The sequence below is a fragment of the Streptomyces sp. URMC 129 genome, assembly GCF_051386415.1.
Classification (GTDB): domain Bacteria; phylum Actinomycetota; class Actinomycetes; order Streptomycetales; family Streptomycetaceae; genus Streptomyces.
Map to the genome: position 1 here is coordinate 1 of NZ_JBPQTQ010000009.1, position 56282 is coordinate 56282.

Below are 56282 nucleotides of genomic sequence, written 5' to 3' on the forward strand. Positions count from 1 at the left end.
CGATGCCCAGCAGGGCCAGCGTCGCCCGGGACAGCCGCCGGTCCCCGCCGGGCGCCGCGCGGGCGAAGTGCCGGGCGGTGGGCACGAGGGCGGCGGCGGCCGGGGCGAGGAAGCAGGCCAGGGCGCAGGCGCCCAGGACAGGTCCGGTGCCGAACGCGCCGACGGCGGGGGCGATGAGGGCGAGGCCGACCGGGGCCAGCCCGTAGGAGAGGAGGAAGTCCAGCGAGGAGACCCGGGCCAGCCGGTCGGGCGCCACCTCGCGCTGGGTGGCGGTGAACCAGGGCACGTTGAACAGTTCGATGCCCGCGCCGGCCAGGAGGTAGCCGGCGACCACGAGGGCGGCGGGCCCCGGGATCAGCAGGGTCAGCGGCGCGAATCCGTAGCAGGCCAGCCCGGCCAGCGCGGCCCAGCCCTCGGCCGGGGCGCGCAGGCGGGCGACGGCGACGGCCCCGGCGAGCGCCCCGACGGTGTACGCGGTGAGCGCCGCCGCGAGGACCGCCTCGCTGTCGTACCGGTCGCGGCTGACCAGCGGCAGCACGACACCGGTGGCCGAGTAGCCGGTGGCGATGACGGTGGTCAGCGCCGCCAGCCCGGCGAGGAACCACGGGTGCCGCCGCGCCTCGCGGACGCCCTCGGCGAACTCGGTGGGGAACGGCGCCCGTTCGGCGCGGCCGGGGCGGGAGGCGGCCGTTCCGGGCGGGGGCAGCAGGGCGGCGGCCAGCCACAGCAGGCCGGTGCCGAGCAGCAGGGTCCCGGGGGACAGGACGGTGGCGAGCAGGGCCGCTCCACCGGGCGCGACCAGCGTGGTGACCCGCACCGCCAGGGACATGGCCGCGTTGGCGCGCCGGCGGCGCGCCGCGGGCACGACCTCGGCGGTCAGAGCCTGGAACGCGGGCCGGCAGGCGCCCTGTCCGGCGCCGACCACGACGGCCGCGGCGGCCATCAGCGGCACCGAGCGGCCCAGCCCGGCGGCGACCACCGGCGTCGCCGCGGCGGCTGCCAGGGCCGACCACAGCACGACGCCCCGGCGCGAGTGCCGGTCGGCCAGCACCCCGCCGACCGGGACGGCCAGCAGGAACCCGGCGGTGCGGGCGGCCAGCACCAGGCCGAGCCCGCCCGCGCTGAGCGAGCGGTCCAGCACGGCGAGACCGAGGACGAACGGCATCGCCCACGTCGCGAGGCCGGAGGCGGTGGTGCCCGACCACAGGCGCAGGAACGGCACGTCCCCCGGCATCTTCTTCATCACAACTTCTTGCATATGACTGGCATCTGCATAACTATCGCACAGGCGTGATGATCTTAGTTTCCGGTTCCGCCCGCTCGCGCCTCCCCGCTCCACTCGCTCCCCAGCTCCCCAGCTCCCCAGCTCCCCCTGGAGGTTCCCCATGCGCCAACGCGCCCGCGCCGGCCTCGTGTTCGCCCTCGCCCTGATCACCGCCGGCTGCGCCGACCCCGGCGGGCAGGACGATCCGGGCTCCTCGGCGGAGGCGGTGACCGTCGCGAGCTGCGGGCGGGAGCTGTCGTTCGCCCGGCCGCCCGAGCGGGCCGTCACGCTGGACCAGGGCACCACCGAGATGCTGCTGGAGCTGGGACTTGAGGACCGCATGGCGGGAACGGCCCATCTGGTCACGGAGGTCGCGCCGCGGTACCGGGAGGCCTACGAACAGGTGCCGGTGCTCAGCCCCGACATTCTCACCGGGGAGCAACTGCGGGCCGCCACCCCGGATGTGACGCTCGCCTCCTTCGCGTCGCTCTACAGCAGGGACCGGGCCGGCACCCGCGAGGAGCTGGCCGAGCTGGGCCTGCCGTCGTACGTCAGCGCGGTGGACTGCCCGGCGGACAACGAGGCCGGGATGACCCCGTTCGACCGGCTCTTCCTGGACTACGAAAACCTCGGCCGGATCTTCGGCATCGAGGACCGCGCCGCCGAACTGATCGCGGAGCAGCGGCAGATCCTCGACGACGCGGCCCGCACCCGCGAGACCGTCACCGAGCCGCCGACCGTGGTGTGGCTGTACTCGGTGTTCAACGGCCTGCCCTACGTGGCCGGGAACGGCGGCATCCCCAGCGACATCAGCGAACGCCTCGGTGTGCTCAACGCGTTCGACGACGTGGACGAGCAGTGGCCGGAGGTCTCCTGGGAGGAGATCGCGGAACGGGACCCCGACGTCATCGTGATCGGTGACCTGTCCGAGCGCGGCGTCCCCGGCGACAGCGCCGAGGAGAAGCTGACGATGCTGCGCGAGCACCCGGTGGTCTCCCGGCTGACCGCGGTCGAGGAGAACCGGATCATCGAGGTGCCCGGCATCGAGATGGACCCCTCCGTGCGCAGCGTGAACACCCTCGGGCTGGTCGCGGACGGCCTGCGGGAGCTGGGCTATGCGGGCTATGCGGGCTAGCCGGGCGACCGCGGAGTCCGACCCCGCCGCCCTGGGCGTCCTGCACCCCTCGGCCCGCGCGCTGCCCGCCCCCGGCGGCACGGAGGCCCCGGCGGCGCCCGGCGGGGACCGGCGGCTGTCCCGGGCGACGCTGGCCCTGCTGGGCATCGCGACCCTGGTCCTGTCGGTCGCCGGCTCGGTGCGGATCGGCTCCTCCGACATCGGCTACGGGGAGCTGGGCCGGGCCCTCGGCGGCCGGCTCGGCCTGTCCGTCGAGCCGCTGCCGCCGCTGCTGGACTCCCTCATCTGGGACCTCCGCCTGCCGCGCGTGCTGCTGGCCGCCCTGGTCGGCGCCGCGCTCGCGGTCTGCGGCGCGGTCCTCCAGGCCGTCACCCGCAACGCGCTGGCCGACCCCTACCTGCTGGGCGTCTCCTCGGGCGCCTCGACCGGCGCGGTCGCCGTCGTGGTGCTGGGCCTGGGCGCCGGCTCCCTCGGCGTCACGGGCGGCGCGTTCGCCGGGGCCCTGCTGTCCTTCGCGCTGCTGCTGCTCCTGCTGCGGCGCGGCGGCCTGGACTCGCTGCGGATCGTGCTGACCGGCGTGATCGTCGGTGAGTTCTTCGCCGCGGTCACCGCGCTGATCCTGATGGCCTCGGGCGACGCCGACACCACGCGGGCGATCACCCACTGGCTGCTGGGCTCGATGGCGTCCGCCCGCTGGGACGTGGTGGTGATCGGCGCGGTCACCACCGCCGCCGGACTGGCCGTGGTCTGGGGGTGCGCGGGCGCGCTGGACGCGTTCGCGTTCGGCGCGGACACCGCGGCGTCGCTGGGCATCGGCGTCCGCGCCACCCGCGCCACGCTGCTGGTCGTCGCCGCGCTGATGACGTCGGTGGCGGTGGCGTCGGTCGGCGCGATCGGGTTCGTGGGGCTGATCGTGCCGCACGGCGTGCGGTTCCTGGTCGGGCCGTCGCACCGGGCGCTGCTGCCGTTCACCGCGCTGGCCGGCGCGGTCTTCCTGCTGTGGGCGGACGCGCTGGCCCGGGTGGCGTTCGCGCCCAGGGAGGTGCCGGTCGGCGTCTTCACGGCGCTGCTCGGGGTGCCGTTGTTCCTCATCGTCCTGCGGAAACGGGGAGAGCTGTGAGGATCACCGTGGAACGCGTGAGCTGGTCGGTGCGCGGCACCGCCATCGTCCGCGACGTGGACGCCGCGCTCCGGCCCGGCGAGACGGTCGGCCTGATCGGCCCCAACGGCTGCGGCAAGTCCTCGCTGCTGCGCTGCGTGGCCGGGCTGCGCGCCCCCACCGCGGGCACGGTCCGCTACGACGGGGAGGACATCCGCGACTGGGACGCCCGCCGGATCGCGCGGCACGTCGCGCTCGTGGAGCAGTCCGCGGACGCCTCCAGCGACCTGCGGGTCGTCGACGTCGTCGCCCTGGGCCGCACCCCGTTCCGCGGCCGGTGGCGGGGGCCGACCGCGGCCGACCGCCTCGTCGTGGACGCCGCCCTGCGGCGCGTCGGGCTCACCGGCCTGGCCGCCCGCTCCTGGGAGAGCCTCTCCGGCGGCGAACGCCAGCGCGCCCACCTGGCCCGCGCCCTGGCCCAGCAGCCCCGGGGCATCCTGCTGGACGAGCCGACCAACCACCTGGACATCAGGCACCAGGTGGCCCTGATGGAGTTGCTCGCCGCGACGGACCAGACCGTGCTCGTCTCGCTGCACGACCTGTCCCTGGCCGCCCGCTACTGCGACCGGCTGTTCCTGATGCACGACGGCCGCCTGGTCGCCGCCGGGACCCCGCCGGAGGTGCTGACGCCGCGGTGGCTGCGGGACGTCTTCGGCATCGACGGCGAGATCGTCCCGGACACCGCCGGCCACCCCGCCCTGGTCTGCCGCGGCGTCGCCCCCGGGCCGGACTGACGGTCAGTCGCACAGGGCGTGGTCGACGAGGGCGCGGGTGGCGTCGTCCTGCTCGGCCTGGCGCTCGTCGAAGCTCAGCGTGAACACGGCGGCCGACGCGGCGGCGCCGCCGTCCTCCGTCACGCCGCCCTCCGACACCGTGCCGAACGAGGTGCCGCCGTGGAACCACAGCCCCTCGCCGTCCCCGCACCGCGGCGCCCAGGCGATGCCCAGCCCGTAGCCGGTGCCGGGGCCGTGGAAGGCGTCGGCGGGAACGGTCTCCTTCATCGCGGCGAGCTCCTCGGGCGGCAGCAGCGTGCCGTCCATCAGCGCCCGCAGGAACGTGTTCATGTCGCGGGTGGTGCTGATGATGCCGCCGTCCGCGCCGCCGCCCGCCATCAGGGTGGTGTCGGTGAGGTCGTCCCGCCCGGGGAACACGGTGTACGCGGTGGCGGTCGGCCGCGGCACGTACACCGACGTGCCCGGCGTGAGGGTGTGGTCCAGGCCCAGCGGCTCGATGATCCGCTCGTGCACCTCCCGCTCCCAGGAGTGGCCGGTGGCCGCCTCGATGATCAGCCCGGCCAGCAGGTAGTTGGTGTTGGAGTACTCCCAGCGGGTCTCGCCGGCCGGGTCGTCCGCGTCGGGCAGCCAGTGCGGCGGCCCGGTCATGGCCAGGGCCACCAGCTCCCGGTCGGTCCGCGCGGTGAACCGGCCCTCGCGGTACGCCTCGGGCGTCAGCTCCGCGAGGTCGCCGAAGAGCAGGTCGGTGTAGTTGACCAGCCCGCTGGTCTGGCGCAGCAGGTTCTCCAGCGTGATCCGGCGGCCGTCGTTGCCGTTGCCGCTCACCAGGCCCGGCAGCCACCGCTCCACGGTGTCGTCGAGGCGGAGCGTGCCCTCGGCGACGAGCTGGAGGGCGACGACGGCGGTGAACGTCTTGGTGTCGCTGCCGACGCGGTAGTAGGCGTCGTACGGCACCGGCCGGTCGCCGTCGAGGGCGGCGGTCCCGGCCCGCGCCCGCAGGCGGTTCCCGTCGGCGTCCTCGGTCTGCGCGACCATGCCGGTCGCGCCGGTCGCCACGACGGCCCGGGCGTCGCGCCGCAGTTCCGCGCTGTCCCCGGCCGCCGTGCCGCCGGCCGGGCCGCCGGTCACCAGCGCGGTGAGCCCCACCCCCGCCGCCGCGAGCCCCGCCCGTACCAGTGCCGTTCCGCGCGTCCCCATCACCCGGTCGCTCCTTGCCGCCGTCCGCCGCTTCGTTGCGTCCGCGACGTTACGCAACGGGGGGACGCGGGGGCCATCCGGTGATCCCGAGGGGCGTCGGTGGGGCTGTCCCCCGCACCGGTCAGGACGGCACGGGACGGTCGGGGGCCCGCCCGGGGATGGTCTGCTCGGCCCAGATGCACTTGCCGTCCGGCGTGTAGCGCGTGCCCCACCGGTCGGCCACCGCGGCGACGAGCTGGAGGCCCCGGCCGCCCTCGTCGGCCGTGGACGCGTGGCGGATGCGCGGCGTGGTGAGGCTGCCGTCGGAGACCTCGCAGATCAGGGTGCGGCTGCGCAGCAGGCGCAGGTGGACCGGGCCCCTGGCGTGCCGGACGACGTTGCCGATCAGCTCGCTGACGATGAGTTCGGTGGTCATCTCCAGCTCTCCGAGGTCCCAGGCGGCCAGTTGGCCGCGGACGTGCTCGCGCGCCTGGCGGGCCGCGATCGGGTCCTCGGGCAGCGGCCAGGTGGCGACGTCCTCGGCGGCCAGCCGGTGGGTGCGGGCGAGGAGGAGCACGGCGTCGTCGCTGGTGCGGAGGTCCTCGGGGAGCAGCGTGCCGGTGGTGGCGTCGCACAGGGTGCCCAGGTCGCCGGTCCGGCCGCGCCGGGCGGCGCCGGCCAGGACGCGGGCGAGGTCGGCCATGCCGTCGTCGATGTCGCGGTCCCGGGACTCCACCAGGCCGTCGGTGTAGAGGGCGAGCAGGCTGCCGTCCGGGAGACGGGTCTCCACGGTGTCGAACGGCGGCGCCGCCACACCCAGCGGCAGGTCGGGCGCCGGCCCCGGATAGGTGACGGTGCCGTCCGGGCGGGCGATCGCGGGCGGCGGGTGGCCGGCGCTGGCGTAGCAGAAGTGGCCGGTCACCGGGTCGTAGATCCCGTACAGGCAGGTGGCGAGGTAGTCCTCGCCGAGGTCGCCCACGATGTCGTTGAGGCGGGCGAGGATCTCGTCGGGCGGCAGCTCCAGGTCGGACAGGGTGCGCACGGCGGTGCGCAGCCGGCCCATCGTCGCCGCCTCGGACATGCCGTGGCCCATCACGTCCCCGATGACCAGCGCCACCCGGTCGGCGGAGAGCGGGATCACGTCGTACCAGTCGCCGCCCACCTCGGTGCCCAGCCCGGCGGGCAGGTAGCGCGCGGCGGAGGTCACCGCGGGCAGCGACGGCAGCGCGCGGGGCAGCAGGGCGCGTTGCAGCTCACGGGCGCGGGTGGTCGCGGTGTCGAAGAGCCGCGCCCGCTCCAGGGCCTGCGCGATCAGCCCGCTGAGCGCGGTCAGCAGCGTGCGCTCCTCCTCGTCGAAGCGGTGCGGGCGCTCGAAGGCGACGACCGCGGCGCCGATCTCGCGGCCCGACACGGTCAGCGGCAGGAACGCCCAGGCGCCCTTGCCCCCGGCGGCCACCAGCCCGGCCACTTCCGGGTGGTCGGCGGCATAGGCCCGCGCCGACTCGACGAACCGCGGCGTGCCGGAGCGGAGCGTCCCGCGCACGGGCGTGGCGGCGCCGGCGGGCAGGCCGTGGACCCGGTCGGCGAACTCCGGCGGGTAGCCGACGGCGCCGACGACGTTCAGCCGGTCGTTCTCCAGCGCGAACACGACCAGCCCGGCGGCGCGGAAGGGCGGCAGGACGCTGGCGGCGACGGCGGCGACCACGTCGTGCGCCGTCACGGCACGGGCGAGGCGGCGGTTGAGCTGTCCGACGAGCGCGGCCCGCTCGGCGGCGGCGCGCTCCGCGGCCTCGCGCAGCCGCCGTTCGGAGATGTCCGCGACGTAGAGCGTGAGGCCCCCGTCCGCCACGGGCACCAGCCGCAGGTGGTACCAGCGGTCGGTGTCCGGCCACGGCACGTCGAACCCGGCCGGTTCCCCCTCCTCGACGGCCCGGCGGCACCGCTCCTCCAGGCCCGGCACCCGGCCCACGGCGGGGACGTCCCACAGCGGCCTGCCGACCAGCCCGCCCCGGGAGCCGAGCAGGGCCTCGGCGGTCACGTTGACGAACTCGATCCGCCAGTCCACGCCCACCGCCAGGAAACCGTCGCTCATGTACCGCAGCGCCCGCCCCACCGACTCCAGCGCGACGTGCTGGCCGCTGGTGTCCTCGAAGGTGCCGGTCATGCGGACCGGCCGGCCGTCGTCGTCCGTGATCACCCGGCCGCGGTCCCGGACCCATCCGTAGCTGCCGTCCGCGCGCCGCACCCGGAACTCCGCGTCGTACAGGCCGCCGGTGCGGAGCAGCTCCTCGTGCTCGTGGTAGACGTGCGGCCGGTCGTCCGGGTGGATGAGGCTGCCCCAGGTCTCGACCAGGTCGACCGGTTTCCGGTCGATGCGCAGCGCCTCGACGGCGCGTTCCTCGATGGCCAGGACGCCGGTGCGCAGGTCCCAGTCGTAGCTTCCCGCCGACGCGTCCGGGGCCCGCGCCGGTCCGGGCTCCGGCTGGCGCAGCAGGGCGGGCGACAACCCCTCGGGCCGGGCGGTGGCCGCCAGCCGCAGCCGCCCGGCAGCCCACCGGGCCACGTCCGCCAGGAAGGCCCGCTGCGCGGGGTCCGGCTCGCGGGACGGGGCGGTGATCACGGACAGCGCGCCGAGCGGGCCCCTGGGCCCGGGCAGCGGCACCGCCACGATGCCCGCCCCCTCGGGCATCCCCGACGGGAGCGGCACGGCCGATGGCGCGCCGGGGGCCTGTTCGGGTGTGCGGAGGGTGGGCAGCCACACGGTTCCCGTTTCCCGGACGGCCCGCGCCGGCGCCGAGGCGCCGGCGTCGGAGATGGTCTCCCACAGGCGCGTGAAGGTCCGGGGCAGTCCGCTGCTGACGTTCAGGCGCAGCACGCCGCGGCTGACGCCGAGCCGCAGATGGGCCATGGCGCCCAGCCCGCCCAGCTCGCCCGCGGCGTGGTGCAGGGCGGCGAGCAGCACGTCGGCGTCGCCCTGGTCGTCGTCCAGGGACGCGAGCACGCGCAGCCGGTCGGCCCGCACGGAGTCCGGCCGCCCTCGTCCCGGACCCTCGCCACGCCTGGCACCCACAGCCGTCTCCGCACTCCGATCGGCCCGGTCGGGCCGCGCACCACGCCGGTCCGGCGGCCATGGTGACCGGCGGCCTCCGGCGGGATCTGATCGGCACGATTCTATGAAGGTATGCGCTCTCCGCGCAGGGGGTGCGGGCGCCCGGGGTGGCGGATTCTCGCCTGCCCGTGTCCCGCCGCCCTCCCGGCCGGGCCGGGAGGGCGGTGCGGGAGGGCGGTGCGGGAGGGTCAGGATCCGGCGGCGGCGTCCCACAGGTCGCAGTGGTGGACGTCCCGCAGGGTCGTGGTGGTCGCGTTGCCGCCCGCCGGGGCGGTGCGCAGCGCGAGCACCTGGCCCGGCCGGGCGTTCTGCTCCGGCATGGGCTCCTGCCCCGGCGCGCGCGGCGCGGAGCCGTGGACGAACGAGCCCCAGTAGGCGGTCATCTGGTCGGACAGGGCGCGCTGCTCGGCGGTGAGCTCGGGGCTCCGGCCGTAGGGCTTGAACAGATAGTTCAGCTCGGCGGCGTGGGTGGCCCCGAAGTCGAAGTCGGCGTCCTGCGGGAGCGAGGCGAACAGCGGGGAGGTGCGGTCGGCGAACTCGTAGGCGTAGACCCTGCCGCGCTCGGCCAGCAGCGGGTCGAGGCGCAGCGCCGGGCAGGCGAAGAGCTGGTCGCCGAGGGCGGCGGCGTAGGCGTAGGCGGGCCGCTCGTAGGCGCTGAGCGGATAGCGGTCCAGGGCCTCGGCGCCGGTCTCCTCGCCGAAGGCGGCGGTGAGGGCGCGGGGGTAGCCCTCGGCGGTCAGCGGCCTGCCCCAGCGGTCGAAGCTGTCGTAGGCGAAGACCAGGCCCTCGTGGCTGTTGGCGCCGTTCATGACGGGCACGCGGGCGGCGCGGCCGGACGCGAAGGCGTCGGCGGGCTGGAGCGGCAGCTCGGCGCCGCCCACCGTGTAGCGCCAGCCGCGCGGCTGGGCGTCGAGGATCTCCTTGGCGGGCTTGGCGCGCAGGCAGTCGGCGGCGGTCGCCGGGTCGGCGCAGCCGAGCCGGGCGGCGAACGCCAGCCCCTGGTCCTCGGCCTCCGCGCGGGTGGTGCCCGCGCAGTCGTTGAACGCGCCGCTCATGATGACGGCCGCCCGGTACAGGCCGCGGGCGGCCGGGGAGGCGAGCTGGGCGCACACCGCGCCGCCGCCCGCCGACTCGCCCGCGATCGTCACCCGGCCCGGGTCGCCGCCGAAGCCGTCGATGTTGTCCCGCACCCAGCGCAGCGCCTGCTGCTGGTCGAGCAGGGCGAAGTTGCCGGTGGTGCCGGGGAGGGTGAGGAACCCCATCGCGCCGAGGCGGTAGTTGAGGGTGACGACGACGGTCCCGGTGCGGCGGGCGAACGCGTCGGGGACGATGTCGCGCGCCGCGCCGCCGACGTTGCCGCCGCCGTGGATCCAGACCATGACGGGGAGTCCGGAGGGGGCGCGGCGGCCGGTGGCCGGTGGCGTGTAGACGTTGACGTCGAGGCAGTCCTCGGTGGTGTGCTGCTCCTCGAAGCCGGGGGCCCAGTAGGTGTTCTGCGCGCAGTAGTCGCCGTACCGGGTGGCGTCCCGGACGCCGCGCCAGTCCGCGGCGGGCCGGGGTGCCCGCCAGCGCAGGTCGCCGGTGGGCGCCTGGGCGTAGGGGATGCCGAGGAACTGCCGCCCCTCGTCGGTGGCTTCGCCGCGCACGAGGCCGTTGTCGGTGCGGACGACGAGGGAGTCCCCCCGCCCGCCGGGCGCCCCGGCCTGGGCGGACGGCCCGGCCTGGGCCGGAAGGGGGGCGAGGGCGGTCACGGCGACGGCGAGGAGCAGCGCGGTCCGGCGCGCTCGGCGCAGGAAGGGGGCAGGCAGAGGCATAGGGTCTCCTGACGGCAGGGGCCTGTCCCACGTGCGGACACCGGCCCGGCGCCGCGAGCATAGGTGCACAGTGCCATAGGTGACTAGTGGCATGCAGGGGATCGATGAGCCCGACAGCCCGATGAGCCGGAGAAGGCGGAGGGGGAGCGAGAGGGAGATGAAGTTCGAGCATGTGCTGCTCGGATTCGTGGCGATGCGGCCCTGCACCGGCTACGACCTCAAGCGCTGGCTGAACAGCGAGATGGGCCGGATGATCCGGCTGCGCACCCAGCAGAGCCAGATCTACCGGACGCTGGGCCGCATGTCCGCCGACGGCTGGATCGACCACACGGTGGAGCACAACGAGGGCCGCCCGGACTCGAAGGTGTACCGCGTCACGGCGGCGGGCGAGCGGGAGCTGCGGGCCCGTCTGGCCGAGCCGTACGTCCCCTCCCCCGACTTCGGTGACCCGGAGTTCCTGATCCGCTACACCTTCGCGATCTTCCTGACCCCGGAGGAGCAGATCGCCCTCGTCCGCGCCGAACTGGACGCCCGCCGCGCCCAGGCCGAACGGTTCCGCGCCCGCGAGATCCGCGAGGAGCCGTGGCTGCCGGGCGTGGACCGCGCGCGGATGACACGGATCCTCGACCACGTCCACGACTACAAGGGCCGCACCCTGGACACCCACGTGCGCTGGCTGGAGGAGACCCTCGCCGAGCTCACCCGGTGACGGGGATGGCCTGCTCGGTCCAGATGCACTTGCCGGTGGCGGTGTGGCGGGTGCCCCAGCGCTGGGACATCGCGGCCACCAGGTGCAGGCCGCGCCCGCCCTCGTCGGCCATGGTGGTGCGGCGGATGTGCGGGGTGGTGAGGCTGGCGTCGGAGACCTCGCAGATCAGGGTGCGGCTGCGCAGCAGGCGCAGGTGGATGGGGCCCCTGGCGTGCCGGACGACGTTCCCGACGAGTTCGCTGACGAGGAGTTCGGTGGTCGTCGCCAGCTCCCCGTCCAGATGCCAGGCGGCGAGCTGGGTGCGGACGCGCTCGCGGGCCTCGCCGGCGGCGACGGGATCCTCGGGCAGGCTCCAGGTGGCGACGGCCTCGGACGGGAGCCGGTGGGTGCGGGCGATGAGGAGCGCGGCGTCGTCGCTGGTCGCGGTGCCGGAGGGCAGCAGGCCGGAGGTGGCGGCGTCGCACAGGACGTCCAGGTCCCCGGCCCGGCCCCGGCGCAGGGCGTCGGCGAGGATGCCGGCGAGGTGGCCCATGCCGTCCTCGATGTCGCGGCTGCGGGACTCCACCAGGCCGTCGGTGAACAGGGCCAGCAGGCCGCCGTCGGGAAGGCTGGTGTCCACGGTGTCGTACGGCGGGGCCGCGACGCCGAGCGGCGGGTTGGGCAGGGCGGCCGGATAGGTCACGGTGCCGTCCGGGTGGGCGATCGCCGGGGGCGGATGCCCGGCGCCGGCGTAGCTGAAGTGGCCGGTGACCGGGTCGTAGACGCCGTACAGGCAGGTGGCGAAGCGGTCCTCGCTCAGCTCTGCGACGATGTCGCCCAGGTGGGCGAGGATCTCCTCGGGCGGCAGCTCCAGCTCCGACAGGGTGCGGGCGGCGGTGCGCAGCCGGCCCATCGTCGCCGCCTCGGACATGCCGTGGCCCATCACGTCGCCGACGACGAGGGCGACGCGGTCGGAGGAGAGGGGGATGACGTCGTACCAGTCGCCGCCGACCTCGGTGCCCGGCCCGGCGGGCAGGTAGCGGGCCGCCGCGGTGACCGCCGGGAGCGACGGCAGGACGCGCGGCAGCAGGGCGCGCTGGAGGGCGCGGGCGCGGTTGACGGCGTCGTCGAAGAGGCCCGCCCGCTCCAGCGCCTGGGCGACCAGGCTGCTGAGCGCGGTCAGCAGGGTCCGCTCGTCCTCACTGAACCGGCGCGGCCGGTCGAACGAGATCGCGCAGCTCCCGATGGGGCGGCCGGAGGCGATCAGCGGGAGGATCACCCATGCCTGCTTCCCCCCGGCGGCGACCAGGTGCGCCAGCCTCGGGTGGCGGGCGGTGAACTCCTCCGCCGACTCCGTGAACAGCGGGGCACGGGTCCGCAGCACCTCGGCGGTGGAGGCGGGCACCACCGGCGTGGCGAGCAGCCGGTCGAGGAACGCGCGGGAGTGGCCGACCGCGCCGACGATGCGCGGGCGGCTGTCGTCCAGGGTCGCGACCAGCAGCCCGGAGGCCCCGAAGGCGGGCAGCACGCTGTCCGCGACGGCGGTGACCACGTCCTGCGCGGTGACCGCCTCGGCCAGCGCCCGGGTGAGCTGCCCCACCAGGGCGGCCCGCTCGGCGGCGGCCCGCTCCGCGGCCTCCCGCTCGGCCTCGCGGCGGCGCCGTTCGGTGATGTCCGCGACATACACGGTGAGCCCGTCGGGCACGGGCACCAGCCGCAGGTGATACCACTGGTCGCTGTGCGGCCCCGGCACCTCGAAACTCACCGGCTCGCCCTCGGCGACAGCCGCGCGGCACCGCTCCTCCACGCCCGGCGCCGCCCGCAGGCCGGGCACCTCCCACAGCGGCCGGCCGACCATCTCCCGCGACGGGCCGAGCAGCCGCTCGGCCGCCGCGTTGACGAAACCGATCCGCCAGTCACCCCGGATGGACAGGAACCCGTCGCTCATGTGCAGCAGCGCGCGGCCCACCGACTCCAGCGCGGGATGCATCTGGGTGGTGTTCCAGGTGGTGCCGTCCATGCGGACCGGCACGCCGTTCTCGTCGGTGACGACCTGGCCGCGGGTCCGCACCCAGCCGTAGCTCCCGTCCGCGCGGCGCACCCGGTACTCGCAGTCCTGCACGCCGTGCGTGCGGATCGCCCGGTCACCGGCCTCCGTCACCCAGGGAAGGTCGTCCGGGTGGATGAGGTTGGTCCACGTCTCGATCCGCCCGTCGAGATGCTTCCGGTCGACGCCGATCGCGTCGTACGCGCCCTCGCTCACGGCCAGGTGGCCGGTGCGCAGATCCCACTCCCAGGTCCCGGCGACGACCGCCCGCGCCTCCTGGCCGGGCTCCGGCTTCTGGAGCAGCGTGGGCGCCAGGCCCTCCGGGCTGGGCGGCGCGAGCCGCAGCCGCCCGGCGGCCCACCGGGCGACCTCCTCCAGGAACGCCCACTGCGCGGAGCCGGGCTCCCCGTCCGGGGGCGTCACCACGCACAGCGCGCCGACCGGGCCCTCGGGTCCGGGCAGGGGCACCGCGGCCATCCCGGCGGTCGTCAGCACGGCGGCGGTGGTCAGCACGACCGGTCGGCGACCACGGGTCCGCCCGGGAACGGCGAGGATGGGCACGTACACGGACCTGTCGTCCCGCACGGCCAGGGCGGGGGCCACCCGGTCGTCCTCGGAGATGTTGTACCAGAGCCGCACGAACGCCTGGGGCAGTCCGGCGCTCACCATCAGTTGCAGGTCCCAGGCCTCGCTCCGGGCGCGCAGGTAGGCCATGCCGCCGAGGCCGTCGAGGTCGACGGTGGTCTGCTGGACGGCGGTCAGCAGGACGTCGCTGTCGGCCGAGTCGTCGTCCAGGGCCGCGAGCAGGCGCAGCCGGTCGGCCCGCAGCGGCTCCGGCCGCTCGGCCGCGCCCGCGTCACGCCTGGCACTCACAGCCGTCTCCGTCCACCGCTCGACCGGGCGGGGCCGGGCCGCCCGGCACACCGCCTCTCTGTTCACCTTTTCACGCCCAAACCGGTCATACCACCCGATCGGCGCCGCCCGTTCCCCGCCGTGGCCCGGGGTGCCCGGCCGTCGGCGTTCCGGGCACAGATACCTCGTGCCGCACTCTTGCCGACCACGGAGAACGCCTATGTCATCGTCATGACCGGACGGTCCGACCACCACGCCCGTCCGGGACGTTCCACCACGACACGCCGCACCACCTGCTCTCCCGGTGACCGGCCGGACACCATCCGCGCCGGAGTCGCCGCACGAAATCCCCTACACGGGGTCGCATGACCAGGAGGGAGACGGACGATGACACCCGACAACGGCCGTGACGAGGCCCTGCGCGCGGAGCTGACCCGGACGCTCACCGCCGCCGGGCACCTGCGCACCGGGGCCTGGCGCAACGCCGTGGAGGCGGTCCCACGGCACACGTTCCTCGGCGACGGAGTCTTCCGCCGCTGCGGCGGCGGCTGGGAGCCGGTCACCGCCGGTCACCCTGACTGGCTGCCGCTGTGCTACCGCGACGCGCCGGCCGTCACCCGCGTCGCGGGCATCCGGGCCGACGAGGTCGGCAGCGCCATCCCCAGGAAGCCCACCCACTCCTGTCCGGCCCCCGGCCTGGCCGTCCGGATGCTGGAGGAGGCCGGGATCGAGGACGGCATGCGCGTCCTCCACATAGGGACCGGGACCGGGTACCTCACCGCCCTGCTCAGCCACCGGCTCGGCGACGACCGGGTCACCACCGTCGAGATCAACCCGGACATCGCGCAGCGCGCCCGCAAGTCGCTGGCGCGCGCCGGGTACTACCCCCGGGTGATCGCCGGTGACGGCGTCACCGGCTGGCCCCCGGGCCACCGGGCACCCGCCTCCTGGGACCGGATCATCTCCACCTGCGCCGTCATCACCGTCCCCTCGCTGTGGTTCGGCCTCATCCGTCCCGAGGGCCGGATCGTCACCCCGCTCAGCGGCCGGCTCGGCGCCACCGCCCTCGCCCGCTTCACCGTCGGGGAGGGCGGCCCGCTGTCCGACCCGCACGTCGCGATCGGCCGGCTGATCGCCCCCGCGGGCACCGACCTCCCCCTCGCCCGCCCGCAGGGACCGCCGCCCCTGGGCCCGCTGCCGGACATCGGCAGCGCCGAGGAACGTCCCGCCCTCGTCGTCCCCGCCGACCTCGGCGACCCCACCGCCCGGTTCGTCGCCCAGGCCGCCGCGCCCTGGATCCAGCACGTCGGCCTTCCCGACGGCCATCTGTACTGGGACCCGGAGGCGAAGGTCTGGGCCGCGCTGCGCCAGGACGGGGAGAAGTGGCTGGTCCGCCAGTCCGCCTACCCCATCTGGAACCGAGTCGAGGAGCAGATCACCCGCTGGCGCGCCGACAGCTCACCGGCCCTGCACGAGTTCAGCGTGGCCGCCACCGTCGACGGGCACCTGGTCACCATGTGGGACAGCGACCTGTGACCCCGGACGCCGGCCCGCGCGGGAGGGGGACACGTGTCCGGACCGGGCCCGTGGGGGCGGCAGGGCGGATCAGGAGCCGGGGCAGGAGCCGCGGGACTCCACGACCGTGCTGCTCGGCGCCGGCGGGGGCAGCCACCCCATGACCCCGGGGGACCGGAGGCCCGGTAGCCGCCCGGTGACGCCCCGATTCCCGGTCCCCGGAACCCCTGTGCGGGCCGGATCCCCCGCCCGCCGTCACCCCGGCCGCACACCACGCTCACCGCACGGCCATCGGCCGACCCGTTCGACGGTCGGCACTGCCGAACGGAAGTGCGGTCTCGTGGCGCTACTCCCGCCAGCGGACGGGAAGGTGGAGGGGGCCGCGGATGAGCATGCCGGGGCGGTAGAAGAGGGAGTCCGGGTCGGCGTCGAGGGCCAGGCCGGGGGCGCGTTCCAGCAGCGTGCGGAGCGCCACGCGCGCCTCCAGACGGGCCAGCGGGGCGCCGAGGCAGAAGTGGATGCCGTGGCCGAAGGCCAGGTGCCCGCGCGCCTCCCGGCGGCGGATGTCGAAGCCGTCCGGCTCCGCGAACCGGTCCGGGTCACGCCCCGCGTCACCGATGGCCGGCAGCACCAGGTGGCCGCCGCCCGGTATCACGGTGCCGCTCAGCTCGAAGGGCTCCACGGTGAAGCGGAACGTGGGCGTCGGCACCGGGCCGTCGTACCGCAGGATCTCCTCCACGGCGTTGTCCAGCAGCGACCAGTCGGCGCGCAGCGCGGCGAGCTGGTCGGGGTGCCGGAGCAGGGCGAGCACGCCGTTGCTGATCAGGTTCACCGTGGTCTCGTGGCCGGCGACGAGCAACAGCCAGGCCATGCCCAGCAGTTCGTCGGTGGAGAGCCGGTCGTCGTCGTCCTCGCCGGCGTGGTGCAGCAGCCCGCTGAGCAGGTCGTCGCCCGGCCGGGCGCGCTTGGCCTCCAGCAGGTCCGCGAGGTACGCGGCCATCTGGTTCGCGGCCCCGCGCCGCTCCTCGGCCGGGCCCACGCCCAGGGCCGTGTTCGACCACCGGCGGAACCGGTCATGGTCCAGGGACGGCACGCCCAGCAGCTCGCAGATCACCGTGATGGGCAGCGGGAAGGAGAAGGCGTCCACCAGGTCGGCGCGGCCGTCCGGCGCCGCCAGCATGACGTCCAGCAGCCCGTCCGCGATCTCCTGGACGAGCGGCGCGAGCGCGGCGATCCGGCGGGCGGTGAACTCGCGGGACACCAGCCGGCGCAGCCGGGTGTGGTCCGGCGGGTCGGCCATCAGCATGTGGTAGGCGGGCGCCACCGGCTCGACGCCCGGCGAGGCGGAGGTGACCGGGTCGGGGAACTCCTTGCTCAGCCGGGCGTCGGCGAGCACGGTCCGCACCTCGTCGTAGCCGACGACCAGCCAGGCGTCGAATCCCTGCGGCATCCGGATCCGGTGCACCGGGCCCTTCCGCCGCAACGCGGCGTAGGTCGGGTACGGATCGCGGAAGAAGTCGTCCCCCAGCGCGGGAATGTCCACTATGCCGTCGTCGGCTCCGACCTCGAGCACGTCCACCACCCCATCCGGCTCACGGTGCGTCTCAGGCTACGGTCGTCACCGGCACAGCGGTCAACAGCCAGTTCCGGCCACGTCCCGGACACCGCCCCCGGCCGCCCGGACGCGCCGGGCCGCCCGGTGCGCGCGGCCGGTCGCGGTGTACCACTGGACGGCGAGGACGGCCGCCAGGGCGAGTTCGACCAGGTCACCGCCGTAGTACAGCAGCCGGGCGCCGGTGTGCAGGTCGGCGGCGGCGAAGGCGGTGCCGGGCGGCGGGGTGGCGTAGAGGCTCTTGGCGAGGACCGCGTGGGCCGTGCCGGCGGCCAGCAGGGTGGTGCCGCGTACGGCCGGACTCCATCGGTGGCGGACGGGGTCGAGCTGGCAGACGGCGAACGTGAACAGCGCCCCGGCGGCCAGGGCGTGCGCGTGGACGGCGGCGTGCGGCAGCGGCCGGTGGTGGAGGGCCGCGAACAGCCCGGTGCGGTGGAGCAGCCACAGGCCGCCCAGGTCCAGCGCCGCCGCCAGCGGCGGAAAGGCCGCCCACGCGGCGGGCCGCGAGTGCGCCACGGCGAGGAGGCGGCGGCGGACGCCGCCGGGGCGCAGCGCGCGCAGGGCCAGGGTGAGCGGGCGGGCCAGGACGAGCAGCAGCGGGGCGGCCATGCCGGTGACCAGGTGCTGGGCCATGTGCGCGGTGAACGGCCCGCCGCCCGGCGGGGTACCGCCGAGCACGGCCCAGGCCCAGGCGGTGCCGCCGGCGGCGCAGGCCGCGTCGCGCGCCCGGGGCCAGGCGTCGCCGCGGCGGCGCAGCCGGGTGGCCGCCGCCAGGTAGGCGGCGACCGCCGGGAGCGCGAGAAGCGCTAGGACGGCGGCGGCCGTCCCCGGGCCGACGTGCTCCGGCGTCACGGGCGACGGCGTCACGGGCGGCGGCGGGCGCGCACGGCCAGGCCGGTCCCGATCAGGAGCAGCAGCAGGCCGCCGAGGTTCCACGCCCAGTCGTACGGGGTGACGTCCACGCCGTAACGGACCTGGTGCAGGCCCAGCAGCTTGTGGTCGACGACGCCGTCGAAGAGCTGGAACCCGCCCAGTCCCAGGAAGAACCCGGCCCAGGCGTGGGCCGGGGTCAGGGCACCGCGGCGGCGCAGGTCCGCGTACAGGACGAACCCGGCGACCAGGCCCAGCAGTTCGGCCGTGTGCAGCAGCCCGTCGGAGACGAGCCCGGCGGCCGGGGTGGAGCGGTCGTAGAAGTGGTGCCAGCGCAGGATCTGGTGGAAGACGATCTCGTCGGCCGCCGCCATCACCACCGCGCCGAGCAGCGCGCCCACCGCCGTGGACCGCCCGGCCGGTTCACGCATGGCCGCCGCCGTCGGCGTTCACGGCGCGGGCGCCGGGACGCGCAGCGGCCACCGCTTGAGGATCGGCATGCGGGTGTGTTCCCGGTACGCGCCGTTCGCGTCGAGTTCCAGGATCTGGTCGCGCTGGGTGACCAGGTAGCCCGTGGTCCGTCCGGCGCTCCTCAGCTCGCAGACGGTCTCGACATCCGCCGAGCCGAAAAGGGAGAGCCCCTTCCACTCGCTGTCCGGGGCGTTGATCTTCGTCCCGGTGACGGGGAGGAGGTCCATGGTGTCCCGGTGGACCGGGAAGGTGACGTACTCGTCGTCCTGGAACATGTAGTAGCGGTCCTCGTCCCCGGCGGTCCGCCGGGTGAAGGCGTCCAGACCCAGGCGGGGATCGAAGACATGGGTCCACGGCGCGGCGTCCGCGTAGACCAGCCCCCATCGCTCCGCGAAGCTCTCCTTCCCGACGGGCGTGGTGCCCGCCGGGAACGACACGAACTGATCCCCCCAGCTGACACAGAAGGCTCCGTCGTCGTCCGCCCACACCGCGTCGACGTTCCTGGGACCGAAGGTCTCCAGCGCCCCCCAGAGATCGTGATCCTTGATCTTCCCCGGCCTGACGACGATCCATCCCTCGGGGGTCTTCACGCCGGGGTCGAAGACGAAGACTTCGTCGTCCTGGAACACGTGGTACGCGCCGCCCACGGCGACGATGGCGTCGTAGGCACGGCCGATGCTGCGCACAGAGGGGAATCCGTTCGTCGGGATACGGGAAGGACGCGGCACCTGCCTACCGGCCGGGGCGTGCGGACGAACGCCGAAACGCGCGGGCCCTTCCCCGGTTCACGCGCGGGGCGTAAAGGCCCGGCCTCGGCCATTCGGGAGAACCGCCCGGCCGGGCGGCGCGGTGGTCCGCGCCGGGAATGGTGCACTGCCCTCGGAATCCCTTGGAGGCACCATGTCGGAACACGAGCGCGACTTCCGTCTGCACGAAGTCGAAGAACCGATTCCCACCGCAGGGCATGCCGCGCACCCCGCCGAGAACTGTCACACCTGGATCGAGCGCGACCCCCGGAAGGGAACGTACTCCGGGAACCAGGTCGGGTACGACCTCGATCTGGCGAAGGCCATCCTCGATCAGGCCTTCGTCTGCCACGTCGCCTACCGCGCGCCCGCGAGCGCCTATCCGGGCGGCGGGTGCCTTCCCGGTCATCCCGTCGTGCTGCCGAAGGTTTTCGGGCGGGACGGCGACATGCTCTACTTCCACGGCTCGCCGAAGTCCCGCATGCACCGGCACTTCCGGACGGCGGAGCCCGATCCCGATCCGTGGGTGTGCGTGAACGTGACGCTCGTGGACGGCATCTGCGTGGGCCGCGCGGCGTCCAGGAGCGGCATCGACTACCGGTCGGTGATGGTGCACGGCGAGGTGTTCCCGGTGAGCAGGAAGCGCAAGAAAACCGCGCTCGAAGCCATCACCGAGCACGTCGTGCGCGGCCGGAGCCGGGATTCGCGCCCCGCCGATCCCGTGGAACTGGACTTCGTCGCGGTCATGGGCCTGAAGCTGGAGAACGTGAGCACGAAAGTCGCGTGCGGGGACCCGCACGACGCTCCCGAGGACGTCGCCGCGAACCGGTACTGGGCCGGGACCCTGCCCGTCGGACAGGTCTTCGGCCGCCCCTTCCCGGCCCGCAACCTCCCGGCCGACAAGCGGGTTCCCGACTATCTCGCCCACCAGAACGAGTTCAGGCAGTACCGCCCCGTCCACCCCCCGTGCTGACACGTCCGGGCGGCGTCCCGGGGCCGCTCACCCCGCGGCGCCGCCCCGCACCGTGATCGGCAGCGCGGCCGGACCGCGCAGGTTGATCCGGCCGTTCCACTCCACCTCGCCGTCCAGGGCCAGGCCGGGGAAGCGGCGCACGAGGCGTTCGATCGCGACCCGCCCCTCCAGCCGGGCCAGCGCGGCGCCGAGGCAGTGGTGGGGGCCCGCGCCGAAGGACACGTGCTGCCGGGCGTTCGGGCGGTCGATCCGGAGCCGGTCGGCGTCCGGGCCCCAGAAGCTCTCGTCGCGGTTGGCCGACGCCAGGCAGGCGAACACCATGCTGTGCGCGGGGATCTCCCGGCCGCGCACGGTGTGCGGCGCCAGGGGGATCCGCCGGGTCTGCTGGACCGGGCTGTCGTAGCGGAGGAACTCCTCGACGGCGTTGGCGGCGAGGTCGGGGCGGGCCCGGAGCAGCGCGAGCTGGTCGGGGTGGCGCAGCAGCGCGAGGGTGCCGTTGGCGATCAGGTTCACCGTGGTCTCGTGGCCCGCCAGGAAGAGCAGCACCACCTGGGCGACCAGCTCGTCGTCGCTGAGCCGGTCGCCGTCCTCCTCGGCGGCGATCAGCGCGCTGAGCAGGTCGTCCGCCGCGTTCTGCCGCTTCCGGGCGATCAGTTCGCGGATGAGCGCGGTCAGTTCCTGGTCGGCGCGGGCTATCTCGGCCAGCACCTCCTCGTCGGCGACGACTTCGAGGGAGCGGACCAGCATGCCGCTCAGCCGGCGGATGCGCGCCTGGTCGGTCGGGGGCATGCCGAGCATGCGGGAGATGACCTCGAAGGGGAGGGGGAACGCCAGAGTCTCCACCAGGTCCGCCCGGCCGGCCTCCGCGATCCGGTCGAGGGCGGCGTCGACGAGCCGGGTGATCTCCGGCTCCAGCGCGGCGACGGCGCGCGGCGTGAACGCCTTGGTCACCAGGGACCGCAGCCGTGTGTGGTCCGGCGGGTCGACGTCGAGCATCGACTTCATCAGCACGCTCCGGCTGTCCTGGTCGGGCCCGTCGAGCCGGTCAAGCCGGTCGTACTGGTCGCGGAGCACGCCGCCCGCCAGGTTCCGGGCGTCCACGGAGAGCCCGGCCGCCCGCAGCAGGGCGGCGACGTCCTCGTACCGGGACAGGAACCAGAAGCCGAAGGGGTGCTCGTGCACCGGGTCCGTCTCCCGCATCCGGCGGTAGGCCGGGTACGGGTCGTCGGTGAAGCCGGGCTCCAGCGGGTTGAGCAGCAGATCCGTGTCGGTCATGGGATGCCTCCAGGGGCGGCGACGACTCTGTCATACTCCACGTCGGAAACATACGCTGTGTATGTCATATGCTTCGGCCATGTCATCTGTCAAGAGCCGACGGGAGCGTTACTCGCAGGCCACCAAGGCCGCCCTGCTCGACGCCGCCACCCGCCGGTTCGCCGCACACGGCTTCGCCGGGACGGCGCTGGAGGACGTCGCCGCCGACATCGAGGCCACCCGGGGCGCGGTGTACCACCACTTCCCGAGCAAGACCGCGCTGTTCCAGGCGGTGTTCGAGGAGCTGGAGACGGAGATGGCCCGCCGCGCGACCGAGGCCGCCGCCCGGGAGGCGGACCCCTGGTCGGCCGCCCAAGCCGCGCTGGAGGCGTTCCTGGAGTGCGCCTGCGACCCGGTGTACGGGCGGCTGGTCTGGCAGGAGGCACCCCTGGCGCTCGGCTGGACGCAGTGGCGGGAGTGCGAGGAGAAGTACGCCTACGGGCTGATCGAGGGCATGATGCGGACGCTGATGGACAACGGCGACCTGCCGCCGCTCCCCCTCGAACCGCTGACCCGCGTGACGTTCCACGTCCTCGGCGCCGCCGGCATGGCCCTCGCCGAGGCCCCGGAGCCGGACAAGCCCCGGGTGCGGGCCGAATACGCCCGGGTGATCACGCACATGCTCAACGGCATGCGCGCCTGAGCCGTCAGCAGATCAGGGCCGGGCCGAGGGGCCCGGACGCGAGGTGGCGTCCGCGCGGCTCCGGGTCCGTCAGGCGTCCCTCGTCGACCACCACCCGTCCGCCGACGACCACCGTGCGCGGGCGGCCGGTGAGCCGCATGCCCTCGTAGGGCGTGTAGTCCGTCGCCATGTGCAGGCCGGTGGCGCGCACCTCGTGGGTGGCGGCCGGGTCCCAGAGCGCGAAGTCCGCGTCCGCGCCGGGGGCGATGACGCCCTTGCGGGGGTACAGGCCATTGAGCCGGGCGGGGTTGGCGCACGTCATCGCCACGAAGCGGCCCAGGGGGAGGCCGCGCTCGACGACCAGCTCGCCGAAGAGCACCGGCATGCGGGTCTCCACGCCGGGCAGGCCGTTGGGCATCGCCCGCACGTCGTGGCGCGCGGACTCCTTCTGGGCGGTGTCGTAGCAGCAGTGGTCGCTGCCGATGGTGGCCACCTGGCCGTGGAAGACCCGGGACCTCAGCCCGGCGACGGTGGTGGACGACCGCAGCGGCGGGCAGCAGACGAACCGTTCGGGGTGCGGTCCGGCGTAGGCCGAGTCGTCCAGGACGAGGTGGTGCGCGACCGTCTCGGTGAACGCCCGCACGCCCCGGCTCCGGGCCCGGGCGACCAGGTCGACGGCCTCCGGGGTGGACTGGTGGACGAAGTACACCGGGGCCGCGACGGATTCGGCGATCGCCAGGATCTCCGCCACGGAGGCGGTCTCGGCCAGCTCGGGCCGGGTGGTGGCGTGGTGACCGGCGCCGATGGCGCCTGCCGACGCGCGGCGTTCCTGCACGTCGGTGATGATGTGGTCGGCCTCGCAGTGGACGACCACCATGCCGCCGAGGTCGCGCAGGTGCGTCATGACGTTGAGGATGGTCTTCTCCTCGGCCATGGTCTCGCCCCGGTAGGTGGTGAACATCTTCACGGTGACCACGCCGTCGGCCACCACCGCGCGGAGCTGCTCCGGCACGGTGTCGTCCCAGTCCACGACGCAGGCGTGCAGCGCGCTGTCGCACAACCCCTCGGCCGCCTTGGCGCGTTGGAGGGCGACGACGTCGGCCGGGTGCTCGCCGGGGCGCGGGATCGCGAAGTCGACGATGGTCGTGGTGCCGCCGAACACGGCCGCGGTGGTGGCCTGGTGGTAGTCGTCGAGCGAGGTGAACTCACCCGAGGTGAAGCCGACATGGCAGTGCGGGTCCACGCCGCCGGGCAGCACCAGGCGGCCCGTGGCGTCGAGTTCGGCGGCCCCGGCACGGCGTATCGCGTCCGGCGGGCAGGCGCCGGGTTCCACCAGCGCGCGGACCCGTCCGTCGCCGACCAGGACGTCGGCCGCGCCCTGCCAGTCGGCGTTGATCACGGTGCCGCCGCGCACGACGAGGTCGAGGGGCTCGGGATGGGGCATGGGACTCTCCAACGGGATCGAACGTCGCGGACCGCGGGCTGCGGTGCTGCGGGGTGCGGGGTGCGGGCCTACAGGCCCACGGCCCGGGTCGCGAGGTAGGCGCGCCAGCCGCCGTGGTCGCTGATGTCGACGACGCCGGGGGCGTGCAGCGCCGCCGGACGCATCCGCATGGCGAAGGAACCGGAGCCGTCTTCCAGCCGGATGACGCCGAGTTCGAGCTCGGGAGGCTCCCGCGGCAGCAGCACGTCGTGCAGCACCTCGTACGTCACCTCGTAGATCTCACCCGCGATCGCGGTGCCCGCCGCCCCCTCCACCGGGTGCAGTCCGGGGAATTCGTCGCGCACGGAGTAGAAGCGGTACCGGGGGGCGGTGCGCGCCGGACCGGCGAACCGGGCGTCACTCAGCGCGTCGTTGAGGCTGCCGCCGGACATGGCCTGACCGTTGACGAACATCCGCAGGGGGGTCATCGGGCACATCTGCCTTTCTGTTGAGTCGATTCCTGCCGGGTGGCCGCGGCCCGCCGCATGAGCCGCCCGGGCCCGAGGTCGCCGACGGGCTCCGGAGGCCGCTCCCCCGCGATCAGCGCGCGCAGCGTCTCCCCCCACAGCGGCGCGAACGTGAACGCGTACGTCCCCCCGGCGACGAAGAAGCCCGGGTGCCCGGGGACTTCACCGATCACCGGCATCTCGTCCGGGGTCGCGGCCAGCGGACCCGCCCACACCCGCAGCAGCCGCAGGTCCGCGAGGAACGGCAGCACGCGGCACGCCTGCACCAGGTTGCCCGTCAGGCTCGGCATGCTGGCCGCGCCGCGGCCCGCGGCGCCGGCCCCGCGGGCGGGCCAGCCGCCCCCGATGAGCAGATTGCCGGCGCTCACCTGCTTGACCGACAGCCCCTCGCCGATGTGCTGGACGAGATGGCCCAGGACCGGCGGCACCCGCACGGTCGCGTGCATCTGGATGACGACCGGGGCCATCGCCAGCGTGATCCCGGCGAGCGCGGCCACCTCCGTCAGCCACGGGCCCGCCGCGTCGACGACCACGGGCGCGGTCCAGCTCCGGTCCGCCGAACCGACGGTGTAGCCGCCGGGCCCGCGGTCGATACGGGTCACCGGGGTGAACGCGTGCACCTCGGCTCCGTGCCGGACGGCCGCCCGGAGGTAAGCGGGCGTGATCAGCAGCGGGTTGGCGTATCCGTCGAGCGGGCACCAGGTGGCGGCACCGACCCGGCCGGACAGCAGCGGCAGCCGTCGCCGCGCCTCGTCGCCGGTGAGCAGTTCGGTGGGGATGCCCACCGTGCGCTCCAGCTTCCGCTTGTCGTGGAGCTCTTGTTCCTGCTCGGCGGTCTCGGCGACCATGAACCCGCCGCCGCGCCGCAGTTCGACGTCGGCCCCGAGCCGCTCCTCGACGGTGGACCAGCGCTCCGATGCCGCGCGTTGCAGGGGCAGGAAGCGTTCGCTGTCCACCGGGACGCCCTGGCCCGGGCGCCTGGTGTGGATGCCCTGGATGTGCAGATTGCCCGCGGTGGTGCCGGACCCCTCGCGGTTGGGCGCGCCGCGCTCCAGCACGGTCACGCGGAACCCGGCCGCGGCGAGGTGGAAGGCGGCGGCGGCCCCGAGGATGCCCGCCCCGATCACCACGACGTCGGCTCGGTGCGCGCGGTGTCGCTCAGCCATCGGCCGCCTCCCCCGGCTCGGCTCCGGCGTGGGTGCCCGCCTCGTCCAGCGCCAGCACCGTGCGCACCGGCAGCGGCTTGAGGGGGGCCCGGGCCGAGAAGGCGGCCGGTGCGCCGGGCGTCCGCCGGGCCAGCGCCGCGACGACGTGGCCGCACTCGCGTCCCTGGCACGGCCCCATGCCGGCGCGGGTGGCGCCCTTGGTGGCGTGCAGGTCGTTCCAGCCGGTCGCGGCGGCGCGCCGGATCTCGCCCGCGGTGACGCCCTCGCACCGGCACACCGTGGTGTCGTCGGCCAGCGAGGTCGTGAGCGAGGGCGGCACCGGGTAGAGCCGCCGCGTCAGGGCCGCGAACCGGTCCAGGGCGCGGGCCCGGCGCCGGGCCGCCGCGAGGCGCGCGCCGCCGGGTGCCTCCCGGCCGAAGCGGCGCAGGACGGCGCGGGCGGCCAGTTCGCCGCGGACCTCGGCCGCGTGCACCCCGGCGATCCCGGCGCACTCGCCGGCGGCGTAGACGCCGTCCACGGAGGTGGCGCCGTCCTGGTCCACCACCGGCAGTTCCTCACCCGTGGCCGGGTCGACTCCGGTGCGGCAGCCGAGCAGGCGCAGCAGTTCGGTGCTGGGCCGGAAGCCGAAGCCGACGCACAGCGCGTCCACCTCGACGCGCTGGACGCCCTCGCCCGCCCGCGCCGGATCGGCCGGGCCGATGTCGACGGCCCGCACCCGGTCGTCGCCGTACGCGGCCAGCACGCGCCGGCCCTGACGCACCCGCACACCGCGTACCGCCAGGGACAGCAGATAGCCCGCCGCCTCCGTCAGCCGCGCGGGGTGGCCGGCCGCGCCGAGCGCGGCGAGCCGTGGCCGGTACGGGTGGTTGAGCTCCAGCAGCGCCTCGATGCGGACCCCGACGTCCAGCAGCGCGTGGGCGACCGGCAGCAGGAACGGGCCGGTCCCGGCCACGACGACCCGGCGCCCCACGGCGGTCCGGTCCATGGTGGCCAGGTGCAGGGCGAAGCCGGGGGTGACCACGCCCGGGAGGAGCCAGCCGGGGAACGGCACGGCACGCTCGAAGGCGCCGGTGGCGACGATCGTGGCGCGGGCGGTGACCCGGCCGGCCGCTCCGGTGCGGACGTCGCCGGTGAGGAGGGAGGTACCGGCGTCGGTGGCTCCCCACACCAGCGTGTGGGGCAGGCACCGCACCCCGGCGGCGCGGGCGCGTTCGATCAGCGCGGTGCCCCGGGGGCGGAAGTCGCCGAAGGCGTCGGCCATCGGCTCGGCACGGCGCTTGTAGAACTGGCCGCCGGGCCGGTCCGCTTCGTCGATCAGGGCGACCCGCAGCCCGCCCTCGCCCAGCAGGGCGGCGGCGGTCAGGCCCGCGGGCCCGCCGCCCACGACCGCGACATCCACGGTGAGCGTCGTCACCGCGTCGGGCGGGGAAGGCCGTTCAGGCACGGGTCACCTCCTGATCCTGATCGGGGTCCTGATCCTGCATCGGGGTCCTGGTCCGGACCGGGGTCCTGGTCCCGGTCCGGCGGCTGGCGGTCCGTCCGGGTGCGGACGTCCATGCCGTCGGTCACGTGGACCAGGCAGGAGCGGGTGTCGGGGCGGCCGTCGATGACGATTTCGCACTCCATGCACACCCCCATGCCGCAGAAGGGGCCGCGGAGTCGGCCCGTCACCGGGTTCCGGCGCAGGGCCCAGACGCCCGCGGCGACGAGGACCGCGGTCACCGTCTGGCCCTCCCAGGCCGCCCTCGGTGTCCCGTCGACCACGACCCGCACCGTGCGCGGCCGTTGCCGTCCGTTGGCGTTCTTCATGGCCGCGCTCACAGGATCTTGCTCAGGAACCGGCGGGTGCGTTCGTGCTCGGGCGCGGCGAAGAAGGCGTCGGGCGCCTTGTCCTCCAGCACCTGGCCGTCGCTGAGGAACACCACACGATCGGCGGCGGCCCGGGCGAAGCCCATCTCGTGGCTGACGACGATCATCGTCATGCCCTCCTCGCGGAGCCGGACCATCACGTCCAGCACCTCCGTGACCATCTCCGGGTCCAGGGCCGAGGTGGGCTCGTCGAAGAGCATCACCCGGGGCCGCATGGCCAGGGCCCGTGCGATCGCGACCCGTTGCTGCTGGCCGCCGGAGAGCTGCCCGGGATAGCTGCCCGCCTTGTCGGCCAGGCCCACCAGGTCCAGCAGGTCACGGCCGTCCCGCTGCGCCTCGGCCTTCGGGGTGCCGTGGACGTGCACCGGCCCGCAAGCCACGTTCTCCAGCGCGGTCATGTTCGGGAAGAGGTTGAACTGCTGGAACACCATGCCGGTCACGCGGCGTTGCACCGCGACCCGGCTCTCGCGCAGTCGGCTCCGGCGGCGGCCCGGGCGTTCGTCGCGGCCGATGAGTTCGCCGCAGACGCGGACGCTGCCCTCGTCGATGTCCTCCAGGCAGTTCAGCGTGCGCAGGAAGGTGCTCTTGCCGCCGCCCGACGGGCCGAGGATCAGGACGACCTCCCGCTCGCGGACGGTGAGGTCGACGCCGTTGAGCACCCGCACCGAGCCGAAGGACTTCTGCACGCCCCGGGCCTCGACCAGCACCAGGCGGCTGTCCGGAGCCGCGTTCATCGGTTCTCCGCTTCCATCAGGGGACCGGGCGCGGTCAACGGGTCGGGTCCCTTCCTCTGTCGCGTGGTCTTCGTCCGTCCGGTCCGCGGGGCGTAGCCGCGGCCGACCCTGGCCTCCAGCCGCCGCTGGAAGAAGTCCCACAGCGTGGTCATGGCCAGGTAGTACAGCGCCGCCGCGGTCAGGCCCTCCAGCACGCGGAAGTTGACCTGGACGGCGTACTGGGTCTGGCGCAGCAGCTCCTCCACGGAGATGACGGAGACGAGCGTGGTCGTCTTCAGCAGCCCGTTGAAGCTGTTGCCCAGGGACGGGACCATGATCCGCAGGGCCTGCGGGAAGAGGACGACGCGGAACACCCGTGCCGGGGACATGCCCAGGGCGCGCGCGGCCTCGGTCTGGCCGCGCGGCACCGAGAGGAACCCGGAGCGGACGATCTCCGACAGATACGCCGCCTCGTTGAGCACCAGCCCGGTCAGCGCCGCCGTGACGACGTCGAGCCGGATGCCGACCTGCGGCAAACCCGTGTAGATGATGACGAGTTGCACCAGCAGCGGGGTCCCCCGCATCAGCCAGACGTAGAAACCCGTCACCATCCGCACCGGGCGGAGGGCCGACGCCCTGCCCCACGCCACCACCACGGCCAGCACCAGCCCGAGGCCCATGCTCACCGCCGTCAGCCACACCGTCGTCCAGGCGCCGTGGAGCAGCGCAGGACTGCGGAGGAAGGAGAAGAATGCCTCCCAGGACCACATGATTCGACCTTCCCTCGGTCCGGTGGACTACTGGACGGTGACCGGTCCGGTGGTCACCTCGATGGGGCCGGTGTAGGGCGTGACGCCGTACTCGTCGAACAGCTCCGCCAGATAGCCGTCCTCCTCCATCTCCCGTACGGCGCCGGCGACGGCCTCGGCGACGGCCGTGTTGCCGAAGCCCAGCGCGAGCGGCGCGGTGTTCATCCCGGAAACCGCCGTCTCGAAACGGCCGTTGCCCTGGTAGTAGGTCGTGACCGACTCCACGATGGCAACGCCGTCGACCTGCCCGGCGGACAGCGCCTGGTAGGCGTCCGCGTTGTTGTGGAAGGTCCGGAGGCTGATCCCCGGCCTGCCCGCCTCCGCGAACCGGGCGTTGAGGGCTTCGAGGGTGTCGTACTCGTAGCCGGGTGCCTCGACGGCGATCGTCCGGCCCGACAGGTCGTCCTCGGAGGTGATGCCGTGCGGGTTGCCGTCGGGCACCGAGACGGAGACGCCCTGGACCTCGTAGGGCACGAGGGTGATCGTCTCGGCGCGCTCGGGGGTGTAGAACATGCCGGTGTTGATCATGTCCCAGCGCCCGCTCTGGACGCCGGGTATCTGGGCGTCGAAGGGGACGTTGACGAACTCCGGCTCCAGACACAGCCGGTGGGCGATCTCCTCCCCCAGGTCCACGCGCATGCCGACGATGTCGTCGCCGTCCATGTACTGCATGGGCGGCAGCGTCGCGTTGGTGGACATCGTGAGGGTGCCGTCCGCCACGAGGTCGCCGCCGCCGATCCGGGGCGCGCAGTCGTCGGCGGCGGCCGGGGAGGAGTCGGCGGAGCCTGAGGAGTCGCCGCCGCCGCATGCCGCGAGGGGCAGGAGGAGGGCGGCCGTGGTGAGGGGGAGCAGTCTTCGCACGATCGTTGCCTTTCGGGACGGCCTGGGGAGGCCGGGGTGAGCGGAGGTGCGGTGGTGGGACGGTGCGGTGGTGGGGCGTTACGGGGACGTCGCCGCGACGGCGGACGGCAGGCCGGACTCGTCCAGGGCGGCGGAGAGAAGCGCGAGCCGGGCCGGGTCGTCCAGCGGGAGCAGGGGCGGGCGGACGTGCCCGCCCGGCTGTCCGAGCAGCCGCATCGCTGCTTTCAGCTGCGCGGTGGGTGAGGCGAACTTGGAGCTGTAGTCGGAGTTGACGAGCAGGCCGGTCAGCCGCTCGTAGCGGGCGGACCACGCGCGGGCGCGATCGAGGTCGCCGGCCCAGTAGGCCTCGTAGAACGGGACCGCGAACGGGGCGCCGAGCGCGCCGCCGTCGATGTTCCCGTCGCCGCCGAACTCGGCCATGATCGCCATGCCCCGGCGGTGGATGAAGCGGCCGAACACCCGGAGCGAGCCCGCGAGGGCGGCGCAGGTCTCCGCCACCTTCAGCTCGTCGCCCGAACTGTCCTTGATGGCCACGACGTTGTCCAGGGCGGCGAGGCGGACGGCGGTTTCCACCCCGATGTCCACGGCCGTGCCGCGCGGCCAGTTGTAGACCATGAGCGGCATGGCGACCGTCTCCGCGATCTCCCGGTAGAAGGCGTAGATCTCGTCCTCGCTGGGATGCAGGTACGGCGGCGGGGTGGTGAGGATGCCGTCGGCCCCGATGGCGCGGGCGTGTTCGCCGAACGCGGCGCATTCGGCGGCGGTGAACGCGCCGCAGCCGATCACGACCGGCACCCGGCCGCCCAGCTCCGCCACGGCGATCTCCGCGACGCGGCGGCGCTCGGCCGGTGTCTGCGAGAACCACTCGCCGGTGGTGCCGTTGACCAGCACGCCATGGACGCCCTGCGCGGCGTAGAGCCGGAGCAGCGCCCGCCAGGCGGCCTCGTCGACGGCGCCGTCGGCGGTGAACGGCGTGGGCGCGGCGGGCCAGTAGCCGCGCCAGGAGACGTCACTCCGGTTCATCCGCGTCCTCCCTCAGGGCGCCCCCGGCGGCGCCGGGGCGGGGTCGCCGTGGTCTTGTTGTGGGATCGATTGCACACCACCGTGGGCCTCGACGGGAGACCGCGTCAACCCCCGCTCACCGGGAATCGTGAAGGGAAATGGCGATTTAACGACCGGGAAACCCTGCGCTCCTCTGCCATAATGCAGGGGTCGCTGCCCACGGCGACGGGTTGTCGAGTGAAATCGATTGCACTCCTCGGGGGTTCACCTTGGCTGTCACCCTGGCCGATGTCGCGGCAGCGGCGGGCGTCTCGAAGAGCACCGCCTCGCGCGTGCTGAGCGGATCGGCACGGATCAGCCCGCAGGCCCGCCGCGCGGTGCTGGCCGCGGCCGAGCGCCTCGGCTACCGCGCCAACCGGATCGCCAGTGGCCTCCGCACCCGGCGCAGCAACCTCGTCGGCCTCATCGTGACCAACCTGGTGAACGCCTCCTTCCACGTCATCACCTCGGTGGTGCACCAGCGTCTGGAGGAGCTGGGCTACCAGGTCCTGCTCTGCATCACCGACGCGGACCCCGCCCGCGAACGGCGGTACCTCGAAGCGCTGCTGGATCACCGGGTGGACGGGCTGATCATCGTGGGCACCGGGGAGAACACCGCGGTGACCAGGGAGGTGGAGGCGGCGGGCATACCGGTGGTCAACCTGATCCGCTCCCCGGAGGGCGCGCCGGGGGACGCCGTGATGGCCGGCGACCACGAGGGGGCGCTGCTCGCCACCCGGCATCTGCTGGAGCTGGGCCACCGGCGCATCGGCTTCATCGGCGGTCCCGCCTCGGTGGACTCGGGCCGCGACCGGTACGCCGGTTTCGCCCAGGCGATGGCCGAGCACGGCCTCGCGCCGGACCCCGCCCTGGTCGTGCGCGGCCCGTACGAGCCGCCCTTCGGCGACCAGGCGGTCGCGCGGCTGATGACGGCCTCCTCGGCACGGCCCACCGCGCTCTACAGCGCCAACCACGAGGCGACCTTCGGCGTGCTCGGCGCCCTGGTCCGGCTCGGCGTGCGGGTGCCCGACGAACTGTCGCTGGTGTGCCACGAGGAGGCCCCGTTCTTCGCCTACTGGCACCCCCCGATCACGGTCGTCGACAACGCCCCGCGCGACATGGGCGAGTTGGCCGCCGAGCAGTTGCTCCGCCGCATCGAGAAGGGCGAGCCGGGCCACCCCGGCACGGCCCGCTCGCTCCGCGTGGGCGCGAACCTGGTGGTCCGCCACTCCACGACCACCTGGTCACCACCACCCCCGTGACTCCGAGACCCCGCCGAAGTCCGTCGCTGCTGGCCGGTGCCCCACGCCGGCCAACGAGACGTATGCGCACTGCCACCTTGGCGGGTGCAACCGGGATCAGCCGCCACGGCGATGAATCAGAAAGGGCTCTCCCGAAGCCGCTGGCGGTCCACAGTGAGCCGTCAATTGCTCGATTCGCACGCGAGACCGATTTGGGTTTGGCCCAGCGGACAGAAGGGAAGTGAACCAGCCGCCTGGAACGTCGAACTATGCCATCGGGGGGCAGCGACTTGTCACTCCCATCAGCCTCCAGTGAGGGTCCCGCCGAACAGCTGCTGCAGCACACAGAAGCGATTCTTCGACTGCAAGAAGCTGTACGCACGCGTCGACTACAGCTTCGCAGTCTGCATTGGACGGCTACCGCAACGATCGCGGCAATTCTTGCCATCTACGTTGCTACTGTGGGAACTTGGCGATCTGTAGACTTTGGCCCCGTCAACAGAATCGCTATTCCTCTGACCAGTTTATCGATCATCGCTCTTCTGGTTCAGCTCTACATCGAGGACGGCCGCGATGATGACGCAAGGAAGTCGGTCCGCCAGCTTGAACTGGACCTAGAGATTGCCCACGAGCGGCGCCTATTGAGGGCCTCTCAGCTGGGGATCCCAGTATATCAGCGGCAGTACAGCTACAAGGACTCCATCCCCAAGGAACTCGAAAGGCTTCGCGAAGAATCTCAGCACTACCGTCGGCTCCATAACGCATTTCAGTCCGTCATCATCATCGGGTCACTGGGCACTACGACCGCCGCAAGCCTCGCCGATATCAGCGGCATGCTCAAGTGGGTCACGGTAGGCCTCAGTTTTTCGGTAGGCGTCTCGGCCGGATTTACCGGGTATTTCAAGTATCGAGAGCGCAGTTTCTACCTGCAACAAACAGCAGATGCCATTGAGCAGCATGCCACAGCGTTCGAGCTTGGTATCCGGCCGTACACGCAAGATGAGACAGAGAATCTGGCCCGCTTGACGGAAGAGATCGAGTCACTTCGCGTGGAGCAGCGCAAGCGAGAGCAGCAACTGGACCAGCCTCACGAGGGACGCGATGGAACCGTGTGAAGCACGTGAGGCAATTCACCCCGCCAAAGAATCAACACCCCGGGTATGACGTGAGTTAGAGCTCACTCCGTGGGTCGGTCCACTGATGCACGGGCACCGCGTCGTCAGTGGACGGCCACGGGTGCAGACTCGGCCCAGGCGCGTTCGAAGCTCTCACAGTAAGTGGCGCTCATGGAGAAACCCTCCGACTGCCGAAGATGGAGAACCGGCGAGTTCGCAGCCGAGTGGCCAAGGACGTGAGAGTTGATCATGAATTCCGCATCCGACCGAAAGATCGAATTATAGAGTGTCGCGCCATGCATTCTCACGTCGAGACCCGGAGTCTTCGAGATTCTCTTGGTGAGTACCAGCGCGTTACGGATGCGGGCAGGCATGGCGTCTCCAATACCTCCCTCCCTCCCTCGCTCGGCTACCTGCTCACTTTCAGGATCACCGAAAAGCAGACGCACTTCCACTCCAGACATAGCTTTTTCAGCGAAGATCCGGAGAATCGATGCATCCTCCATGAGGAATAGACCGCTGTAGACCAGAACGTCAATTTTCTTCTCCGCTCGACTGAAGAACGCCCGCCAAGCATGGGAAGGAACGAGCCATCGATGCGGGTAGACAGCTTGGATTTCGGTCGGGGCGAGTGGTCGACGTAGCGCGTGCCCCACTGCGGCCGGCCACAAGTCACGCTCGGACGCGCTCACGAGTTTGCTCAGCGCTGCCCTATGGCGCGGATGAGGGATTCGGCCGCTGATCCAGCGGGCGACTGTCTTGGGGTCGACCTGGAGTTGGGCGGCGACGTCGGTCACGCTGAGGCCGGCGCGGGCCAACGCCTGTTTCACGGCGTAGTTCATGGGTGCCTCCTCCCGCAGGGGACGCCTCCACGATAGCGAAGACGTCCCAAGACGTCCCACAAACGCGGTACTTGCGGCAGCGCGCCGTCATAACACTCCTGCACATGCAGAGCCTGTTGGCGGCGATCTCGACCCGTGAGGAACAGCCGTGAGTGTCCACATCAGCCAGCCGCCGGCACAGCGTGCCGATACGCGCCCGACCGAGTTGCTCGGTTCTCTTTCCCTGAGGTACGACCCGAAATCGGCAAGCCTCGCACGCCGGTTCGTGAAGATCGCGTTGACTGCGGGAGGTCACGAGGCCCTCGCGGACGCCGTCGAACTCGTCGTCTCCGAGCTGGTGACCAACTCCGTGGTCCACGCACGTCCCACCCAAGACGACGGCCTGATTCAGGTGCGACTCCTCAGTGCCCGCACCGTGGTGCGCCTCGACGTCCACGACTCCGATCGCCGAATGCCACTCCCCCGCCTGGTCAAGCCCGGGGACGAGGCGGGACGCGGGATGTACATCATCGAGAGCATCGTGACCAATCGCGGCTTCTACCGCAGCGGCCCCGGCAAGTGCGTCTGGTGTGAGTTCCGCACCATGCCGGGAAGTGACCAGCCCGGATGAGCGCGACCGCATTGAACGACTTCTGGTGCGAGTGCCTCCTCTCAACACCTACCGCGGAGTTCGGCACCGTGACCGTGGGGACCTGTGACTCGTACAGCCTGGAGCAAGTCCGCGAGTGGCTACAGGTGTCCGTCCGGGCAGTCGTCACAAGGCTGAACCCGGAGTACGCCCGGATCACCGAACATTCGATGTTGCCGAACGAGCGCCAAGTGGCCGACGCCGTTGAGAGCGATGTGCCCTTTGTGTACTCGATCGAGTGCGGAGCGACGAGGGTCGAATGGCGAGTCAGGCGCGTGCAGTTCCTGCCGCTGCTCAGTCGTCCGGACGGTCCCTTGCCGCCATGCCTCTACCGAGCCTCGGCACGGGGAGCACCGCCCGAACGTCCCTAGCCGCACGAGCACCGCAGCAACCGTGATGGGGGACCTGGGCGACGCCCATGCCACCGTCCCGCACCTCCGAGAGGATCGAGTGAGTCCACGATCGACGGCGTGGGGGGCCTACGCGCAGATCGCGCGTGCCCTTCGGGAACGGATCGCTTCCGGGGCGCTGCCACCGGGCGAGCTGCTTCCCTCCGAGGCAACGCTCTCAGCTGAATTCCGCGTCGCCCGCAACACGCTCAGGCGTGCCCTCTCCGTCCTGGAGACGGAAGGGCTCATCGAGTCCCTCCCAGGCCGGGGCCGCGTCGTCCGCGCCACGCATGAGCATGGAACGGCCTCGTCCAGGCCCAGACCGCCGCAGTACCGGCAGATCTCAGGGGAACTGCGCGAAGCCATCGAACGTGGCGACCTGGTGCCCGGCGCGGCGCTGCCGAGTGAGGCCGCCTTGTCCGAGCGCTACAGCGTCTCTCGGGGAACGGCGCGGCAGGCACTCGCTGACCTCTCGGGAGCTGGACTTGTCGAAGCTGTGCAGGGCAAGGGCTGGTTCGTCCGGAAGCGATAGCCGTTAGCCTCGTCGCATGGATGTCGCATGGGCCACTGATCTGGCACGCCGACTGTTGGCGGACCCGTTGCCTCGCCGTTGGGCTCACTCCCTGGGGGTGAGCGCTCAGGCCGAACGGCTCGCGCCGATCATGGGGGGCGATGCCGAACTCCTCCAATGCGCTGCCGTATTGCATGACATCGGCTATTCTCCAGCGATCGCGGAGACGGGTTTCCATCCGCTCGACGGTGCTCGTTACCTGCGGGACGTCGAGCAGGCCGACCCCCGGATCTGCAATCTCGTGGCCCATCACTCCTGCGCGCTGATCGAGGCCGAGGAACGGTCACTCGCCGACGAACTCTCGGGCGAGTTCCGGCTTGAGGAGCCACACCTCGTCGAGGCTCTCGTCTACTGCGATATGACCACGACACCGGACGGAAAGGTGACGACTGCCGAGGAACGGCTTCAGGAGATCTTCTCCCGCTACGGGCCGGAGCACCTCGTCACTCGTTCGATAGAGCGGGCCGCGCCCCAGATATTGGCCGCGTCGCGTTCGATCAGTGAGAAGCTGGCCGCCCTCGGCGGATGAGCCTCACCCGAGGTGCGGGAGGTTCTGCCCCTGCACGTAGTCGAGGATGCGGGCACGCATCGACCGGTCCATCTGGAGTCCGGATGCGTCCTGCGGAGCGATCCACTCAACTTCCCGTGATTCGTCGCTCGGCGTGGGCTGCCCCCCGGTGGCCCGCGCCGTGAAGACGACCGAGAACTCCTGTCGGCACTCCCCGTCGCTCGTGTAGAGGATGACGTGACGCGGGTCGGTGTAGATGCCGACCAAGCCCGTCACTTCGCACGTGATGCCTGTCTCCTCGGCCACTTCACGCACCGCGCAATCGGTCAGCGACTCGCCCAGGTCCATGGCGCCGCCGGGCAGTGCCCAATTGCCGTTGTCCGTGCGGCGGATCATCAGTATCTCGCCGTGCTCGTTGAGAACGACCACATTGGCCGACGGCACAAGGCTGTTGGCCGGCGGCGCGGCGGGGTCGTCGTAGTAGTCGATTCGCGTTGCCATGAGTTCGTTCCTTACGGTAGGGCTCGCGCTCCGGCCCAGACCCGGTCAAAGCTTTCCAGGTACGTGTTGACGATCTCTCCGCCCGGGATGCGCTTCAGGTGCAGCACCGGAGCATGAGAAGCCGCGAACCCGTAGACGTGCGTATTGACAAGAAATTGGTCGTCCGCGAAGTAGATCGAGTTGTAGAGAACCGTGTCGTGGAGCCGGATCTCGATGCCTTCCACGTTCCCCACGGCGCGCTTGTAGAGAACCATGACGTTGCGGATCTTCGCCGCCATGGCCTCATCAATCCCCTCGTCCGCTCCCCGGTTCGCCACGTGGACACTGTCCGGATCACCCAGCAGCACACGCACACGCACGCCCTGCCGCGCCTTCTCAACGAACGTTCGCAGCACGCCCGCGTCTTCGGCCAGGAAGAGACCGCTGTAGACCAGGACACCGATCTCCTCCCGGGCCGTCGCGTAGAGCTTGCCCCACGCATCGCTCGGAACGGCCCAGCGGTGAGGGTAGATGGTCAGGATCTCGCTCTCGGACGCGTTCACGACCTGCTGGCGCGGCAGGGCGTCCGGCCACAGGTACCCCTCGTCGACGTTGAGGAAGTTCGCCACGGCGTACCGGTGACGCCGGTACGGGAGGCGACCGTTGATCCAGCGCTCCACCGACTTGGGGTCCACGTCCACAGCGCTCGCCAGGTCGGCCGGGGTCACGCGGCGCTCCAACAACGTCGCTCGCAGTCTCTCGTTCGGCATGTACCCCCACCCGGGACTTCCCGGGACGTCTTCGCCTCGGCAGACGTCTTGCACACGTCCAGTCATGTGGTGATCACGTCCCATCCTCTCACCGGATGCTCGTTGGTGTGCGGAGTTGCCCGCACACATCCACCCACCAACGCGGAGAGGGAGCCCGGCATGGGGTCTGACAGAAAGAACGTCTCGCAGGCGCGGTTCGACACGTCCGCCGCGACCACTGGCGCAACTTCACGAGGACCAGCTTCAACTTCCGCAAGGCGGTGAGCGCGGCATGACGATCGAGACGACGCAACTGGTTCCCGCGAAGAGGCCGAAGCGCCGCCCCCTGCGGTCGAAGCAACCCGCCGTGATCGAGCTGAGCGCCATCTCGGTACGACCCGAGGTGCACTTCACCCGTCCCTGGTCGGCCAGTTCGGACGAGGTCTCGACCGGCTTCCGGCTGGTCGTGCTCCCCGCCCGCTTACTGGCCCTGTCACTGCTGTGGGCGACCTCGTCGCCCCAGCGCCTGTCTATCGCCGCCGCCTGTGCTGCGTGCTCGCCCTGGTGGTGATCGCGTGAGCGCCTCGACCACGGGAGGGAGGTGACCGATGTTCTTCTTCCTGTCCGCCGTCCTGCTTCTCGGTCCGGCCATCTACGGCCTGTGGCGCTTCGGGGGCCTGCCCGTGTCGTACGCCGTGCCGTGCACGCTCTACGGTCTCGGCCGGAGCGCGGTTCCTCGCCGGCATTGATCCGTGCCCCGCCCACTCACCGAAAGGAGGGATGCAGTTGAACTCAGTGAACGGCAGACACGGACGGAGGTTCCGTAAACAGTTCGGGAGCGCCGACGGCGCCGCAGGCGGGCGCAGCGTTGGCCGCGCTCGGTCGCAAGCTGTTCCGCTACCGGTCCGAGTTGGCCCCCGCCACGGTCGGGCTTTCACCGGCAATGGCGGGGGCCGTCCTGCATGCATCCCACTCGGGCGTGTGGGCGCTGATCGGGCCGGCCACGATGGGCACATGCGCGGGCATCCGCAGGGGCTGATTTCTGCGAAACCTCTGGACCGCAGTCGCCTGCTCACCGCGTCGCTGTCCAGCGTGCAGGCCGCGATACCCCCAGCGCCGCGGCCATAGGGGTCACCACGGTGAAGAACGCGGGAGTCGGCGCCCGGCCCGTTTCCGTCTTGCGCAGCGTCTCCGTCGCCACTCCCGCCGTCGACAGCATCGTCGTGGAGCTGGCTGCGGGAGCGGACGGGCCCCGGCCTTCGGGCGGCGCTGATGCCGCCGCCGGGCCGGGACTGCCGGGTTGAGTCCATCGCCGCTGGCAGCCCCGGGCTAGTGCCCTGACTGCATGCGTTCACCTGCTGTGGAACCGGAGCCTCGGGGGAGCCTGAGTATCCTCGGCTTGTGGAAGATCGCGAGCAGTACGTGAGATACCGGCAGGACCGGACCGTGCTGGCGGCGGTCGGGACTCATCTCGATCCCCAGATCAGTCGGATCAGCGTGCGGTTGCCCCGGTCCATGGCTGAGTTGGCGGTCGCTGCCTGGGAACGCGAGGAACTGGCCGGGGTCGGCGAGGAGAGCCGTGAAGAGTACGAACTGCGTGACCATGCTGCGGAGCTGGGCTTGATCGGCCTGGCGATCTCCTCACGTGGCGTGTGGGACGCGGATGAGGTCGTTGTCGACCTGGATGCTGTCCAGATCGCGGCGGCCTTGCGGGCCGCGCGGTAGGTCAGGCCGCGGGGCCAGAGGGCGTCACTCCGTCGGATGTCCTTCTCACTGCGGACGCGCGCACGCTCGCGGCGTTGCGCTGCGAGGAGGTCCCGGCGACGGGCGCTGGCACTGCGCCGCACAGGTGGCGTGGAGGCCCCGGGTCTGCACCGTGTGGTTGGGGTGGTGGAAGTTCCCGATGGTGAACTGCCGCAGCCACCCGAAGTGGGCTCGATCGGGTGGGACCGGGATGCGTAGGTCAGGGTGAAACACTGCGTGACCCGGTGCCTCTTCGCCCGTCGCTGGATCTTCTCGGCCCCTGTGCGCGGACAGATGGTCCAGGTTCACGGAGTGGTGCTCCGTCGGAGCGGGCGGCCCGCATCGACTTCAGCGCGGCCGGGCTGTTCACGGAGCCTCCCTGCGGCGGTTGATGCCCCACAGACGGTCGTCGCCTGCCGAGCCTGGTGGGGCCTGTGGTGGCCGTCCGGCTGACGAAGTCCTCGTCATCACCGCTGAGCAGGCGGGGACGGCATCCCGCCCACTGAGGGTCCAGACAGGCCAGGCGGATCTCGTTGAACCGGTGGATCACATCCCGGACGGGGTCGTCGTCGGCCTGCACCAGGTGGGCGATCAACGGCCCGGTTCCCGCAGACCGAGGCCAGCAGCATCATCGGGCGCCGGTAGCGCACCCAGATCGTGGTGCCCCGGCGCACGATCCGCTGCAGCTTCTGCCCCTCCTGGTCGTCAGTCTGCGCACATGGACCGGCTCGGCCACCACGCCTCCAGCGGTCGGGTCGGACGTCACCGCCCATCCAACCGTCATGACCACCAACCCGGCGAACCTATGCGTTCACAGCACTAGTAGCGGGACTCCAGCGGCTGGGACACCGTGGCGTGCGGCAGGCGGTCCGGGTTCGTGACGCGTACCGCGCGCTGAGGGCGCACCGAACGCAGGTGTTCCAGTTCGCTCAGCGGGGTGAGATCCAGCTCGGCGGGGCCATCGGACAGGATCAGGTCCCGCAGCCCGGGCAGCACGGCGGCGACATCCCGCAGGTCCGGGTCCTCCCGGGTATCGGTCAGGTGCAGATGGCTGATCCCCGGGAGAGCGATGCGGTGCTCGCGGAACGCCCGCAGGAGCCGCTGCGGAATCACCAGGTGGGTCAGCGCGGGCAGTTCGGCGACCGCCGCCAGACTGTCCGGGGGCGGGACGTGGTCCGGGTCGAGGATCCGCAGCGTCGCCAGCTCCCGCCAGACGCCGATCCCGGTGAGGTCGGTGACCGCGGAGGGCAGGCCCAGATCGGTGAGCGGCGCCCGGGACGGCAGGGCTTCGAGCCCCGGGCAGGCCATGCCGTCCCCCAGATAGAGGTAGCGGAGGTGGGAGAGGGCGTTCAGGCAACGGAAGTCGCGCAGCGCGGGCAGCTGCCGCAACAGCAGGCTGCGCAGCGGAAGTTCCGACAGCGGGGAAAGGTCCGTGACCGCCGGGCCACGGATCAGGGAGAGGCGTTCCAGGGAGCGGAAGGACCCGAGGAATCGCAGGGCCGTGAGCCGTTCGCCGCTGAGTGTCAGTTCTTTCAGCGGCCTGCTTCCCAGCGCCTCGATGATCTCCTCCTGCGTGAACTCCCCGAACAACGCCAGATAGGGGTGGTCGGGCAGTGTGCGGAGAGCGGCCAGTTCGGCCGAGGTGTGCACCCTGAGATGCGGCCTGCCGTCCAGCGACAGCCCGGAGAGGATCTCCGCGCCGAACCGTTCGGGCTCGAAGGCACCCCACTTGCTCAGGAGCGCGTCTCTCACCGCGTAGGAAGGGTGGTCGCGGAACGCGGCGAGTTTGGGCAGGGCCGCTTCGGTGTCCAGTTGGCGGGCCGCGTGCACCACCGCCTCGGCCTCGTCGTCGGTCAACCCCTCGGGGCCCGGCAGCAGTTCCAGCACCACCTGCCCGACGGCGGCCAGTGACAGCGCTTCGCCGTACGTCCTGGGCGGGATCAGCGCGGCGGCCCGTTCCTCCACCTCCCGCCGCACCTCCGGGTCCAGGTGGGGCGCGTGTTCGAGGCAGGCCATGGCCAGTAGATGCAGGCGGACCCGGTGCTTGCGCACCGTGTCGCCGCGCTTGACCAACTGCCGCAGCAGCCGTCTCCGTTCGTCGGGCCGGCCGTGCGCCACAGCCATCCGGACGACGTCCTCCCACTGGTCCAGGTGTGCGTTCCGCACCAGCAGCGGGAAGTCCCGGTTCTCCACGACCGCGCGGGCGGCGAGGTAGTCCTGGAAAGTGCGGTGCACGAAGTCCACGACGCCGTCGGCCGGTTCGCGCAGCAGGCCGGAACGCTCCAGCAGGTGCCGGTACACGTCCTCGGGGGAGCGTGCCGCCGCGTCCCGGTGCATGGCGGGCAGGGCCTGGCCGATCAGTTCGATGGCGTCGTCGCGCTCCATCTGGGAGTGGCCGTTGCGGATCAGCCAGTAGGCCAGCCGTTCCAGGAGCACGGTCTGGGACCTGGCGTCCATCCCGAAGCCGTGGTCGATGCTCCGCTGCCGGTCGCGTCGCTCCAGCAGCATCCGCAGGGCCGCCTCGTACAACTCCTCGCGGCCACGCGGCAGATAGCCGTGGCTCGATCGGTGCAGGGCGCAGATCAGGCCGCACATCAGGGGGTTGGTGGCCAGCCGGGCGAGGTCCTGGCGGCTGCGCACGGTGGCCAGCAGGGCGTCGGCCCGGTCCTGGCCCGCCTTCGCCGCACGGTGCCAGCGCTCGATGAAGGCGGCCACGTCCTCCGGGCTCATGGGCGAGAGCGACAGCTCGCGGAAGTCCTCGGCGGCCAGCCAGTCCTCACGCACGGCCGAGGGCCGGGCGGTGACCAGGCAGACGTTGCCCGGGAACTCCCGGAGAAGCTCCCGCAACCACCGGCGGGTGCCGTCCCGTTGTGGCTCGGGCACCTCGTCGATGCCGTCGACCAGGAGCAGTCCGCGCCCCGCGGACAGCACCCGCTCGGCCCAGCCCGCGGGCGGGGTGTGCGGGCAGCCCACCACGCTCAGGAAGTCGCGGGGCGTGGGCAGTGCGCCGCCGGCGCGGGTCAGGGTGCGCAGCGGCAGGACGAACGGCACGCGCCCGAAGAGGTGGACGAGGCTGCCGCTGGGCCGGTGTTCGGCGGTGGTGACGGCGAGCCACTGCACGAGGGTGGTCTTCCCGGCTCCGGCGACACCGCGCAGCAGCACGCGTTCGAGCCCGGCCAGCGCCTGCTCCGCGCGCTGCGGCGGGCGGGCCGGGTGCCGGTGGTCGCCGTCCGGGGTTGCGTTCGCCGAGCGGGTGTCGCTGTCCGTGGTCTCCAGGCTCAGATAGGCGTCGTCCAGCGGCCATTCGTCGTCCAGATCGATGCCGAAGATGGTGAGCCGGCCGTGCCGGTGGACGAGATGACGCCGGTATCGCTCCTCGAACTCGGCGTCCTCGGTGTGCTTGGCCGGCAGCCGCTCGACCAGCAGGTCCAGCGCCGTCACGAGCCGTTCGCTCTGTCGGCACTGCTCGACCAGGGTGCGGGCCACGAAGGTGGAGCGCCGGGTGAAGAAGTCGACGATGTGCAGGCAGGCCAGCCGCAGCAGCCGGTCGTGGAACAGCTCCGCGTCCCGCGACAACGCGCCCCGCCGGGACGGGCGCAGCGCCTCGGCCAGCCCTTCGGGCCCCAGCCGGACGGCCTGCACGTCGTCCATGTCGAGGTCCCCGAGAGCGGCGAGGGTGTCGGTCAGCGCCAGGGCGACGGCCTCGTGTTCCCCGGGGGCGGGCGTGTCGTGCGGACCGGCCGCGCGGACCGCGCGGTCCACCAGCCCGCGCGCCAGCTTCTCCAGGTCGCGCCGGGTCAGGGCACGCTTCTCACCACGGAAGGAGACCAGCGAGGCGATCCGCACCGGCTCACCGACCAGGCCCGCGCCCGGCTGCTCGGCCCGGAACAGCTTCCTGACCAGCGGCGCGACGGCGGCCGATCCGAGCCGTAGCCCAACGGTCGCGGCAGCATCCATGCAAGCACCCTCCCCGCCTGCGAGGGTAGCGGACCAGGCCCGCCCGGTGAGGCACCTCCACCCGCCCCGCCGACGGACCAACGACCGCCCCCGCGACGGCCGTTGACGCCTTCGCCGGTCACGGCCCGGGGCTCACCCGGGGGCCGGACCCTCGATCAGGGGGCGCAGTGCGTTCTCCAGGGCGTCGCTCTCCACGAGCTGCCAGTACGTGGACGGCGGGGCGTAGGAGGTTTCCGGGCAGGTCTCGTCCGGGGTCGTGGTGCCGTCCAGGGTGAACTCGGTGACCAGCTCACCGGTCCGGGCCTCGAAGACGCGGAAGTCGTAGCGCGCGGACCGGACGTCGGGGTTGTCGTCACCGAGTGTGCCGCCGAGGTACACGCAGTCGCCGATCACCTCGCCCTCGAAGCCGGGGTCCTGGTACTGGCACACGATCAGCTCCGCGAACCCGGCGCCCTGGGACGGTCCCCACTCGCTGGGCAGTTGCGGCACGTCGACCTCCGGGATGACGCCCGGCTTGAGCAGGACGGCCGGATGGAGGCCGGGCCCGTCGTAGGCCGGGCCGTCCGGGGAGTAGGCGACGACGGCCCCGGGGTCGAACGGGTTCCCGCCGCACGCCTCCTCCGCGTCCCGGGTCTCCGGCCACGGGGTCGGGCTGGGCAGCACCGGCGGCCGCCGGCTCGCGGACGGCTCCGGCGGCCCGGCGTCCTCGCCGCCCGAGCAACCCACCAGCCCGGTCAGCCCGATGACGCAACCGACGGCGGCCACCAGCCCGGCCCGCCTTCCCCGCACACTGTTCACCGCGCGCCCCCTCCTGCCCCGGCGTCAGGCGTCGAGGACGGCGGCGACGGCCTCGATCTCCACCAGCTGGTCGTCGTAGCCGAGGACGGTGACCCCGAACAGCGTGCTGGGCACGTCGTGATCACCGAACGCGTCCCGGACCACCTCCCACGCGGTCACCAGGTCCTCCTGCCGGGCCGAGGCGACCAGGACCCGCGTGCTGATGACATCCCCGAGCGCGGCGCCCGCCTCGGCGAGCGCGATCCGCATGTTGTCCACCGCCTTCGCCGCCTGCCCGGCGTAGTCCCCGATCGCGGCGGTGGTGCCGTCCTCGTTCAGCGGGCAGGCTCCGGCGAGGAAGATCAGCCGCGCCTCGGCCGGAGCGGTGGCCGCGTAGGCGTACTCCGCGACGCCGGACAGGACCGAGGAGCGGATCAATGTGACGGCGCGGGTCATGGGTTCGTCCCCTCGGCTCGGAGGATCGGGCATCGGGCATCGGGCCCCGTCATCCTGCCAAACCCGGCTCGGGGTTTCGCCCCGTTTTCCCGGCGGTCGGCGGTCGGCGTCCGGACAGGGTCGCGCGCGGCGCGGACGGTCCCCCGGACCGCCCGCGCCGCGTCGCGTCTCCCGTTTCTCGCCGGTGGTGCGGATCAGTGCGGGGGGTCGGCCAGGGCGGAGTCCAGGCGGTGCAGGTCGGGGTCGGCCAGGTCGGGGGAGGCCGACCTGGCCCGGTCGAGGAAGGCGCGGGCCCGTGCGGTGTCGTGGCGGGCGTGGGCGGCGAGACCGGCCTTGAGCAGGCAGCGGGCATGGCTGTGGCGTTCCCCGAGCGCGGCGAACTCCTCGCCGGCCCGCACCAGCAGCCCGATGCCGGTGCAGGCGTCGTCGGCGCGGGCGGTCGCCTCGCCCAGCAAGGCCGTCGCCCGGGCGGCACCCAACGGGTCGGCCTCGGCGGCAAGTTGGTCACGTGCCTCGTGCAGCAGGCCCACCGCGCGGCGGGTATCGCCCAATGCGCCGAGGACACGGGCCAGTTCCACCTGGCTGAGGGCGGCCCCGCGGCGGTCCCCGGTCCGGCCGCGGATGAAGCGGGCCCCGTGCAGCGGGGTCACCGCGTCCCGGTAGCCGCCGCGCGCCCCGTGCGCGCGGCCGATCTCGTGCAGGGCGTTGGCCAGCATCCGCTGATCCCCCGTCCGCTCGGCCAGTTCGGCCGCGACGACGAAGGTCTGCAGACTCTCCGTCAGCCGTCCCGCCTCGTACTGCCCGACGCCGAGGGCGTGTTGTACGGTGAGGCGGGCCGCGAGGTCCCCGCTGCGGATGGCGGCGTCCAGTGCCAGTTCGTGGCTCTCGATCCACGCCTCGCAGGGACGCAGCCGGAGCCACATCGGCCAGAGCCGGACGGCGAGTTGCCAGACGACCGTGTCGAGCCCGGCCTCCGCCGCGACGCGGATGCCCGCGACGAGCGTCCCGAACCGGGGCACCAGCCACGCCATGGCCGCGTCGCCGTCGTGGAAGGGGATGTCCCGCGGGGGGACGAACCGGTGGTCGTCGGGCAGCCTGCGGGCGTGGTCCGGGGTCAGCAGGGCGTCGGCCCGGGCGGCGACCCTCACCTGCCAGTCCAGGTAGCGCCGCAGCGTCGCCCGGCGGAGGCTGGAGGCGTCGAGACCGAGAGAGGTCCACGCGGCGTGCTCCCGCACCGCGTCCCGCAGCGTGAACAGCCCCTCCCCCGCCTCCTCCAGCAGCGCGTGCCCGGCGAGGAGGGCCACGGCTCCTCCGGCCGTCTTCGCGTCGAGACCGCAGGCGGCGGCCACGTCCAGGCGGTCGAAGGCAATGCCGGGCGGCAGGTCGCCCAGCCGCCGGTAGACGTCCGCCGCGTGCGGCGCCCCCTCGGCCAGGGCCCGGTAGGAGGCGTCGACGGCACGCGCCAGGGTGTGTTCGGCGCCGCACGGGCCGGGACGCAGCACCTCGGCCAGGGCGGCGGCGGAGTGGTGCGGGCGGCCCGCGAGAGCCCCGGCGGCCAGGGCCGTCACGAGCGGCAGTCCCCGGCACGCGGTGACCAGGCGCTGCCATCCGGCCGGGTCCCGCCGGACCCGCTCGGGTCCGAGCCGCTCGCGCAGCACGGCGGCCACGGCACGGTCCGGCAGCGGTGTCAGGCGGAGGAACGCCGCCTCCTGCTCGGCCAGTCCGGACAGCATGGCGCGGCTGGTGACCACGGCCAGGCAGCCGGGCGCCGCCGGCAGCAGCGGGCGCACCTGGTCCTCGTGCGCGGCGTCGTCCAGCAGCAGGGCCAGCCGACGGTGGGCAGTAACGATTCGCCAGTGCGCGGCGCGCTCCTCCGGGGCGTCGGGGACCGAGGCGCCCACCGCCCGCAGCAGCAGGCCCAGCACGTCGGGCGCGCCCGGCCGCTCCCCGAGCCGGACGACGAACCGCCCGTCGGGGAAGGCCGCGTCCGCGTCTCCCAGCCACGCGCGGGCCAGGGCGGTCTTGCCGACGCCCGCCTGGCCGCAGATCACGATCAGGCCGGGGACGCCACGCTCCGCCTGACCGCGCCACATGCCCGCCAGCAGGGCCGCGTCCGGTTCCCGGCCCGGCAGCCGCGACGGCTCGTGGACCGGTCGCCGCACGCGCCGCGCACCCGGGATCGCGCGCTCGCGCGCCGCCCGGTCGTCATTCTTCGCACTCATGTCGTCAGACTCCACAACTCGCTGAAAGGGGAAGGAAGATGAAAATCCGAGCACCGGGTCCCGCCGACACCGCGCGGATTGCCGCCCGGCCGGCCGGACGCCGGTGTCCGGCCGGCCGGGCGGGGTGGGGGTTGGGTCGCCGTTGCCGGGCGACGGTGGGTCAGACGGCGACCCGCGGCTCCTCCGGAACGGAGCGCTTCGGTATGCGGCCCGTGCGGTGCAGTCCGTGGAGCGCCGCCGCACAGGCGGCGCCGAGGACCGACAGGGCGGCCCAGGGCAGTGCCGCCAGGCCCGCGTCGCGGGCGGCGTCCAGGGCCGCGCCGGTGAACAGGTTCCCCAGGGCGATCCCGACGCCGCAGATCGTGTTGTACAGCCCGTAGTGGGTGGCGACATGACGCTCGCCGGAGAGACGGATCACGGTGTCCATCTCGAACGGGTAGGCGATCATGGTTCCCGCCGCGAGCAGCAGCGCGGACAGGGTGAGCGGGACGGCCGCGCACAGCCACCGGGCCGCGCCGCCACCGGGCACCGGAACGGCCGTCGCCACCAGCGGCGGGACGAAGGCCAGCCCCATGACGATCACGCCCACGGCCAGCGCCGGTCCCGGTTCCGTCCGGGCCTGGAACCAGGCCGTGACCCTGGTCTGCGCCGCGACGGTGCTCAGCGCGGACACGGCGAACAGCAGCGTCACCGCCGCCGTGCCGGACCCGCCCTCGCCCACCAGGCGCCGCACCTCCAGCGGAAGCGCGAGGTACACCTGGAACGACAGGACGTAGGAGCCGATCATCGCGGCGGAGAACAGCAGGAAGGGACGGTTGGCCGGCGCTCCGCGCCACAGCGCCCGCATCCCGGCCGCCGCCCCCGGCCCGCCGCGCGCCGCGACCGGGCGGGCGGGCAGGGCACGGATCTGCACCACGCTCAGCGCGCCGAAGATCGCCGCGGACACCAGGCAGGTGAGGCGGAAGTCGATGCCCGTCAGGGCCAGCCCCACCAGCGGGCCGAGCAGGATCCCCGCCTGGTAGAAGACGTTGAACAGCGCGAACGCCTCCACCCGCCGTTCGCCCGCGTCCGCGGCCAGGTAGGCCCGCACGGCCGGGTTGAACAGCGCCCCGGCGAAGCCGGTGGCCGCCGAGGCGGCCAGCAGCGCGGGCAGCGAGTCGGCCACGGCCAGGGTCGCGAAGCCGGCGGTGCGCAGGGCGCAGCCGGCGACGATCAGGGGCTTGCAGCCGAACCGGTCGGCGAGGGCGCCGCCGACGACGAACATGCCCTGCTGGCTGAAGTTCCGCACCCCGAGGACGAGTCCGACCAGCCACGCGGCCAGCCCCAGCGTCCCGGCCAGATGCGCGGCGAGGTAGGGCATGAGCATGTAGAAGCCGAGGTTGATGGTGAACTGGTTGACCATCAGCAACTGGACGCTCCGCTCGTGGGAGCGGAACCGCTCGATCGTGGCCCTCACCGGCCCGCCTTCTTCCGCGCGGGCCGCTGCCGGGAGGCGGCGGCGAGCGGATCGGTGACGACGGCGCACCGGGTCCAGCGGGTGACTTCCCTCTCGTCGGGGCGCCCGATCACCTCGGGTTCCGTCGCCGGTGCCCCGCCCAGCAGGCCGTGCGCGGCGCAGTAGTCGTCGTCGTAGACCGTGCCGAGGTAACGCTGCGGCCCGTCGGGAAAGATCGCCACGATCCGGGCGTCGGCGGGCAGGGTGCGGGCCAGCCACCCGGCCACCAGCGCGACGGCGCCCACGCTCCAGCCGCCGGTGGCGTAGTGGGAGGCGGCCAGCCGCCGGCACGCCCAGACGGCCTCGGCCGGGGCCACCCAGTGCACCTCGGAGAACTGCCGGTGGGCGACGTTGCGCGGGTGGATGCTGGAGCCGAGTCCGCGCATCAGGCGGGGCCGGGCCGGCTGGCCGAAGATGGTGGAGCCGACCGAGTCGACGCCGACCACCCGCAGCCCGGGATACAGCCGCCGCAGCACGCGCGAGACCCCCGCGGAGTGGCCGCCCGTGCCGACGCTGCACACCAGCGCGTCGACCGTGCCCAGTTCGACCGCCAGTTCCAGGGCCAGCGGCGTGTAGGCCGAGACGTTGTCGGGGTTGCCGTACTGGTCCGGGCACCAGGAGCCGGGGTAGCGGGCCAGCAACCGCCGCACCCGGTCGCACCGGGCCTGCTGCCAGCCGCCCACCGGGTCGGGCTCGGTCACGATGTCCACCTCGGCGCCGTAGGCGGTGAGCAGCCGGGCCAGCGATCCCTCCAGGCCGGGGTCGGCGACGAGGGTGACGGGGTGGCCGTAGGCCATGCCCGCCAGCGCGAGGCCCAGCCCGAGGGTGCCGCTGGTGGACTCGATGATCCGCTGCCCGGGCAGCAGGTCGCCGCGGGCCCGCGCCCGCTGGACCATGTGGAGCGCGGGACGGTCCTTGATCCCGCCGGGATTGAAGCCCTCCAGCTTGGCCCAGAAGCCCCGACCGGCCGGGGTGAAGGGCTCGGAGACCCGCAGCAGGGGCGTGTTGCCGACCAGCGTGGACAGCGCGGCGGCGGGCGGAGGGGTGGCAGGGGTGCCGGACGTGGTGGTGGTCGTTATGGGGGTCGAGAAGTGCATGATTCCGCTCTCGATCGTCGAATCGGCTCTTGGCGTGACGTGACGTGGCGTGGCGCCGCGCGGCCGTCGGGACGGCCGCGGCGCCGGTTGCCTAGATCCGCCATCGGCCGGTCGACGCGAGTCTGGACCGCATGCCGGGCGCGCGCGGCGCGTCACCGTCCCCCGGCGCCACGGCGGGACGGCGGGGCGACGCGGGACCGCGGGCTGCCACGGCCCGTTGGGCCGGGCCGTCCGGCTGGAGGGCCGGGGACGGCCGGCAGTGCTCGGCGAGCGCGCCGGATACGGACCCGCCGCACGGGCCGGGCACCCGTTCGGCCCAGGGGCCTTGTCCACCGGCCGCCTGCGCCGACGCCTGCGCATGCACGGGCTCGTGGGCGGCGGTGGCCGGGGTCGCGGTGGCGCAGTGGACGAGGGCGAGCAGCAGCCCGATCAGCAGCGGGATGACGAGAAGTCCGCGTACGCGGACAGGGGAGCAGGGCGGCAACGCTTCCCTCCACGTGGCCGCCGCACAGGGCGGCCACGGTCAACGGAACGGGGGCGCGGAGAGCCGCGCCGACGGCGTCAGCGGGTACTGAGAGACGCGTCGGTGCTCAGATGCGGAGGACCGCCGGGGCTGCGGCCGGTCTCGGGAGGGTGCCGGAGACGGAAGGGACCGCCGGGCAGGCGAACGCGGCGGGCGCGGGAAGCGTGCCGCCCGCGAGGACTTCGGCCCCGGCGACGGGCCCCACACCTGCCGGGGCCTGCGGCGGCGTGGCGGCACACGTGAACCCCGCGTTCGAGGGCAGCGGACCGCCCTCGCGTTCCTGGCAGTCACAGGACTGGTAGACGGGGGCGTCGAGGACGGGCGCATCGGCCACGGTGAACAGCGGGGGCAGGTGATGACCGGTCATGCTGTCGGCGCTCAGGCCGTGCATGCAGAACACCGCGAAGAGGAGCACCGCAATGCGCAGCGGGGACATCCACCGGGCGGAACTGACCGTGACCACGCGACTACCCTAACACCCGCAGGGCCGAACGGGCGGCGAACTCCGGCGGAACACCCACCGAACGCGGCCCCGTACGGGCCGGGGGGGCAGGACGGTACGGCTGTCCGTGGTGCCGGACGGGGCCAAGCACCGGCGGCCAACGGGCCGTTCTCGACGGCCGACGACGAGGACACCACGACACCGGCCACCGGATCCACGCCGCACCGCCGCGCCCCTGACCACGGCCGCATGACAGGCACGGCCCCCAAGGGCCCCTGCCCCGCGGCGGCTTCCGCACCGGCGTGGGGAAACAGGGCCCCGCCACAGCGGCATCGCCCCCACGCCCCGGTCGACCGCACAGCGCTCACCGCACCACCACGGCCGCACAGCAGGCCCGCCATCCAACGGCCGCTGCCGTTCGCGGACCGACGCCCAACGACCGGCTCGCCGCGATGACTTCGACACCCATGTGGGGAAACCGGCGCCACCGCTTCCGCGTTCCACCGCCCACACGCGGATGGCGGCTACAGCACCGGCAGGTTCTTCCGCAGCTCGAACGCCGTGACCTCCGAGCGGCACTCCTCCCGCGCGTGCGGGGAGCAGCGTCGGCGCTCGGCCAGTACCTCGGGCACACCGATCCCGGCTTCACCCTCCGCGTCTGCACCCACCTCATGCCCAGCAGCGAGGGCCGGACCCGCAGAGCGCTGGACGCGGTCTACACCGCCCGCGCGGTTAACGGCCCACAGACGGCCCAGCACCTGGGAGACGGCCACGGGGCGTTCGAGACGCACCCCAACGGCGGCGGGCATGCCGCCGCCCACACCACGCCGGCCGGCGGCTACAGCACCGGCAGGTTCTTCCGCAGCTCGAACGCCGTGACCTCCGAGCGGTACTCCTCCCATTCCTGCCGCTTGTTGCGCAGGAAGAAGTCGAAGACGTGCTCGCCCAGGGTTTCCGCGACCAGTTCGCTGTGCTGCATCAGCTGGATCGCCTCGCCCAGGTTCTGCGGGAGCGGTTCGATGCCGAGGGCGCGGCGTTCCCTGTCGGTCAGGGCCCAGACGTCGTCCTCGGCGCCCGCGGGGAGTTCGTAGCCCTCCTCGACGCCCTTCAGGCCCGCGGCCAGCAGGACGGCGTAGGCCAGGTAGGGGTTGGCGCCGGAGTCGAGGGAGCGGACCTCGATGCGGGTGGAGCCGGTCTTGCCGGGCTTGTACATCGGGACGCGGATCAGCGCCGAACGGTTGTTGTGGCCCCAGCAGATGTACGAGGGGGCCTCGCCGCCCGCGCCGGCCGGGCGCTGGGCGCCGCCCCAGATGCGCTTGTAGGAGTTGACCCACTGGTTGGTGACGGCGGAGATCTCGCCCGCGTGCCTGAGCAGACCGGCGATGAAGGAGCGGCCGATCTTGGAGAGCTGGAACTCGGCGCCGGTCTCGTGGAAGGCGTTGCGGTCGCCCTCGAACAGCGAGAGGTGGGTGTGCATGCCGGAACCGGGATATTCCGAGAACGGCTTGGGCATGAACGTGGCCTGCACGCCCTGTTCGAGCGCGACCTGCTTCATCACCAGCCGGAACGTCATGATGTTGTCGGCCGTGGAGAGCGCGTCGGCGTAGCGCAGGTCGATCTCCTGCTGGCCGGGGGCGCCTTCGTGGTGGGAGAACTCGACGGAGATGCCCATCGACTCCAGCATGGTGATCGCCTGACGCCTGAAGTCCATGCCGATGTTCTGCGGGGTGTGGTCGAAGTACCCGGAGGTGTCGGCGGGGGTGGGCCGCGAGCCGTCCACGGGCTTCTCGTTGAGCAGGAAGAACTCGATCTCGGGGTGGGTGTAGAAGGTGAAGCCGAGGTCGGAGCTCTTGGCCAGGGCCCGCTTGAGGACGTAGCGCGGGTCGGCGTACGACGGGGAGCCGTCCGGCATCAGGATGTCGCAGAACATGCGGGCGGTGCCCGGGGATTCGGCGCGCCAGGGCAGGATCTGGAAGGTGCTCGGGGCGGGCTTGGCGATCATGTCGGACTCGTGCACGCGTGCGAAGCCTTCGATGGCCGAGCCGTCGAAGCCGATGCCTTCCTCGAACGCCTGCTCAAGCTCGGCGGGGGCGACGGCCACGGACTTGAGGAAGCCGAGCACATCGGTGAACCACAGCCGCACAAAGCGGATGTCCCGCTCCTCCAGCGTCCGGAGCACGAACTCCTGCTGCTTCTCCATCTCCACCCATCCTCGCTGGTCCGACGGCTCTGTCCCCGGCGGCGGGGTGCACGGGGCTCCCGAGCATCCCATCACAGGATTTCCGCGGCGTTGCGCACGCGCGACCGGGCGGCCCGCCCCCCTTGCGGAACACCGCACATGGGGCGAACGGACCACTCTCCGGCCTCGACTATACGGTGCGGTCCGCACCTCGGCCACGGTCGCAAACCCCAGGTCAAGGGCTGTCGGGAACCACTCGTCTCCCCCGCCGGGTACCCCGTCCGCCCCCCGCGTCACCTCCCGGATCGGGGGCGCTACGGCCGGTCGCCGCGCGCCCGCCGCCCGTTTCCCGCCGGGTCCCCGGCCCGGCCCGTGCCGTACGCCGACTCTTCACAGCGAATTCGCCACCGCCGCCGACCGGACCGGGACGGCGGGGGCCGGATCCGGGTCCGGGTCCCGGGCGGGGACAGCGGCCGGGTCCGGGTCCGGGGCGGCGGGACCGGCGTACCGCCCGGACGCGGCGCCCCACCGCCGGACGGCGGCCATCCAGCAGCGCAGCCCCTCGACATAGCGCTCGGCCCCGGCCACGCCCCGCGCGTCGAGCCGCCACCGCGCGTACAGCTCGGGCAGCCGTTCGCTCACCGCCAGGAAGAGCTCGGCGCGCGCCGCCGCCAGGGCGCTCACCTGCGCCGTCGCCTCGGCGCGCGAACAGCCGGCGTCGCGCTCGCGGATCAGGACCAGGTTGTGGGGGGCGCCGCGCGTCTCCTCGCTCCGCACCGCGTGCAGGTCGTCGCAGAGCAGCACCACGTCCCCGGCGCAGCGGGTCAGGGTCTGCACCTCGCGGCTCCAGTAGACCCCGGCCGGGACCTCGGCGTGCCCGGCGCGCTCGATCAGGTCGAAGCAGGGCGCGGTGCCCGCGGCCTGCCTGCGCAGCGCGAGATACGCCTCCTCGCCGAGCCGCACCCCCAGGTGCCGGTACTGCGCCTCGGCCACGAACGAGCGGAAGAACCGCGTGAGGTTCCCCGCCGCGCGCTCCCGCCAGGCCGGGGACATCCCGGCGGCGGCGCGCTCCCACACGTCCGCGTAGGCGCGGGTCACCGGCCGGTCCAGCATCGGGCGGGCGCCGGGCGCGCGGTACGGGATGGCGGCCAGCTCCGTGCACAGCCACGCCACCCGCTCCGGCTGGCGGCCGGACAGGAGGTCGAACTGGTCGGCCAGCGGGAAGCCCAGGCAGACGGCGTCGGTGACCAGGTCGAGGTCCGGCCCCAGGGCGTCGGGGAAGGCCCAGGCGGCCAGGTCGGTCAGCAGCCAGCCCCGGTAGCGCCGCAGCGCCTCCGCGCCCCGGACGAGTCCGTGGTCCACGACCCAGGCGAGGTGGCGTTCGCCCGCCCGCCCGGCATCGGGATTGCTCCGGGTCTCGAAGGGTAGAAAGAAACCAGCGTTGTGCGGCATGCCACCCCCCTTTCGGGCGCGGGTCAGCTCTGCCGCGTCCGCGGCGTGGGGTAGCTCTGCCCTGGCACGCGCCTCCGCAATCGGACGGCGGCCATCGTGACCGGATCTGGCCGTCCCGCTCTGGCCGGTGCCGCCGCGGGCCGGTGCCGCCGCGGGCCGCGCGCCCGCGTACTCCGGCCTGAACGAGGCGGATCCCACCCCCCATAATGTCAATCGGACGATTAGACTCGGTCGCGTGCCACAGCTACGTATCGCCCTCAACCAGATCGACTCCACCGTCGGCGACCTGCCCGGCAACGCCGACTCCGTGCTGCGCTGGACCCGGCACAGCGTCGAGCGCGGCGCGCACCTGGTCGCGTTCCCCGAGATGATGCTGACCGGCTATCCGGTCGAGGACCTGGCGCTGCGCGGCTCGTTCGTCGCCGCCAGCAGGTCCGCGCTGCGCGAGCTGGCCGCCCGGCTGGCCGCCGAGGGCCTGGGCGAGGTGCCGGTCGTGGTCGGTCACCTGGACCGGGCCGAGCACGTGCGGCAGAGCCTGGGCCTGCCGGTGGGCGCCCCGCGCAACGCCGCGGCCGTGCTGCACCGCGGCGAGGTGGTCCTCACCTTCTCCAAGCACCACCTGCCGAACTACGGGGTGTTCGACGAGTTCCGGTACTTCGTGCCCGGCGAGACGCTGCCCATGATCCGCGTCGGCGGTGTCGACGTGGCGCTGGCCATTTGCGAGGACCTGTGGCAGGAAGGCGGCCGGGTGCCGGCCGCCCGCGCCGCGGGCGCCGGGCTGCTGCTGGCGATCAACGCCTCGCCGTACGAGGTGAACAAGGACGACACCCGGCTGGAGCTGGTCCGCAAGCGCGCCCAGGAGGCGGGCTGCGCGCTGGCGTACCTGGCGATGGCCGGCGGCCAGGACGACCTGGTCTTCGACGGCGACTCGATCGTGGTGGACCGCGACGGCACCGTCCTCGCGCGCGGCCCGCAGTTCGCCGAGGAGTGCCTGCTGCTCGACCTCGACCTGCCCGCCGCCCAGGGCGCACCGCCGTCCGGCGCCGTCGACGACGGGCTGCGGATCGAGCACGTGACGCTGTCGGCCGAGCCGTTCCCGGCGTACGAGCCGGAGTACCCGGGCGGCGAGGCGGAGCGGCTGGACGACGCGGAGGAGATGTACCAGGCGCTGGTGACCGGCGTGCGGGCGTACGTGCGGAAGAACGGCTTCCGCTCGGTGCTCATCGGCCTGTCCGGCGGCATCGACTCGGCGCTGTGCGCGGCGATCGCCTGCGACGCGATCGGCCCGGAGAACGTGTACGGGCTGTCGATGCCGTCGCGGTACTCCTCGGAGCACTCCCGCGACGACGCCGCCGACCTGGCCCGCCGCACCGGGCTGCACCTGCGGACGGTGCCGGTCGGCCCGATGTTCGACGCCTACATGGCGGCGGTGGAGCTGACGGGCCTGGCCGAGGAGAACCTCCAGTCCCGGCTGCGCGGCACGCTGCTGATGGCGGTGTCCAACCAGGAGGGCCACATCGTGCTGGCGCCGGGCAACAAGAGCGAGCTGGCCGTGGGGTACTCCACGCTCTACGGCGACTCGGTCGGCGCGTACGGCCCGATCAAGGACCTGTACAAGACCGGCGTCTACCGGCTGGCCCGGTGGCGCAACGACGCGGCGGCCCGGCGCGGCCAGACCCCGCCGATCCCGGAGAACTCGATCAGCAAGCCGCCGAGCGCCGAGCTGCGCCCCGGCCAGGTGGACACGGACTCGCTGCCCGACTACGACGTGCTGGACCGGGTGCTGGAGCTGTACGTGGACCGCGACCTGGGCCGGGAGGAGATCATCGCGGCGGGCTACGCTCCGGAGCTGGTCACCCGGATCCTGCGCCTGGTGGACACCGCCGAGTACAAGCGCCGCCAGTACCCGCCGGGCACCAAGATCTCCCCGAAGGGCTTCGGCAAGGACCGCCGCCTGCCGATCACCAACCGCTGGCGGGAGGGCGGCTAGGGCCTGCCGGGCGGCTGGTCCGGGGGGTCGGACAGGCCCGGTGCGCCCCATACGGGGAACCACCGGGTCAGGTCCTTCTCCAGCCGCAGGTCGTCGGTGAGCAGGGCGCGGATCTGGAGCTCCAGCGCGTTGTCCCTGTGCTCCGCCGTGCCCGGGACCGGGGCGAAGGGGTAGAACGCGCCGCGCTTGTAGAGGTAGACGAGCGCCAGCGGGCGGGCCTCGGCGTCGCGGAACGCGGCGAGGGAGCACAGCAGTTGGGGCCCGAAACCGGCGTCCGTGAGCAGCGTGTTGACCGCGTGCAGGTCGCCGACCAGGCTGGTCAGGTCGTCGGGGGCGTGGCGGAACACGAGCCAGGTGTAGCCGTAGGCGTCCTCGCGGGCCTCGGTGTCGCCGAGCAGCTCCGCGACGTCCTGCCGGGCGCGGGCGAACGCGCCGCCCTCCACGCTGGCGAAGCAGACCGAGCCCAGCCCGGTGGGCGTGAAGCCGGCGCCCGCCTGGAGGGTCACCGCGGCCGAGGGCAGCCCGAAGAGCTGGTCGAGGTCGGGGCGGGCCGGCCGGGAGCGGCCCAGGAGCGCGTCGAGGAGGCCCACGGCCCGCGTCACCCGCCGAGCCGGGTGGAGAGGGCGGCCAGCCGGTCGAGGCGCTGCTCCAGCGAGGGGTGGGAGGACAGCAGCCGGCCCAGGCTCGCCCCGGGCGAGAGCGCGGGCGCGAAGAAGAACGCGTTGAAGGGCTCGGCCCGCCGCAGGTCGCGGGTGGGGATGCGGCCCATCTGCCCGGAGACCTTGGTCAGCGCCGAGGCCAGCGCGGAGGGCCGGCCGGTGAGCAGCGCGCCCGCGCGGTCGGCGGACAGCTCGCGGTAGCGGGACAGCAGCCGGGTGAGCAGGAAGCTGATGACGTAGACGGCGGCGCTGATCAG

At 73.2% G+C, this 56282-nt stretch carries 50 protein-coding genes and 1 pseudogene (1 of these 51 running past the window's edge); 16 read left to right on the forward strand and 35 right to left on the reverse strand.

Going from position 1 to position 56282, the window contains the following annotated elements; translation table 11 throughout:
* The coding region (locus tag ACSNOC_RS03400; protein ID WP_436745697.1) for an MFS transporter at window positions 1-1243 on the reverse strand (1243 nt) is incomplete at its 3' end.
* A gap of 142 nt (window positions 1244-1385) precedes the next feature.
* Here ACSNOC_RS03400 and ACSNOC_RS03405 point away from each other — a divergent pair.
* The 3 genes from ACSNOC_RS03405 to ACSNOC_RS03415 are packed head-to-tail and all read left to right on the forward strand — an operon-like array spanning window position 1386 to window position 4292.
* The gene (locus tag ACSNOC_RS03405) at window positions 1386-2399 is read left to right on the forward strand and encodes an ABC transporter substrate-binding protein (protein ID WP_436745698.1); all 1014 of its coding nucleotides are present in this window, start codon (window positions 1386-1388) and stop codon (window positions 2397-2399) included.
* Window positions 2389-3519: a FecCD family ABC transporter permease gene (locus ACSNOC_RS03410; protein WP_436745699.1), complete on the forward strand. Its 1131-nt coding sequence runs from the start codon at window positions 2389-2391 to the stop codon at window positions 3517-3519. Before ACSNOC_RS03405 ends, ACSNOC_RS03410 begins: the two co-directional genes overlap by 11 nt.
* Window positions 3516-4292, forward strand: a complete 777-nt coding sequence (locus ACSNOC_RS03415) for an ABC transporter ATP-binding protein (protein ID WP_436745700.1) — start codon at window positions 3516-3518, stop codon at window positions 4290-4292. Before ACSNOC_RS03410 ends, ACSNOC_RS03415 begins: the two co-directional genes overlap by 4 nt.
* Window positions 4293-4295: 3 nt before the next feature.
* On the opposite strand, the gene ACSNOC_RS03420 is transcribed toward ACSNOC_RS03415, so the two are convergent.
* The 3 genes from ACSNOC_RS03420 to ACSNOC_RS03430 form a co-directional block, all read right to left on the reverse strand.
* On the reverse strand, window positions 4296-5489 hold the full coding sequence (locus ACSNOC_RS03420) for a serine hydrolase domain-containing protein (RefSeq protein WP_436745701.1): 1194 nt from the start codon (window positions 5487-5489) through the stop codon (window positions 4296-4298).
* A gap of 121 nt (window positions 5490-5610) precedes the next feature.
* The gene (locus tag ACSNOC_RS03425) at window positions 5611-8538 is read right to left on the reverse strand and encodes a SpoIIE family protein phosphatase (protein WP_436745702.1); all 2928 of its coding nucleotides are present in this window, start codon (window positions 8536-8538) and stop codon (window positions 5611-5613) included.
* A gap of 227 nt (window positions 8539-8765) precedes the next feature.
* Window positions 8766-10391: a carboxylesterase/lipase family protein gene (locus ACSNOC_RS03430; protein WP_436745703.1), complete on the reverse strand. Its 1626-nt coding sequence runs from the start codon at window positions 10389-10391 to the stop codon at window positions 8766-8768.
* A gap of 157 nt (window positions 10392-10548) precedes the next feature.
* On the opposite strand from ACSNOC_RS03430, the gene ACSNOC_RS03435 reads away from it, so the two are divergent.
* Window positions 10549-11100 carry a PadR family transcriptional regulator gene (locus ACSNOC_RS03435; RefSeq protein ID WP_436745704.1) on the forward strand — a complete coding sequence of 184 codons (552 nt, stop codon included), beginning with the start codon at window positions 10549-10551 and terminating at the stop codon, window positions 11098-11100.
* On the opposite strand, the gene ACSNOC_RS03440 is transcribed toward ACSNOC_RS03435, so the two are convergent.
* Window positions 11090-13999, reverse strand: coding sequence for a SpoIIE family protein phosphatase (locus ACSNOC_RS03440; RefSeq protein ID WP_436745705.1), 2910 nt, complete (start codon window positions 13997-13999; stop codon window positions 11090-11092). The genes ACSNOC_RS03435 and ACSNOC_RS03440 overlap by 11 nt on opposite strands.
* Before the next feature lie 366 nt (window positions 14000-14365).
* Between ACSNOC_RS03440 and ACSNOC_RS03445 the strand changes: the two genes are divergently transcribed.
* Window positions 14366-15514, forward strand: a complete 1149-nt coding sequence (locus ACSNOC_RS03445) for a methyltransferase domain-containing protein (RefSeq protein ID WP_436745706.1) — start codon at window positions 14366-14368, stop codon at window positions 15512-15514.
* A 325-nt stretch (window positions 15515-15839) separates the two neighbouring features.
* Here ACSNOC_RS03445 and ACSNOC_RS03450 read toward each other — a convergent pair whose 3' ends face one another.
* The 4 genes from ACSNOC_RS03450 to ACSNOC_RS03465 are packed head-to-tail and all read right to left on the reverse strand — an operon-like array spanning window position 15840 to window position 19132.
* Window positions 15840-17066 carry a cytochrome P450 family protein gene (locus ACSNOC_RS03450; protein WP_436745707.1) on the reverse strand — a complete coding sequence of 409 codons (1227 nt, stop codon included), beginning with the start codon at window positions 17064-17066 and terminating at the stop codon, window positions 15840-15842.
* A 60-nt stretch (window positions 17067-17126) separates the two neighbouring features.
* Window positions 17127-17957 carry a cytochrome c oxidase assembly protein gene (locus ACSNOC_RS03455; RefSeq protein ID WP_436745708.1) on the reverse strand — a complete coding sequence of 277 codons (831 nt, stop codon included), beginning with the start codon at window positions 17955-17957 and terminating at the stop codon, window positions 17127-17129.
* An 11-nt stretch (window positions 17958-17968) separates the two neighbouring features.
* Complete coding sequence (locus ACSNOC_RS03460) at window positions 17969-18406, reverse strand: DUF2243 domain-containing protein (RefSeq protein ID WP_436745709.1); 438 nt, start codon at window positions 18404-18406, stop codon at window positions 17969-17971.
* 18 nt (window positions 18407-18424) lie between these two features.
* Entirely contained in the window at window positions 18425-19132 is a 708-nt protein-coding gene (locus ACSNOC_RS03465; protein WP_436745710.1) for a hypothetical protein, read from the reverse strand.
* Between the two features lie 214 nt (window positions 19133-19346).
* On the opposite strand from ACSNOC_RS03465, the gene ACSNOC_RS03470 reads away from it, so the two are divergent.
* Complete coding sequence (locus ACSNOC_RS03470) at window positions 19347-20165, forward strand: pyridoxamine 5'-phosphate oxidase family protein (protein ID WP_436745711.1); 819 nt, start codon at window positions 19347-19349, stop codon at window positions 20163-20165.
* A 27-nt stretch (window positions 20166-20192) separates the two neighbouring features.
* Here the strand turns inward: ACSNOC_RS03470 and ACSNOC_RS03475 are convergent, their stop codons facing one another.
* Window positions 20193-21440, reverse strand: a complete 1248-nt coding sequence (locus ACSNOC_RS03475; protein ID WP_436745712.1) for a cytochrome P450 — start codon at window positions 21438-21440, stop codon at window positions 20193-20195.
* Between the two features lie 79 nt (window positions 21441-21519).
* Between ACSNOC_RS03475 and ACSNOC_RS03480 the strand changes: the two genes are divergently transcribed.
* Window positions 21520-22122, forward strand: coding sequence for a TetR/AcrR family transcriptional regulator (locus tag ACSNOC_RS03480; protein WP_436745713.1), 603 nt, complete (start codon window positions 21520-21522; stop codon window positions 22120-22122).
* 4 nt (window positions 22123-22126) lie between these two features.
* On the opposite strand, the gene hydA is transcribed toward ACSNOC_RS03480, so the two are convergent.
* The 9 genes from hydA to ACSNOC_RS03525 form a co-directional block, all read right to left on the reverse strand.
* Window positions 22127-23545, reverse strand: coding sequence for a dihydropyrimidinase (gene hydA, locus ACSNOC_RS03485; protein ID WP_436745714.1), 1419 nt, complete (start codon window positions 23543-23545; stop codon window positions 22127-22129).
* Between the two features lie 68 nt (window positions 23546-23613).
* Window positions 23614-24012: an allophanate hydrolase-related protein gene (locus ACSNOC_RS03490; protein ID WP_436745715.1), complete on the reverse strand. Its 399-nt coding sequence runs from the start codon at window positions 24010-24012 to the stop codon at window positions 23614-23616.
* On the reverse strand, window positions 24009-25217 hold the full coding sequence (locus ACSNOC_RS03495; protein ID WP_436745716.1) for an NAD(P)/FAD-dependent oxidoreductase: 1209 nt from the start codon (window positions 25215-25217) through the stop codon (window positions 24009-24011). Before ACSNOC_RS03495 ends, ACSNOC_RS03490 begins: the two co-directional genes overlap by 4 nt.
* Window positions 25210-26661 (reverse strand): FAD-dependent oxidoreductase, encoded by a 1452-nt coding sequence (locus tag ACSNOC_RS03500; protein WP_436745717.1) that lies wholly within the window; start codon window positions 26659-26661, stop codon window positions 25210-25212. The genes ACSNOC_RS03495 and ACSNOC_RS03500 overlap by 8 nt, the downstream gene beginning before the upstream one ends.
* Window positions 26628-27026: a (2Fe-2S)-binding protein gene (locus ACSNOC_RS03505; protein ID WP_436745718.1), complete on the reverse strand. Its 399-nt coding sequence runs from the start codon at window positions 27024-27026 to the stop codon at window positions 26628-26630. Before ACSNOC_RS03505 ends, ACSNOC_RS03500 begins: the two co-directional genes overlap by 34 nt.
* An 8-nt stretch (window positions 27027-27034) precedes the next feature.
* Window positions 27035-27820, reverse strand: coding sequence for an amino acid ABC transporter ATP-binding protein (locus ACSNOC_RS03510; protein ID WP_436745719.1), 786 nt, complete (start codon window positions 27818-27820; stop codon window positions 27035-27037).
* A complete protein-coding gene (locus ACSNOC_RS03515) occupies window positions 27817-28569 on the reverse strand; it encodes an amino acid ABC transporter permease (protein ID WP_436745720.1) in 753 nt (250 codons plus the stop codon). Before ACSNOC_RS03515 ends, ACSNOC_RS03510 begins: the two co-directional genes overlap by 4 nt.
* Before the next feature lie 27 nt (window positions 28570-28596).
* A complete protein-coding gene (locus ACSNOC_RS03520; protein WP_436745721.1) occupies window positions 28597-29469 on the reverse strand; it encodes an ABC transporter substrate-binding protein in 873 nt (290 codons plus the stop codon).
* Window positions 29470-29547: 78 nt separating this feature from the next.
* Window positions 29548-30492 carry a dihydrodipicolinate synthase family protein gene (locus ACSNOC_RS03525; protein WP_436745722.1) on the reverse strand — a complete coding sequence of 315 codons (945 nt, stop codon included), beginning with the start codon at window positions 30490-30492 and terminating at the stop codon, window positions 29548-29550.
* A gap of 248 nt (window positions 30493-30740) precedes the next feature.
* Here ACSNOC_RS03525 and ACSNOC_RS03530 point away from each other — a divergent pair, with 248 nt between their 5' ends.
* Window positions 30741-31772: a LacI family DNA-binding transcriptional regulator gene (locus ACSNOC_RS03530; RefSeq protein WP_436745723.1), complete on the forward strand. Its 1032-nt coding sequence runs from the start codon at window positions 30741-30743 to the stop codon at window positions 31770-31772.
* Window positions 31773-32212: 440 nt separating this feature from the next.
* Window positions 32213-32866 (forward strand): DUF4231 domain-containing protein, encoded by a 654-nt coding sequence (locus ACSNOC_RS03535; protein WP_436745724.1) that lies wholly within the window; start codon window positions 32213-32215, stop codon window positions 32864-32866.
* A gap of 104 nt (window positions 32867-32970) precedes the next feature.
* On the opposite strand, the gene ACSNOC_RS03540 is transcribed toward ACSNOC_RS03535, so the two are convergent.
* A complete protein-coding gene (locus tag ACSNOC_RS03540; protein WP_436745725.1) occupies window positions 32971-33708 on the reverse strand; it encodes an XRE family transcriptional regulator in 738 nt (245 codons plus the stop codon).
* Between the two features lie 148 nt (window positions 33709-33856).
* On the opposite strand from ACSNOC_RS03540, the gene ACSNOC_RS03545 reads away from it, so the two are divergent.
* From ACSNOC_RS03545 to ACSNOC_RS03555, 3 genes are all read left to right on the forward strand, one after another.
* On the forward strand, window positions 33857-34318 hold the full coding sequence (locus ACSNOC_RS03545; protein ID WP_436745726.1) for an ATP-binding protein: 462 nt from the start codon (window positions 33857-33859) through the stop codon (window positions 34316-34318).
* Window positions 34319-34732: 414 nt separating this feature from the next.
* The gene (locus ACSNOC_RS03550) at window positions 34733-35257 is read left to right on the forward strand and encodes a GntR family transcriptional regulator (protein ID WP_436745754.1); all 525 of its coding nucleotides are present in this window, start codon (window positions 34733-34735) and stop codon (window positions 35255-35257) included.
* Window positions 35258-35273: 16 nt separating this feature from the next.
* The gene (locus tag ACSNOC_RS03555; RefSeq protein WP_436745727.1) at window positions 35274-35825 is read left to right on the forward strand and encodes an HD domain-containing protein; all 552 of its coding nucleotides are present in this window, start codon (window positions 35274-35276) and stop codon (window positions 35823-35825) included.
* Between the two features lie 3 nt (window positions 35826-35828).
* Here the strand turns inward: ACSNOC_RS03555 and ACSNOC_RS03560 are convergent, their stop codons facing one another.
* Window positions 35829-36305 (reverse strand): NUDIX hydrolase, encoded by a 477-nt coding sequence (locus ACSNOC_RS03560; RefSeq protein ID WP_436745728.1) that lies wholly within the window; start codon window positions 36303-36305, stop codon window positions 35829-35831.
* An 11-nt stretch (window positions 36306-36316) separates the two neighbouring features.
* Entirely contained in the window at window positions 36317-37054 is a 738-nt protein-coding gene (locus ACSNOC_RS03565; RefSeq protein WP_436745729.1) for a helix-turn-helix domain-containing protein, read from the reverse strand.
* A 271-nt stretch (window positions 37055-37325) separates the two neighbouring features.
* On the opposite strand from ACSNOC_RS03565, the gene ACSNOC_RS03570 reads away from it, so the two are divergent.
* From ACSNOC_RS03570 to ACSNOC_RS03580, 3 genes are all read left to right on the forward strand, one after another.
* On the forward strand, window positions 37326-37604 hold the full coding sequence (locus ACSNOC_RS03570; RefSeq protein WP_436745730.1) for a hypothetical protein: 279 nt from the start codon (window positions 37326-37328) through the stop codon (window positions 37602-37604).
* Between the two features lie 37 nt (window positions 37605-37641).
* The gene (locus ACSNOC_RS03575; protein WP_436745731.1) at window positions 37642-37782 is read left to right on the forward strand and encodes a hypothetical protein; all 141 of its coding nucleotides are present in this window, start codon (window positions 37642-37644) and stop codon (window positions 37780-37782) included.
* A 652-nt stretch (window positions 37783-38434) separates the two neighbouring features.
* Window positions 38435-38758, forward strand: coding sequence for a hypothetical protein (locus ACSNOC_RS03580; RefSeq protein WP_436745756.1), 324 nt, complete (start codon window positions 38435-38437; stop codon window positions 38756-38758).
* 32 nt (window positions 38759-38790) lie between these two features.
* Here ACSNOC_RS03580 and ACSNOC_RS03585 read toward each other — a convergent pair.
* The 11 genes and pseudogenes from ACSNOC_RS03585 to ACSNOC_RS03635 form a co-directional block, all read right to left on the reverse strand.
* A pseudogene (locus ACSNOC_RS03585) lies at window positions 38791-39512 on the reverse strand (helix-turn-helix domain-containing protein); the annotation flags it as partial.
* 83 nt (window positions 39513-39595) lie between these two features.
* A complete protein-coding gene (locus ACSNOC_RS03590; protein ID WP_436745732.1) occupies window positions 39596-42733 on the reverse strand; it encodes an NACHT domain-containing protein in 3138 nt (1045 codons plus the stop codon).
* Between the two features lie 132 nt (window positions 42734-42865).
* A complete protein-coding gene (locus tag ACSNOC_RS03595) occupies window positions 42866-43531 on the reverse strand; it encodes a hypothetical protein (protein ID WP_436745733.1) in 666 nt (221 codons plus the stop codon).
* Window positions 43532-43555: 24 nt separating this feature from the next.
* Window positions 43556-43966: a RidA family protein gene (locus ACSNOC_RS03600; RefSeq protein ID WP_436745734.1), complete on the reverse strand. Its 411-nt coding sequence runs from the start codon at window positions 43964-43966 to the stop codon at window positions 43556-43558.
* A gap of 194 nt (window positions 43967-44160) precedes the next feature.
* Window positions 44161-46188 carry an AAA family ATPase gene (locus ACSNOC_RS03605; protein WP_436745735.1) on the reverse strand — a complete coding sequence of 676 codons (2028 nt, stop codon included), beginning with the start codon at window positions 46186-46188 and terminating at the stop codon, window positions 44161-44163.
* 160 nt (window positions 46189-46348) lie between these two features.
* Window positions 46349-47644, reverse strand: coding sequence for an MFS transporter (locus ACSNOC_RS03610; protein WP_436745736.1), 1296 nt, complete (start codon window positions 47642-47644; stop codon window positions 46349-46351).
* The gene (locus tag ACSNOC_RS03615; RefSeq protein WP_436745737.1) at window positions 47641-48780 is read right to left on the reverse strand and encodes a PLP-dependent cysteine synthase family protein; all 1140 of its coding nucleotides are present in this window, start codon (window positions 48778-48780) and stop codon (window positions 47641-47643) included. The genes ACSNOC_RS03610 and ACSNOC_RS03615 overlap by 4 nt, the downstream gene beginning before the upstream one ends.
* A 91-nt stretch (window positions 48781-48871) precedes the next feature.
* Window positions 48872-49264, reverse strand: coding sequence for a hypothetical protein (locus ACSNOC_RS03620; protein WP_436745738.1), 393 nt, complete (start codon window positions 49262-49264; stop codon window positions 48872-48874).
* A gap of 106 nt (window positions 49265-49370) precedes the next feature.
* Window positions 49371-49766: a hypothetical protein gene (locus tag ACSNOC_RS03625; RefSeq protein ID WP_436745739.1), complete on the reverse strand. Its 396-nt coding sequence runs from the start codon at window positions 49764-49766 to the stop codon at window positions 49371-49373.
* A gap of 817 nt (window positions 49767-50583) precedes the next feature.
* The gene (glnA, locus tag ACSNOC_RS03630; protein WP_436745740.1) at window positions 50584-51945 is read right to left on the reverse strand and encodes a type I glutamate--ammonia ligase; all 1362 of its coding nucleotides are present in this window, start codon (window positions 51943-51945) and stop codon (window positions 50584-50586) included.
* A 369-nt stretch (window positions 51946-52314) separates the two neighbouring features.
* Window positions 52315-53376 carry a terpene synthase family protein gene (locus ACSNOC_RS03635; protein WP_436745741.1) on the reverse strand — a complete coding sequence of 354 codons (1062 nt, stop codon included), beginning with the start codon at window positions 53374-53376 and terminating at the stop codon, window positions 52315-52317.
* Between the two features lie 235 nt (window positions 53377-53611).
* On the opposite strand from ACSNOC_RS03635, the gene ACSNOC_RS03640 reads away from it, so the two are divergent.
* Window positions 53612-55366, forward strand: a complete 1755-nt coding sequence (locus tag ACSNOC_RS03640; protein WP_436745742.1) for an NAD+ synthase — start codon at window positions 53612-53614, stop codon at window positions 55364-55366.
* On the opposite strand, the gene pspAB is transcribed toward ACSNOC_RS03640, so the two are convergent.
* Together pspAB and htpX are read right to left on the reverse strand one after the other, a co-directional pair.
* Complete coding sequence (gene pspAB, locus ACSNOC_RS03645; protein WP_436745755.1) at window positions 55363-55956, reverse strand: PspA-associated protein PspAB; 594 nt, start codon at window positions 55954-55956, stop codon at window positions 55363-55365. The genes ACSNOC_RS03640 and pspAB overlap by 4 nt on opposite strands.
* 8 nt (window positions 55957-55964) lie before the next feature.
* Window positions 55965-56282, reverse strand: partial view of a zinc metalloprotease HtpX gene (gene htpX, locus ACSNOC_RS03650; RefSeq protein ID WP_436745743.1) — the end only. 582 nt of this gene lie beyond the right edge of the window; the window shows 318 of its 900 coding nt (coding positions 583-900); its start codon lies off the right edge, out of view; it ends in the stop codon at window positions 55965-55967.

Excerpts from the sequence above, each read along its gene's own strand:
- ACSNOC_RS03405 (WP_436745698.1), top strand. The coding sequence starts at position 1,386 with ATGCGCCAACGCGCCCGCGCCGGCCTCGTGTTCGCCCTCGCCCTGATC.
- ACSNOC_RS03410 (WP_436745699.1), top strand. The coding sequence starts at position 2,389 with ATGCGGGCTAGCCGGGCGACCGCGGAGTCCGACCCCGCCGCCCTGGGC.
- ACSNOC_RS03420 (WP_436745701.1), bottom strand. The coding sequence starts at position 5,489 with ATGGGGACGCGCGGAACGGCACTGGTACGGGCGGGGCTCGCGGCGGCG.
- ACSNOC_RS03430 (WP_436745703.1), bottom strand. The coding sequence starts at position 10,391 with ATGCCTCTGCCTGCCCCCTTCCTGCGCCGAGCGCGCCGGACCGCGCTG.
- ACSNOC_RS03435 (WP_436745704.1), top strand. The coding sequence starts at position 10,549 with ATGAAGTTCGAGCATGTGCTGCTCGGATTCGTGGCGATGCGGCCCTGC.
- ACSNOC_RS03445 (WP_436745706.1), top strand. The coding sequence starts at position 14,366 with ATGACACCCGACAACGGCCGTGACGAGGCCCTGCGCGCGGAGCTGACC.
- ACSNOC_RS03460 (WP_436745709.1), bottom strand. The coding sequence starts at position 18,406 with ATGCGTGAACCGGCCGGGCGGTCCACGGCGGTGGGCGCGCTGCTCGGC.
- ACSNOC_RS03470 (WP_436745711.1), top strand. The coding sequence starts at position 19,347 with ATGTCGGAACACGAGCGCGACTTCCGTCTGCACGAAGTCGAAGAACCG.
- ACSNOC_RS03475 (WP_436745712.1), bottom strand. The coding sequence starts at position 21,440 with ATGACCGACACGGATCTGCTGCTCAACCCGCTGGAGCCCGGCTTCACC.
- ACSNOC_RS03480 (WP_436745713.1), top strand. The coding sequence starts at position 21,520 with ATGTCATCTGTCAAGAGCCGACGGGAGCGTTACTCGCAGGCCACCAAG.
- hydA (WP_436745714.1), bottom strand. The coding sequence starts at position 23,545 with ATGCCCCATCCCGAGCCCCTCGACCTCGTCGTGCGCGGCGGCACCGTG.
- ACSNOC_RS03490 (WP_436745715.1), bottom strand. The coding sequence starts at position 24,012 with ATGACCCCCCTGCGGATGTTCGTCAACGGTCAGGCCATGTCCGGCGGC.
- ACSNOC_RS03495 (WP_436745716.1), bottom strand. The coding sequence starts at position 25,217 with ATGGCTGAGCGACACCGCGCGCACCGAGCCGACGTCGTGGTGATCGGG.
- ACSNOC_RS03505 (WP_436745718.1), bottom strand. The coding sequence starts at position 27,026 with ATGAAGAACGCCAACGGACGGCAACGGCCGCGCACGGTGCGGGTCGTG.
- ACSNOC_RS03510 (WP_436745719.1), bottom strand. The coding sequence starts at position 27,820 with ATGAACGCGGCTCCGGACAGCCGCCTGGTGCTGGTCGAGGCCCGGGGC.
- ACSNOC_RS03515 (WP_436745720.1), bottom strand. The coding sequence starts at position 28,569 with ATGTGGTCCTGGGAGGCATTCTTCTCCTTCCTCCGCAGTCCTGCGCTG.
- ACSNOC_RS03525 (WP_436745722.1), bottom strand. The coding sequence starts at position 30,492 with ATGAACCGGAGTGACGTCTCCTGGCGCGGCTACTGGCCCGCCGCGCCC.
- ACSNOC_RS03540 (WP_436745725.1), bottom strand. The coding sequence starts at position 33,708 with ATGAACTACGCCGTGAAACAGGCGTTGGCCCGCGCCGGCCTCAGCGTG.
- ACSNOC_RS03550 (WP_436745754.1), top strand. The coding sequence starts at position 34,733 with ATGGGGGACCTGGGCGACGCCCATGCCACCGTCCCGCACCTCCGAGAG.
- ACSNOC_RS03555 (WP_436745727.1), top strand. The coding sequence starts at position 35,274 with ATGGATGTCGCATGGGCCACTGATCTGGCACGCCGACTGTTGGCGGAC.
- ACSNOC_RS03560 (WP_436745728.1), bottom strand. The coding sequence starts at position 36,305 with ATGGCAACGCGAATCGACTACTACGACGACCCCGCCGCGCCGCCGGCC.
- ACSNOC_RS03565 (WP_436745729.1), bottom strand. The coding sequence starts at position 37,054 with ATGCCGAACGAGAGACTGCGAGCGACGTTGTTGGAGCGCCGCGTGACC.
- ACSNOC_RS03570 (WP_436745730.1), top strand. The coding sequence starts at position 37,326 with ATGACGATCGAGACGACGCAACTGGTTCCCGCGAAGAGGCCGAAGCGC.
- ACSNOC_RS03575 (WP_436745731.1), top strand. The coding sequence starts at position 37,642 with ATGTTCTTCTTCCTGTCCGCCGTCCTGCTTCTCGGTCCGGCCATCTAC.
- ACSNOC_RS03590 (WP_436745732.1), bottom strand. The coding sequence starts at position 42,733 with ATGGATGCTGCCGCGACCGTTGGGCTACGGCTCGGATCGGCCGCCGTC.
- ACSNOC_RS03600 (WP_436745734.1), bottom strand. The coding sequence starts at position 43,966 with ATGACCCGCGCCGTCACATTGATCCGCTCCTCGGTCCTGTCCGGCGTC.
- ACSNOC_RS03605 (WP_436745735.1), bottom strand. The coding sequence starts at position 46,188 with ATGAGTGCGAAGAATGACGACCGGGCGGCGCGCGAGCGCGCGATCCCG.
- ACSNOC_RS03615 (WP_436745737.1), bottom strand. The coding sequence starts at position 48,780 with ATGCACTTCTCGACCCCCATAACGACCACCACCACGTCCGGCACCCCT.
- glnA (WP_436745740.1), bottom strand. The coding sequence starts at position 51,945 with ATGGAGAAGCAGCAGGAGTTCGTGCTCCGGACGCTGGAGGAGCGGGAC.
- ACSNOC_RS03635 (WP_436745741.1), bottom strand. The coding sequence starts at position 53,376 with ATGCCGCACAACGCTGGTTTCTTTCTACCCTTCGAGACCCGGAGCAAT.